Source organism: Stieleria neptunia (assembly GCF_007754155.1).
Lineage (GTDB): Bacteria > Planctomycetota > Planctomycetia > Pirellulales > Pirellulaceae > Stieleria > Stieleria neptunia.
This window is the reverse complement of sequence record NZ_CP037423.1, coordinates 6,688,609-6,746,279: the sequence shown is the minus strand read 5'-3', so window position 1 is coordinate 6,746,279 and position 57,671 is coordinate 6,688,609. Positions and strand designations below refer to the sequence as shown.

At 59.6% G+C, this 57,671-nt stretch carries 38 protein-coding genes (2 of these 38 only partly in view); 15 read left to right on the top strand and 23 right to left on the bottom strand.

The features are described from left to right. From Enr13x_RS23450 to Enr13x_RS23440, 3 genes are all read right to left on the bottom strand, one after another. Positions 1-431 carry the start of an Rpn family recombination-promoting nuclease/putative transposase gene (locus Enr13x_RS23450; RefSeq protein ID WP_145389274.1) on the bottom strand. It extends 502 nt beyond the left edge of the window, so 431 of the gene's 933 nt are visible here — the first part of the coding sequence; its start codon is at positions 429-431; its stop codon lies beyond the left edge, outside the window. Positions 432-758: 327 nt separating this feature from the next. Next, on the bottom strand, positions 759-2,123 hold the full coding sequence (locus Enr13x_RS23445; RefSeq protein WP_145389273.1) for a DUF1501 domain-containing protein: 1,365 nt from the start codon (positions 2,121-2,123) through the stop codon (positions 759-761). Positions 2,124-2,137: 14 nt separating this feature from the next. Beyond that, entirely contained in the window at positions 2,138-4,447 is a 2,310-nt protein-coding gene (locus Enr13x_RS23440) for a DUF1549 and DUF1553 domain-containing protein (protein ID WP_145389272.1), read from the bottom strand. 492 nt (positions 4,448-4,939) lie between these two features. Between Enr13x_RS23440 and Enr13x_RS23435 the strand changes: the two genes are divergently transcribed. Next, a complete protein-coding gene (locus tag Enr13x_RS23435) occupies positions 4,940-7,162 on the top strand; it encodes a peroxidase family protein (RefSeq protein WP_145389271.1) in 2,223 nt (740 codons plus the stop codon). A gap of 255 nt (positions 7,163-7,417) precedes the next feature. Here the strand turns inward: Enr13x_RS23435 and Enr13x_RS23430 are convergent, their stop codons facing one another. The 4 genes from Enr13x_RS23430 to Enr13x_RS40050 all read right to left on the bottom strand — a co-directional run bounded on the left by Enr13x_RS23430 (position 7,418) and on the right by Enr13x_RS40050 (position 14,183). Continuing rightward, positions 7,418-7,708 (bottom strand): hypothetical protein, encoded by a 291-nt coding sequence (locus Enr13x_RS23430; protein ID WP_145389270.1) that lies wholly within the window; start codon positions 7,706-7,708, stop codon positions 7,418-7,420. A gap of 178 nt (positions 7,709-7,886) precedes the next feature. Further along, positions 7,887-9,098: a type II secretion system F family protein gene (locus Enr13x_RS23425; RefSeq protein WP_145389269.1), complete on the bottom strand. Its 1,212-nt coding sequence runs from the start codon at positions 9,096-9,098 to the stop codon at positions 7,887-7,889. A gap of 145 nt (positions 9,099-9,243) precedes the next feature. Further along, positions 9,244-10,938, bottom strand: coding sequence for a GspE/PulE family protein (locus Enr13x_RS23420; RefSeq protein WP_145392657.1), 1,695 nt, complete (start codon positions 10,936-10,938; stop codon positions 9,244-9,246). A gap of 137 nt (positions 10,939-11,075) precedes the next feature. Then, complete coding sequence (locus Enr13x_RS40050; RefSeq protein ID WP_145389268.1) at positions 11,076-14,183, bottom strand: secretin N-terminal domain-containing protein; 3,108 nt, start codon at positions 14,181-14,183, stop codon at positions 11,076-11,078. A 659-nt stretch (positions 14,184-14,842) separates the two neighbouring features. Here Enr13x_RS40050 and map point away from each other — a divergent pair. Together map and Enr13x_RS23405 are read left to right on the top strand one after the other, a co-directional pair. After that, positions 14,843-15,640, top strand: a complete 798-nt coding sequence (gene map, locus Enr13x_RS23410; protein WP_145392655.1) for a type I methionyl aminopeptidase — start codon at positions 14,843-14,845, stop codon at positions 15,638-15,640. Positions 15,641-15,708: 68 nt separating this feature from the next. After that, complete coding sequence (locus Enr13x_RS23405) at positions 15,709-16,596, top strand: ThuA domain-containing protein (RefSeq protein WP_145389267.1); 888 nt, start codon at positions 15,709-15,711, stop codon at positions 16,594-16,596. Between the two features lie 108 nt (positions 16,597-16,704). Here the strand turns inward: Enr13x_RS23405 and egtD are convergent, their stop codons facing one another. The 8 genes from egtD to Enr13x_RS23365 all read right to left on the bottom strand — a co-directional run bounded on the left by egtD (position 16,705) and on the right by Enr13x_RS23365 (position 29,917). Then, a complete protein-coding gene (gene egtD / locus Enr13x_RS23400; RefSeq protein WP_231743737.1) occupies positions 16,705-17,691 on the bottom strand; it encodes an L-histidine N(alpha)-methyltransferase in 987 nt (328 codons plus the stop codon). A 66-nt stretch (positions 17,692-17,757) separates the two neighbouring features. Next, positions 17,758-19,125 carry an ergothioneine biosynthesis protein EgtB gene (gene egtB, locus Enr13x_RS23395; RefSeq protein WP_145389266.1) on the bottom strand — a complete coding sequence of 456 codons (1,368 nt, stop codon included), beginning with the start codon at positions 19,123-19,125 and terminating at the stop codon, positions 17,758-17,760. 451 nt (positions 19,126-19,576) lie between these two features. Further along, positions 19,577-20,560, bottom strand: coding sequence for a patatin-like phospholipase family protein (locus Enr13x_RS23390; protein ID WP_145389265.1), 984 nt, complete (start codon positions 20,558-20,560; stop codon positions 19,577-19,579). A 112-nt stretch (positions 20,561-20,672) separates the two neighbouring features. Beyond that, positions 20,673-22,709: an acyl-CoA dehydrogenase family protein gene (locus tag Enr13x_RS23385; protein WP_145389264.1), complete on the bottom strand. Its 2,037-nt coding sequence runs from the start codon at positions 22,707-22,709 to the stop codon at positions 20,673-20,675. Next, positions 22,706-24,850, bottom strand: coding sequence for a 3-hydroxyacyl-CoA dehydrogenase NAD-binding domain-containing protein (locus Enr13x_RS23380; protein WP_145389263.1), 2,145 nt, complete (start codon positions 24,848-24,850; stop codon positions 22,706-22,708). Before Enr13x_RS23380 ends, Enr13x_RS23385 begins: the two co-directional genes overlap by 4 nt. Before the next feature lie 3 nt (positions 24,851-24,853). Beyond that, positions 24,854-26,170 carry a thiolase family protein gene (locus tag Enr13x_RS23375; RefSeq protein ID WP_145389262.1) on the bottom strand — a complete coding sequence of 439 codons (1,317 nt, stop codon included), beginning with the start codon at positions 26,168-26,170 and terminating at the stop codon, positions 24,854-24,856. 9 nt (positions 26,171-26,179) lie between these two features. Continuing rightward, positions 26,180-28,036 (bottom strand): AMP-binding protein, encoded by a 1,857-nt coding sequence (locus tag Enr13x_RS23370; RefSeq protein ID WP_145389261.1) that lies wholly within the window; start codon positions 28,034-28,036, stop codon positions 26,180-26,182. Positions 28,037-28,564: 528 nt separating this feature from the next. Beyond that, the gene (locus Enr13x_RS23365; protein ID WP_145389260.1) at positions 28,565-29,917 is read right to left on the bottom strand and encodes a hypothetical protein; all 1,353 of its coding nucleotides are present in this window, start codon (positions 29,915-29,917) and stop codon (positions 28,565-28,567) included. A 230-nt stretch (positions 29,918-30,147) separates the two neighbouring features. Here Enr13x_RS23365 and Enr13x_RS23360 point away from each other — a divergent pair, with 230 nt between their 5' ends. Continuing rightward, positions 30,148-30,672, top strand: coding sequence for an RNA polymerase sigma factor (locus tag Enr13x_RS23360; RefSeq protein ID WP_145389259.1), 525 nt, complete (start codon positions 30,148-30,150; stop codon positions 30,670-30,672). Next, complete coding sequence (locus Enr13x_RS23355) at positions 30,669-31,910, top strand: zf-HC2 domain-containing protein (RefSeq protein ID WP_145389258.1); 1,242 nt, start codon at positions 30,669-30,671, stop codon at positions 31,908-31,910. The genes Enr13x_RS23360 and Enr13x_RS23355 overlap by 4 nt, the downstream gene beginning before the upstream one ends. 311 nt (positions 31,911-32,221) lie before the next feature. Here the strand turns inward: Enr13x_RS23355 and Enr13x_RS23350 are convergent, their stop codons facing one another. Continuing rightward, on the bottom strand, positions 32,222-33,562 hold the full coding sequence (locus Enr13x_RS23350; RefSeq protein WP_145392203.1) for an IS110 family RNA-guided transposase: 1,341 nt from the start codon (positions 33,560-33,562) through the stop codon (positions 32,222-32,224). Between the two features lie 886 nt (positions 33,563-34,448). After that, positions 34,449-35,063 carry a response regulator transcription factor gene (locus Enr13x_RS23345; protein WP_197455304.1) on the bottom strand — a complete coding sequence of 205 codons (615 nt, stop codon included), beginning with the start codon at positions 35,061-35,063 and terminating at the stop codon, positions 34,449-34,451. A gap of 529 nt (positions 35,064-35,592) precedes the next feature. On the opposite strand from Enr13x_RS23345, the gene Enr13x_RS23340 reads away from it, so the two are divergent. After that, complete coding sequence (locus Enr13x_RS23340; RefSeq protein WP_145389256.1) at positions 35,593-35,841, top strand: DUF2513 domain-containing protein; 249 nt, start codon at positions 35,593-35,595, stop codon at positions 35,839-35,841. Positions 35,842-35,931: 90 nt separating this feature from the next. Here Enr13x_RS23340 and Enr13x_RS23335 read toward each other — a convergent pair whose 3' ends face one another. Then, positions 35,932-40,110: a neutral/alkaline non-lysosomal ceramidase N-terminal domain-containing protein gene (locus Enr13x_RS23335; protein WP_145389255.1), complete on the bottom strand. Its 4,179-nt coding sequence runs from the start codon at positions 40,108-40,110 to the stop codon at positions 35,932-35,934. Between the two features lie 196 nt (positions 40,111-40,306). Between Enr13x_RS23335 and Enr13x_RS23330 the strand changes: the two genes are divergently transcribed. From Enr13x_RS23330 to Enr13x_RS23310, 5 genes are all read left to right on the top strand, one after another. Then, the gene (locus tag Enr13x_RS23330; protein WP_145389254.1) at positions 40,307-40,873 is read left to right on the top strand and encodes an RDD family protein; all 567 of its coding nucleotides are present in this window, start codon (positions 40,307-40,309) and stop codon (positions 40,871-40,873) included. 93 nt (positions 40,874-40,966) lie between these two features. Further along, positions 40,967-41,998, top strand: coding sequence for an ABC transporter ATP-binding protein (locus tag Enr13x_RS23325; protein ID WP_231743736.1), 1,032 nt, complete (start codon positions 40,967-40,969; stop codon positions 41,996-41,998). After that, positions 41,985-42,980, top strand: coding sequence for an ABC-2 family transporter permease (locus Enr13x_RS23320; protein WP_231743735.1), 996 nt, complete (start codon positions 41,985-41,987; stop codon positions 42,978-42,980). The genes Enr13x_RS23325 and Enr13x_RS23320 overlap by 14 nt, the downstream gene beginning before the upstream one ends. Positions 42,981-42,983: 3 nt before the next feature. Next, positions 42,984-43,919 carry an ABC transporter ATP-binding protein gene (locus tag Enr13x_RS23315; protein WP_145389253.1) on the top strand — a complete coding sequence of 312 codons (936 nt, stop codon included), beginning with the start codon at positions 42,984-42,986 and terminating at the stop codon, positions 43,917-43,919. Continuing rightward, complete coding sequence (locus Enr13x_RS23310; protein ID WP_145389252.1) at positions 43,916-44,710, top strand: hypothetical protein; 795 nt, start codon at positions 43,916-43,918, stop codon at positions 44,708-44,710. The genes Enr13x_RS23315 and Enr13x_RS23310 overlap by 4 nt, the downstream gene beginning before the upstream one ends. 260 nt (positions 44,711-44,970) lie before the next feature. Here the strand turns inward: Enr13x_RS23310 and Enr13x_RS23305 are convergent, their stop codons facing one another. Further along, on the bottom strand, positions 44,971-45,933 hold the full coding sequence (locus Enr13x_RS23305; protein ID WP_145389251.1) for a hypothetical protein: 963 nt from the start codon (positions 45,931-45,933) through the stop codon (positions 44,971-44,973). Between the two features lie 49 nt (positions 45,934-45,982). Beyond that, a complete protein-coding gene (locus Enr13x_RS23300; protein ID WP_145389250.1) occupies positions 45,983-47,173 on the bottom strand; it encodes a GumC domain-containing protein in 1,191 nt (396 codons plus the stop codon). A 199-nt stretch (positions 47,174-47,372) separates the two neighbouring features. Between Enr13x_RS23300 and Enr13x_RS23295 the strand changes: the two genes are divergently transcribed. Together Enr13x_RS23295 and Enr13x_RS23290 are read left to right on the top strand one after the other, a co-directional pair. Next, positions 47,373-48,155, top strand: coding sequence for an enoyl-CoA hydratase-related protein (locus Enr13x_RS23295; RefSeq protein WP_145389249.1), 783 nt, complete (start codon positions 47,373-47,375; stop codon positions 48,153-48,155). 359 nt (positions 48,156-48,514) lie between these two features. Beyond that, on the top strand, positions 48,515-49,441 hold the full coding sequence (locus tag Enr13x_RS23290; RefSeq protein WP_145389248.1) for a PP2C family protein-serine/threonine phosphatase: 927 nt from the start codon (positions 48,515-48,517) through the stop codon (positions 49,439-49,441). A 4-nt stretch (positions 49,442-49,445) separates the two neighbouring features. Here Enr13x_RS23290 and Enr13x_RS23285 read toward each other — a convergent pair whose 3' ends face one another. The 3 genes from Enr13x_RS23285 to Enr13x_RS23275 all read right to left on the bottom strand — a co-directional run bounded on the left by Enr13x_RS23285 (position 49,446) and on the right by Enr13x_RS23275 (position 53,236). Further along, positions 49,446-50,672, bottom strand: a complete 1,227-nt coding sequence (locus tag Enr13x_RS23285) for a pyrophosphate--fructose-6-phosphate 1-phosphotransferase (RefSeq protein WP_145389247.1) — start codon at positions 50,670-50,672, stop codon at positions 49,446-49,448. Between the two features lie 666 nt (positions 50,673-51,338). Then, a complete protein-coding gene (locus tag Enr13x_RS23280) occupies positions 51,339-51,905 on the bottom strand; it encodes a prolyl hydroxylase family protein (RefSeq protein ID WP_145389246.1) in 567 nt (188 codons plus the stop codon). Positions 51,906-51,946: 41 nt separating this feature from the next. Next, positions 51,947-53,236 carry an NTP/NDP exchange transporter gene (locus Enr13x_RS23275; protein ID WP_197455303.1) on the bottom strand — a complete coding sequence of 430 codons (1,290 nt, stop codon included), beginning with the start codon at positions 53,234-53,236 and terminating at the stop codon, positions 51,947-51,949. Positions 53,237-53,466: 230 nt separating this feature from the next. On the opposite strand from Enr13x_RS23275, the gene Enr13x_RS23270 reads away from it, so the two are divergent. Together Enr13x_RS23270 and Enr13x_RS23265 are read left to right on the top strand one after the other, a co-directional pair. Further along, on the top strand, positions 53,467-53,964 hold the full coding sequence (locus Enr13x_RS23270; protein ID WP_145389245.1) for a methyltransferase domain-containing protein: 498 nt from the start codon (positions 53,467-53,469) through the stop codon (positions 53,962-53,964). 228 nt (positions 53,965-54,192) lie between these two features. Next, on the top strand, positions 54,193-57,671 hold the 5' portion of the coding sequence (locus tag Enr13x_RS23265) for a caspase family protein (protein ID WP_145389244.1). The gene runs 1,609 nt beyond the window's last position; only the first 3,479 of its 5,088 coding nucleotides appear in the window; its start codon is at positions 54,193-54,195; the stop codon falls past the right edge of the window.

The following is a 57,671-nucleotide window of genomic DNA, read 5'->3' as shown; positions in this document are numbered from 1 at the left end:
AGGCTGCCGCCGCGACTCCGTAGCCGGAAATCGCTGTGGATTTCTGGGGATTGGCGGAACAGGATCGCGTCAAGGACGCAGATGCTGATCGCCGGATGCAGCAGCGTGTAGTCGTCGCCTTCGCTGATCTGGCCAACGTAAAGAGAGGCGGTGTAGTACGCGAGTCGCTGGGACAGGCCGGCCGGAAGCGTCGTCTGCATTTCGATGTCGTACAGTCGGCCGCTTGAATCTCGCGCCGCGACGTCCAAAATCGACAGTTTGTCGAGATCGTCCTCTTTACCAAGGATCGGATTGAGGATCTCCACTTCCACGATTTGGATTTCGTCGCCGAGAATCGCGTTGAGGAAGTGCAGTGTGATCGCAGGGTGTTCCGGGCTGCCGAGAAGCAGCTTGAAGACGTAGTCGACGGTGGGATCGATTCCGATGGCCATGCGCAGATGATCGACTCAATGCGGGAGTGACGGACTCACGTTCAGTCTACTCCAGTGATGGTTGGATTGTCGCCACGTGAAGACTGGATTGCCGAAAGCCTCACCGAAGGATTTCGACGGCGAGGCACGATACGGAACGCCGTAGCGGATGCTGGCTGGTTTGCAGCTAGCTAGCTAGCAACCTTCGACCGATCGGTCGGTGGTCGGTCGTGTAGCAAGACCAAGCGGTCTCACATTACGGCGGAAATCGACTCGGTGCTTTGATCACATCAAGCGTCCGCAGCTGCATTTGCGGGATTCAACCCCCGTCCCCTTTTTGCGCCTGCGTCAGGCGATGACGTCGTGCAGCGTGTTGCCGCCGATGATTAGGGGGCGGTTGTTGCGGTCGTAGATTTCGGTCGCGGGGTCGATGCCGAGAAGTTGGTAGATGGTCGCGGCCAAGTCTTCGGGTTTGACAGGGTTCTCGGCCGGTCGGCTGGCGTGTTCGTCGGATTTGCCGTACACGTAGCCTCCCTTGACGCCGCCGCCGGCCAACAGTGTGGTGTAGCACTGCGGCCAGTGATCGCGACTGAGGTTCTTGTTGATCTGTGGCGTGCGACCGAATTCACCCATCCAGACGACCAGTGTTTCATCGAGCAGTCCGCGTTCTTCTAAATCGTCTAACAGCGTCGGCAGCGTTTGATCGGTGATCGGCAGTTGGTAGTTGTTGACGATCTCGTACATGCGTGTGTTATCGAATCCGTGCGTGTCCCAGCCGCCGTCATTGACGCGGCGTCCGCCGATGCTGGCCGAAAAATAGACGGTTACAAATTTCACACCCGATTCGACCAGCCGACGCGCCATCAAACAGCTTTGGCCGTACGTCGTCCTGCCATACCGGTCTCGCACGGATTCCTTCTCAGCCGACAGATCAAACGCCTTGCGAACACGGTCGGACGTCAACATCGAAATCGCCCGCTCGTAGTAGTCATCAAACCCGCGGGCCTGGTCCGAATATTCGAGCAACCTGGTTTGTGCGTCGACCAGTTTTTGCATCTCGCGGCGGCGGTGCAGTCGGTCGACCGAGAGCCCCCGCGGCAGACTCAGTTCGGGCAGCTTGAAGTCTCGATCATTGGGGTCTTCCAAGAACAACAACGGATCATGGCGTTTGCCGAGAAAGCTGGCATGCTGGGCCGGAACGATGGAGCCGTCGCGGATCACATGTGGATAAGCGACCGAGGTCGGCATGCCGTTTTGGTTGGGGCGGAGATGGTCGACGACGCTTCCGTAGGCGGGGTACAGATCCAGGGAGTCGCGCAGACGTTGATCGTCGCTCGGTGGTTCGTGACCGCTGAGCGCGTAATACCCCGCCGACGCATGGTTCTTCATCGTGTGCGTCATCGTGCGAATCAACGTCGCATGGTGCATTCGTTTGGCCGTCTCGGGCAACAGCTCGCAAACCTGAATCCCGTCGGCGCTGGACGAGATCGGGCGATAGGGGCTGCGCACCGATTCGGGCGCGTCGGGTTTCATGTCAAAGGTGTCAAGCTGGCTGGGCCCGCCCCATTGGAACAGAAAGATCACCGATTTGGCGCGCGGTTTGATCGACGTGGCACGCTCGGCGGCACGCATCAAGTTTGGCATGGTCAGACCCAGCATGCCCGCACCGCCGACACGTAAAACCGAACGCCGATCCATTTTGGGAACACTCATGGTGTTTGATGATTCTATTTGCGGAACAAAAATTCTTTTGCGTTCAACAACGCCCATGCGATGTCCTGCAGCGCGTCGGCCCGTTTGTTGCCCGATGGATTTGCCATCACCGCGCCGAGCAGGTCTTTCCAAGATGCCGCCGGATTGTGGTTGGGGCCGTTGATCAATTGCAACGCCGCGGCTTGCTCTGCCTCGGTCGGCGGACGCGACAGGGCCGTCCAGTAAAGCTCCTGGACGACCTCGGCGTCGGACTGTTTGGACAGTGCCAAGCGGGCGATTCGATTGGACGGCGATGCGAGTCGATCATTCAGTCCGTCACCGACCAGCACGAACACCTGCTTGAGCGTCGTTTCGTTAGAGCGTTCGCAATCGCATGCGAGGATGCGATCGGGTTTGCCAAAGGTTTTCAAGAAACGGTCGCCGGCTTCGGGCGAGCTTCGACGGGCCTGTTTGCTTCGTACGCCGGGAATCTGCACGGCGCGGATTCCCGCCGGATAGCCGAGGAAGCTTGCCGGGGAATCCAGGACGTCGCTTTGCATGTCCAGGATCACTTCGGCCGGCAACCGTCGCACGTAGGCTCGCGAGTAACAGGTGCTGTCGTTGACGTTGGTTGCGTTCGGTTCGGCGGACAGTTGATACGTTCTGGATTTCATGATCGTGCCGACCAGGCTGCGGACGTCAAAGCCGCTGTCGGCAAAGTGTGATGCGAGCCAGTCCATCAGCGGAGGATTGCTGGGCGGATTGGTCAAGCGAAAATCATCGATCGGGTCGACCAGCCCCAACCCCATCAGCTGGTACCAGATAAAGTTGGTCTGGGATTTTACAAACAGCTTGTTTTCCGGTGCCGTCAGCCAAGTTGCCATCGCGGCCAGGCGGTCCTTCATTGCCTGATCGCCGAGTCGGTCACCGCCGAGGAATTTTGGTGACGCGACGCGGTCGGTGGTCGGGTTGCGGACTTCATCCATCTTCGCCACCAAAACGGTTTGATCACCGGCAAACTCGTTCTTGTCCAATTTGTCCTGTCGCTTGTTCTCGCCGATTTCGTATCCGATTTGTGAGAACAGCGACGACCATTGGTAATAATCCTCTTGCGTCCAACGATCAAACGGATGGTTGTGGCACTTGGCGCACTGCAACCGGGTCCCCAGGAAAAGTCTGGCGGTGGTTTCACCCCGAGTCGATGGGTCGCGATTGGCACGATAGAAGTTGGCTGCGGGGTGCGCGAACGTGCTGCCCGTTCCGGTCACCAAGTCGCGGACGAACTGATCCAGCGGACGTCCCGATGCGATGCTGTCTCGGATCCAACCGTGAAAAACTTCGACGCCCTCGGTATCCAAAACCTTCTCTTCGGTGCGCAGCACGTCGGCCCACTTCAGCGCCCAGAAATCCGCGAACTCCGGCAGGGCGAGCAGACGGTCGATCAACCGCGCGCGTTTGTCGGCGGCCGGATCGGACACAAACCCTTGGGCCTCTTCGGCCGTCGGGATGCGCCCGATCGCATCCAAGTAGGCGCGGCGGACAAACACCGTGTCCTCGCACAAGGGCGAAGGATTGATCCGCACACGTTTCAGTTTGGCAAAGACATGCCGATCAATTTCGTTGTGCGGTTGCGGATCGCTCCAGACAAAATCGGGACGCGATTCGATGAAAGCGATCGGCACCGGACGTTGTTCTTGCAGGTAGCGGACGATCAGCGTGGTTTCGCCGAACTTGTCGCGTCTGACAACTCCGCGGGCATCGACGGTCGCGTTTAAGTTGGACAGTTCGTAACAGGCCGTCTCGGTGACGTCACGCGATGTCCCGTCGGAAAACGTTGCGGCGACGTGGACCGCAATTCGGTTGTCTGGATCGGCGACGATCGCTTGCGGGGGTTGCACCTCCAGTCCGACCAATCGCGGCGCTTCGGCGGACGGTCCCGGTGCGCCATGACGCAACCAACGGGTCAGCAACTGGTAAGATGGTGAGTCGGTGGCGAAGCGGGGGCCGCCGCCGTGCGCGACCCCGCCGGATGCTTTCTGCAGAAACAGACTCAGCTCCGGCGCTGCGACATTGACGCGACGTCCCTTGGCCGCGCGCACCAGCATCTCGTAATCGTACTGTGGGTCCTGGCCACGCAGCGACAACTTCAATCCGCCCTTGCCGTTCAAGTTGCCGTGGCAGGTCCCCAGGTTGCACCCGGCTTTGGACAGCACGGGCATGACATCGATGGTGAATTCCGGGACCGGTGACGTGATGACGGATGTCGCTTGATCGGCACGAAGGGGGCCGACGTGGTATGCGGAGATCGTCGCGACGAGCAGCGGCAAGGCAAGCGTGCGGAACATATCGGTTTCGGCAGGAGGCGGGTCGCACCGCGGCGCCGTCGATCACGATGGGGCGGTGATCCAAGCGTCGGCGGACGTGGAACTGCGGAGGTGGGGTGCAATCGCGGGGCATTCACTATAGCAAATGGGCGAGCGGCGGGGGGCAAGTCGTCCGGCGTTTCAGGGTGTTTTTGAAGCGCGACCGGGCGGCTCGCGGTCTGTCGATCTTGTGAGCCGCGACGCGTAAGCGGCCGGGCATTTCAGCGCCCGCCCGAGGCCTTACGGCCAGCGGCTCACCAATGACTCAGCAGATCTCGGCTTAATCGACAGACGGCTCGTTCTGTTCCGCTAAGCCCTCCGGTGTTTGGAGGGTACGAAGCGCGAGAACAAATCTGAAAACGTGAGCTGCGGGTGTGACATCCTCGCGGCAGATGTTCCCCGATAGAGAGAGGCGCCGTTCCCCGCCCGCCTCCTTCTCTGCCCCATCTCCTCCCCGTTGAGAGCGCAATTCCCATGAGCCTTTTCCATTCAGCTTCGGATTCTTTCCGCCGACTTCAAATCCGCGTGCTCGAACGTCTGGCGCGGCGTGATGTTTCCACCCCGAAGGCACGACGGCGACCCCTGCGGGGTGAAACGCTGGAAGGACGTCGGCTGCTCGCGGCCGACTTTGACGGTTTTCGCCACAACGTCTTCGATGCCGAAGACGTCAACGACGATGGCGAGGTCTCCGCCGTCGATGCGCTGATCATTATCAATTCGATCAATCGTGATGGCGGCGACGATGCCCAGCGATTCACCGACGTCAACAACGATGGACGCCGCAGTGCGCTCGACGCATTAAGGGTCATCAATCGAATCGGCCGAGACCGCAACGGGACGGTGGACGATTCTTCACGCGGCAACCGAAACGACGGCAGCGACTCGGTCATTCCTGAATTGCCCGATGAAATTCGGTCGATCGATGGCACCGGAAACAACCTCGAAAACCCCGAACTGGGAAGCACCGGAGAGACGTTGCTGCGGGTCGCCGATGCGGACTACGAAGACGGCATCTCCACGCCCGCCGGGGCCGACCGTCCGAGCACTCGCGAGATCAGCAACACGCTGTCGGACGTCGGAGCCGACGAGACCAAAAGCGAACGTGGGCTGTCCGCTTTCCTGTACGTTTGGGGGCAGTTCATTGACCACGACATCGATTTGACGGAAACGCAAACCGATGGCGAACTGTTCGCCATCGAAGTCCCCACCGGAGATCCGCTGTTTGATCCGCTGGCCACGGGCGAAGTGATCATCCCCTTGACGCGATCGGAGTTCGACCCGGAAACCGGAACCTCCGTCGACAACCCTCGCCAGCAGGTCAATTCGATCACCGCCTTCATCGACGGTTCCCAGGTTTACGGCAGCGATCAGGAGACCGCCGATCGACTGCGGACTTTTGAAGATGGCCTGCTGGTGATCGAAGAAGACGGATTGCTGCCGATCGGCGAAGATGGCGGTGTGATCGCCGGTGACATTCGCGCCAGTGAGAACATCTCACTGACCGCGATCCAGACGCTGTTTGTTCGCGAACACAATCGTTTGGCCGAAGAGATCGCTGCGACCGACGATTCGCTGACCGACGAAGAGATTTACCAGCGCGCCCGCGCGATCGTGATCGCTGAGATTCAATCGATCACCTACAACGAATTTCTGCCGGCTCTGCTCGGCAACAACGCACTGACACCCTACGAAGGCTACGATTCGTCCGTGGACCCGAGTATCGCCACCGAGTTTTCCACCGCAGCGTTTCGGTTCGGGCACAGCACGCTGAACGATGACATTGAATTCTTTGACAATGATGGCCGCGAGGTCCACGACGAGGTCGCACTCAAGGACGCCTTCTTCAACTCGGCACTACTAGAAGAAACCGGCATCGACGCGATCCTCAAGTACGACGCGTCCTCGCAGTCGCAAGAGGTCGATTTGGAAGTCGTCGATAGCTTGAGAAATTTCCTGTTCGGGCCTCCCGGCGCCGGCGGATTTGATCTGGTGGCGTTGAACATCCAACGCGGTCGCGACCACGGGCTGAATGACTACAACACGACGCGACAGGCCTACGGGCTGGACGCCGTCGAATCGTTTGCCGACATCACCAGCGATGTCGAACTGCAGGAAAAATTGGAATCACTTTACGATGACGTCAACAACATCGACTTGTGGGTCGGGCTGATGGCCGAAGATCATTTGGCGGGTGCTTCGGTCGGCGAGCTGACATCCACAATCATTGCCGATCAATTCCAGCGATTGCGCGACGGGGATCGCTTCTACTACGAGAACATTTTTCAGGGTCAGGAACTTCGTTCGATTGAAACGACGTCGCTGGCTGATGTGATCGAACGCAATACGACGGTCGACGGGTTGCAGGAAAACGTCTTCTTCATGTTGGCTGAGGTTCGGGGCCAAGTCACCGTCGACACCAGTGTCAGCGATCGATTGTCCCGTTCCTCCCAGCGTGGCGGCACGGCCGATCGCGGGCGTTCGGCTGCCGTCGAGGGAGCGACGCTGGAACTGCTCAACGACAGCGGCGAAGTGATCGACACGACGGTCACCAACAATCGGGGCTACTATCGATTCCGATCCTTTGAAGAAACCGGCGACTACCAGGTCCGATTGGCTGACAGCGGTGAAGTCGTGGACGTGCTGATTTCCAACGGAAGCACGCGGTTGAAAGGGATCGATTTCGAATTGTTGGTTTGACGCGGCTGCGGTCGCGGGGGGCGTCGTCGGGCAGGCTGTGCCTGAAGGCCCATTGGCATGCACAGCATGCCCTACGAGTTGACTGGCATGCACAGCATGCCCTACGCGGGCTGTCGATTGAGTGAGCCGCGACGCGTAAGCGGCCGGGCAATTCGGCGCCCGCCCGAGGCCTTACGGCCGGCGGCTCACCATTGCCTCGACAAATCCCACCCAATCGACGGACGGCGCGCGCCGTTCCGCTAACCAACAACGCCACTACGACTGCGATTCTTCGGGGCGGTTGATCACGAAGTGGGACAACTTCGGCGCCAGCGGGGCTCGTTTGCCGGGCTTGGGGCGGTGGATCGAGCGGATCTCACCTCGCGTCTCGCAAGCGGGAGATTTGGGCCGGCGGGCGTCCGGTGTGTAGCGGCGATTGAGATCTGCTTCGGGCTCGCCGCAACTGTTCAAAGGTTCATCTTCCATCCGGGGTGCGAACCGGATGCAAACGAGCACGATGCCCGTACAGACGACTGAAACGATCAGCCAGATGATTAAGAGATTCATATCCGCACCGCCCACGGTTGGTACGCCGAACTTGCCCGCTCATTGCCCTTTCTACGTCACGAGAGAACCATGTGTTCCGGTGACAGATCGACGTAGACAGAACAAACAGTTCTGGCTGGAACATGGTCTTTCGGTTCAATCGGCTCGATCGAGCGAATCGATCAAGCAAATTTTGCAACTACAGACTCGTGCTGCTCTTGAGAACCGGCACGAGCAGTGCAAGCACAACCGCCAGAACCAAAAACGCCATGACCAGCAACATCATTGGTTCGAGTAATCGTACAAAGAGGTCTAGTCTGCGGAAAGTTCGCTTCTCCAGGGAGTCGGCGATTTCCGGGAGAACTTTCTCAAGGGAGTTACTTTCTTCCCCCACGCTGATCATTTCCACGACCGATGGGGGAAAATAGCCAGAAGCGCGCAGCGGCGTCGCCAGCGATTCACCGCCGCGGATGTTTTCCGTCGCGTCGGCGATCGATTGGCTGAGCAGACGATTGGCGGCGGCAGAACGGCTGATCTCAAGCGACTTCAAAATCGGCACACCGTTGCCGAGCAGGGTGCCGAGAACGCGGCAGAATCGTGCGACGGCCAGATTCATCAGGATATTGCCGAGCACGGGAATCCGCAGCTTGAGCTTGTCCACCATCTCCTTGCCGGCTTCGCTGGCGAGTTGAACTTTGATCACCACGATCAAGACGATGGCCAGGATGACCAGCACCCAGCCGTAGTTTTGCAGCACGGTGCTAAAGCTGAGCAGCGATTCGGTGTACCAGGGCATCTCGTCTTTTTGACGCAAACGATCAAACATCGCATCAAACTTGGGGACGAAGAACACCAACAGCCCGCTGATCACGAGGGAGCCGACGGAAAACAGGAACACGGGATAGGCCAGCGCGCTGATCGTTCGCCCTTTCAAATCCTCCTGCAATTCGGTGAACGTGCTGACACGTTCCAAGGCATCTTCCAGGAAACCGCCTTCGGTCCCGGCGCGGACCATGTTGATCGCCATGTCGGAGAACACGTTGGGGAACCGTGCCATCGCGTTGCCGATCGGTTCGCCGTCTTCGACACGCGATTTGATTTCTTTGACGATCTCGCCCAAGACAGGGTCGGTCGCTTGTTCGCCAAGCACGGTCAGCGAGCGCATCATCGGCACGCCGCTGCGGAGCAGCGAAGCCAGTTGGCCGTAGAAGGTCGCCATCGTTTGGCCTTTGACACGTTTCCGCTGGCCGAATAGGGAGCGGCCGGCGGTGTTTTCGGCGGCTGCGACCTTGGACGGAAAGAGTGACTTTTCGCTCAGCAGCGCGGCGACTTCGCGTTCATTGGCGGCTTCGATGGAACCGCTCACGGTCTTGCCCGCCATGTCGCGAGCGGTGTAGGCAAACGTCGGCATGATTCTAGTGCTGTGTCAGCGTTAAATGTTCGGGTTGCGTTTGTCGAGCGGAAAAGGGGTCAGGTACCAAAAACCAAATGGCCCGCAGGGTGCTTCGCATTTTTGGTACCTGACCCCTTTTCCGCGGCTAAAAGTTGACGCACCACTAGAGCGCCTCGCCCTTGGAAACGCGTAGCACCTCGTCGATGCTCGTCATGCCTGCGATCACTTTGTCCCAAGCGTCCATCCGCAGGGTCCGCATGCCGGCGTCGACGGCCGCTTTGCGGATCACCCAACTGCTGGCGCGATCCTGGGCCAGTTGACGGATTTCGTCATTGGTGACCAACAATTCATAAATACCCATCCGACCGGAATAGCCCAGGTTGCGACATTCGCGGCAGCCCACCGGTCGATACCACGTGAATTCGCCGGCGCGATCCCAAGGAAAATCTTTGGGAACCTCTTCCGGCGATGGCTTGTAAGCCTCTTTGCAGAGCGGGCAGAGTCGGCGGAGCAGTCGTTGGGCCATCACGCCTTCGACGGTGCCCGCGACCAGGAATGGTTCGACGCCCATGTCGCCCAAGCGGGTGAAGGCCCCCGAGGCGTCGTTGGTGTGCAGGGTGCTGAACACCAAGTGACCGGTCAACGAGGCCTGGATGGCATTTTCGGCCGTCTCCAGGTCACGAATTTCCCCCACCAGGACGATGTCGGGGTCGTGCCGCAAGATGCTTCGCAACGACGCCGCAAAGGTGAATCCGATCTTGGAGTGGACTTGGATCTGGTTGATCCCGTCCAGCTGGTATTCGACCGGGTCTTCGGTGGTGATGATCTTGGTTTCGTCGCTGCGGATCTGCAGCAAACTGCTGTACAGCGTTGTCGTTTTACCGCTACCGGTCGGTCCGGTCACCAGGACGATTCCGTGTGGCAGCTCGATCAGCTTGCTGTAGGTTTGATAGATCTCAACGGACATCCCCAGTTTGCCCAGGTCGAAGACCATGGCGGATTTGTCCAGCACCCGCATCACCAAGCCTTCGCCGTGGATCATCGGGATCACACTCAATCGAATGTCGACTTCACGACCGTGAACCCTGAGCTTGATGCGTCCGTCTTGGGGCAGCCGTTTTTCGGCGATGTTGAGCCGCGCCATGATCTTCAACCGACTGATGATGGCGGCTTGGAAACGATTGATTTCCGGCGGCGTGGGTTGGCGGTGCAAAATCCCGTCGATCCGATAGCGGACCAGCAACCCATCGGATTGGGTCTCGATGTGAATGTCGCTGGCGCGTGTTTCGATGGCTTCGAGCAGGATTTCGTTGACCAGTCGGACGACCGAAGCCTCCTGAGCCATCTCGCTCAGCTCGCTACCGTCGGTCTCGAGCTCCTCGAGCAACTCGACGTCTTCGTCATCCGAGGCGGCTGCCATCAGGTCTTCGACGGTCTCGCTGCCGACGCCGAGATGTCGCTTCATCAACCGAGCGATCTCGCCGCGTTGGGCGACGATCGGAATGATGTTCTTGCCCGTCGCCGCGCTGGCTTCATCGAGTGGGTAAAGGTCCAGCGGATCCGCGGTCGCGACGACAACGGATCCGTTTTGAAAGCGGATCGGAAACAGCGACTGGCGATAGATCAAACGCTGGGGAAAGCCTTCCAACGCGGCCAAGTCGATTTCGGTGTCCCGCAGATCGACGAACTCCAAACCGACCTCTTCGGCGAGTGCTTCGAGCGCTTCACGTTCGCCGACGAATCCCTTTTCGACGGCCGCTTGCACGATATCGGAGGCATTGCTGCCGTGGGTGTCTGCCAGCTGTGCGTCGCTGAGCAGTCCGCGTCGTCGAAGGATTTCGCCTGCACGCATGATCATGGAATCGATTCCGGTGTTCTTCCAAAGAGTGATGCTTGGATTGTACTGTGTTGCGGAGGAGAACGTCGGCGTGACCGGGGGAGTTTGCATCGATGTCGATCCCCGGTGACGCGTTGAAGACGTTTGCTCGGTCGGGATTAACGTCCGCCGCCGGGACGACCGCCGCCGCCACCACCGCCGGGACGACCGCCGCCGCCACCACCGGCTGCGCCGCCGCGACCGCCGCCGAATCCGCCGGGACGTCCGCCGCCGCCGCCGAAGGGGCTGCCACCGCCACCGCCACCGAACCGTGACCGAAACGCCTCGATCCGCTGACGCATCGCATCGGCCGCTTCGGTGCTGTTGCCGCTATCACCTCCGGTCCGCCCGCCGGGCGTGCTCGACGAAGCGGATCCGCTGTCTTTGGTTTCCACTTGGGTGCTGAGGATGGCTTCCAACGCCTGCACGATCGTGTTTCCGTTGAGAGTACCGGGCAGCGTGTAAACGACGGTCTCGTCTTCATTGACGCGGCCGCCCTGATCGAGGGCTTCGACCAGCATCTGAATCTCTTCAAAATCTTTGGTCGTGGCCGTGACCACCAACGAGTTGCTTTGGGCGTCGACGGCAACGGCGATCTTCGAGCGTTCGCTTTTGGCCGCCTCGGTACCGCCGCCGCGACCGCCTCGACCGCCGCGCAGGGCGTTGATGAAGTCCTCCGGCGAAGGTTGTCCGCCACGGCCTCCTCCGCCTCCGCTGCTACGACCCTGATCGGCTCCGGCGACTCGATCGGCGTAGATCTCTTTGACCACCTTGGCGACCTCTGCCGCGTCTTGATACAGCACGGGGATCATCCGCGGCGTCGCGGTCAGTTCGATGTCCTCGGGGCTTTCCTCGATGTCAATTTTCTCCAACACCATTTCGATGACTTGCAAATCGAGCTCGTTGGCTTGAATGAACAGTGCGTTGAGCCGCAGGTCGGGGACGATGTTGACCGACCCGGTGGAGGTCAAAATCGACTTGGCCGAAGACGTGTCGCCACCGCCACCGCCGGCCAGTCCCATCAATCCACCCAGCATGCCGCCGCCGAGTCCGCCGGTGATCGTGTCGGTCAAACTGCCCGCCGAGTCGCCGCCACCGAGAATGCTGGCGATCATTTCGGAGGCGATATCGGCTTGGATGTACTTCAGCCAGTAGATCGTCGGCAGATCGCTTTGGGTTCCCATCGGGCCGATCAGCTGTGACAACAGTTCTTCCAATTCGTCCAACGCTTCGGTGTCGTCCGAAGCGATCCGGATGCCGTTGGGCGTCAATTCGATCATGATGTCCGGACTGGGCGATTTGACGGGCTCTGTGCTGACGGGTTCTGTGCTGACGGGTTCTGTGCTGACGGGTTCTGTGCTGACGGGTTCTGTGCTGACGGGCTGGCTCTCCGGCGGGCTGGCTGCCGCGGGGGCTTGGGTGAGGTAATAGAACCGTCGCGAATCGAAGCGGGACGCGTCGAGGTTATCGGCCGGCTTGGACGTGGATTGCGTCGGCGGCGTGACGGAGTTGGACGGAGCCCGCTGGATCTTGCGTTCACGGATGCCGTTGGATTCGCCGCCTCCGGACGGAGAAAGAACGCGGATCGCGTTATCCCGCCCGGTCATTCGCCAATACAGTTGCAACTGCCGCAGCGCGTCTTCGGCTTGACGACCGTTGAGCGGCAACAGCCGGACCTTTCCACTGAGCAGCCCTTCGCTCGCGGCTCCGTCGAGCTGTTCGAGCAGCCGTCGGATCTGTTCGATTTCGTCTTGCGAGCCGCGAACCCATAACTTTCCGGTCGCCGGATCACCGTCGACGATCGGGCCGCTGGGGTCTTCTTCGGTCACGCCGAAGTACTTGTTGATGGTCAGCAAGGCCTGGGCGGGGTCGATGCGTTTGAGCTGAAAGACTTCGAAGTCTTCGCCGCTGCCTTCCATCTTTGCGATCACTTCGGTGATCTGTTTATGGGTGTTTGGAGTTGCAAAGGCGATGATGGCGTTGGTGGCGGGGTCGATGGCGACCCGCGTGCCGGGTTCGTCTTGCAACAGCGTTTGCAGGACTTCGAATACGGTGGCGGGGTCGGCAACGCGAACGAAATGGGTCTGGAACACGGGCCGAGCCACTTCCGCCTCGGTCGCCTCACCGGCTCCTTCCAAGGGCTGGTCGGCTTTGGCGATCAGGCTTTCCAGGATGCTGACCTTCGATCGCAACCCGGTGGCATAGATGCGATCGCCGTAGAGCCCGACGGAGATGCGAATGTCGTCGCTGGAGTTTTCGCCGGCGTCCAGACCCAGCAAGGGTCGAGCGGTTTGCAGCAATTCCTCGGCGCTGCGGTGCAGCAGTTTGATCTCGTGCACTTCCTGATCGGATTGTCTGATGACCTCGCGGATCGCGACCAGTTTCTCCGCCCGTTCGGTCACCTTGGCTTGGCGAGCGCTGTCGAGCACGATCACCCGGCCCCAGGGCCCGACCATCTGCGGCAATTGAGTCTTGGCTTCGTCGGGCGTCATGCTGCCGAGCGGAAAGATCGCGGTCACGATGTCGCTCTTGCCGCGTGATTCCAGTTCGTCCATCGGCACCAAGTCGGCCAACTCGCTGATCAGTTTGTCGGCATTTTCGACTTCCAGATCGATCAGGAACAGCATCCGTCCGCGACGCACCAAGGCGTAACCGCGATCGAGCAGCAAGCGATTCAACAGGTCCAAGGACTCGGCGACGGTGTACATTCGCGAGCGATCGATGAACGAGATGGAGCCCTCCGGGTAGCGATCGATCTGGAGCGACAAATCGCCTTCGGTCGCCATCCAATTCAACACGTCTTTCCAGCTGGCGCCGGTGAAATTGAATCGCAACAACGGTTCTTGGGGGCGGTCGAGTTCCTCCAGCAAAATCCGTGCGGCTTCTTCCGGCGTCACGTCCTCTCCGCGCAATCCCGGCGCGGGCTCGGTGGCCGGGGGCTGGTCGGACGGCGAGACGGGGACTTCGGCTTCGCTGTCGGTGTTCTCGCTGTCATCCTGGACGACGGTCTCCGCCGGGGCGGGGGCTTCGGCCCGTTCGCCTGCCGCGTCTCCCTCGGTTTGTTCTTGTGCCGAAAGTGTCGAGATCGGCAAGACGGACGCCAACACGGCGACGAACAGTAGCTGCAGGAACGACTTCGCCGGCCCGGCCGACTGCCGCAGCGGGAAACGGAGGCTCGCGCCGATCGGTGCGTTGCTTTCGGTGCACGATGGGAGTTGGAAATGCATTATTGCGGCGGTTTGGTCGAAAGAAGTGGATGAGATTCCGGCTCAATGGGCCTAGCGGACCGGACCATTCTAATTGCCCCCACTCGAATCGCTCGGCGCCAATCACGCCAGATTTCGGAAGCGGAGATCACTCGGCCGGCCCACTGATCTAACCTTCTGCCCCGGCCAGGGTTTCTCGACCGATCGCGGATTTCGGTTGATTCGCGCGCTTTTCCTGCCAATTGAGAGCCGCGGAGGCATGATTTTCGCACTTCATGCCCCCATGGGCGGGGCATGTCGACGCCCGGAAATGCCGCGTTGGTGGTCGCTGCGTTGTCGATCCGGTCGTAGGAGCTGCCGCCGGAGGGCATTCAAAAAATCTCAGCCAGGGGTGTTTTCGGTTCTACGAACGACACTTTCGGGTTGGTACGATACGCTCTGACGCCGGCCGGCGATCGAACACGATTCCGACACAGCGGCTGGGAACCGACACCGGATTGCGGCCTGTCGATCGAAGCTCGCATGCGTTGGCAAGGGGCCGCGCGACGCCCCTGGCGAACGCGTCGCATCTGGCATGGACGCATTGATTTCGGAATAACGACTAACACGACAGCCCGCTTGCCGCAGGATTAACCACGAGCAGATCAACCGCTGCTCGCATCGAAGGAAACATGACAGGAATGCTGCAAAAGCAACGAAAACTGATTCTGAACGACCAGCAACGCGATGCGATGCGCCGTGCCGGACGTGTCAACGCGAGCCTGATGGATTACATCCGACCGCACATCACGGCCGGGATCACCACCGGCAGAATCGACGAGATGATCGCACAGTGGACGCTCGACAACGGGCATACCGCGGCAACGCTGGGATATCAGAATTTCCCGAAAAGCTGTTGCACGAGCGTCAATGAAGTGATCTGCCATGGCATCCCCGGCGACGAGGAGCTGAAAGAAGGCGATATCGTCAACATCGACGTGACCACCATCGTCGACGGCTGGCACGGTGACCAAAGCGAAACGTTCTTGATCGGGGAGGTTTCCGAGGAACGCAAAGCGGTCACCCAATGCGCCTTCGACTGCATGCACCTGGCGATCGACGCGCTGACCCCCGGATGCACGGTTTCGAAAATCGGCGAGACGATCGTGCCCGAAGCGCATCGGCGCGGTTTCTCCGTCGTCCGCGAATACGTCGGTCACGGACTGGGCAAACAGTTTCACCTGGATCCCTCGATCCCGCACTTCCCCAATCGGCAAAGTCGTATCGATCGACTGTTCCCCGGCATGTGTTTCACCGTCGAACCGATGATCAATGCGGGCACCCGCTACGCCCGCTGCGACAAAGCGGATGGATGGACGGTGCGGACCAAAGACGGGCGACCCTCGGCCCAATTTGAACACACCGTGATGATGACCGAGGACGGTCCCGAAATTCTGACCCAATGCAACGACGGGCCCCGCAAAGGCCATCAATTTTAGCGTCGACCGCACCCCCGACGACGACCGCTCCTGCCCATCGGTTGATCCGACTCTCCAAGGCCTCCACCATGAATCCGCTTCAAAGTCTTCCTGCCTGCCGTTTCTCTCTCAGCCGCCGCGCCGTGTGCACCTTCCTGTGCGGCGTCGCCCTGCTCGCGTTCGCCCCGGCCGACCATGCCCAAGCGCAAGACAAGCCGCTGAAGGTGTTGCTGGTTGCCGGCGGTTGTTGCCACGACTACGCCACCCAAACCCAGTTGCTGAAGAAAGGCATCGAGAAGCGGATCAACGCCGTGGTGACGATCGAATTCAATCCCAGCAAGACGACCAGCACGCGTTTTGAAGTCTACGAGTCGGATGACTGGGCGGCAGACTACGACGTCATCGTCCACGACGAGTGCTCCGCCTCGGTCACCGAGCGTCCCTACGTCGATCGAATTTTGGCTGCCCACCGGGCCGGCGTTCCCGCGGTCAACCTGCACTGCGCGATGCACAGTTACCGCTGGGGCGATTTTCGAAACCCGGTCGAAATCGGCGCCGAGAACGCCGGTTGGTACGAAATGATCGGCGTTCAATCCACCGGCCATGGCCCGCAATCCCCGATCGATGTTCACTACACCCAGCCGGATCATCCGATCACCAAGGGGCTGAGCAACTGGACGACGATCAACGAAGAGCTTTACAACAACGTTCGCGTGTTCGGCAACACCGACGTGCTGGCCAGCGGCGATCAAGTTCAATCGCCGCGAAAAAAGGAACTGAAACAGAACCCCAATGCCAAACCCCGAACCGCCCAAGCAGTCGTGGTTTGGACCAATCTGTACGGACCCAACCAAACCAAGATCTTTAGCACCACGCTGGGCCACAACAACGACACCGTCGGCGACGATCGTTACCTGGACCTGATCTCCCGCGGGCTGCTCTGGGCCACCGACAATCTGAAATCAGACGCCAAATGAACGTCGGGTGAATGCGGGCGGCCACTGAATGTGGGACAGGCTTCCAGCCTGTCGATGCGACAATGAGATGCCGCCAGCCTATTTCACGACTCTATGGGGCGCTCTGCTCTATGGGGCGTTCTGCTGCGAACCCACGCCGGCGACCACCAGATGCAACACCGCGAACAGCCGCTCATCGTCGGTCCAACTGCGATGCAATTCTAACCCCGCACGCGCGGCCAACGCCGAAAAACCTTCGATCGTGTACTTGTGCGAATACTCGGTGTGAATCAATTCACCCGCATCAAGCTCGAACGATGTCTCCCCGATGCGGATGGTTTGCTGTTTCAACGACCGAATGTAGATTTCAATTCGGGATGCTTGATGGTTGTAGAACGCGACGTGCTCAAACGCCTGCACGTCGATGTCGGCATCGAGTTCGTCGCGGATCCGGCGCAGCAGGTTTAAATTGAAGGCGGCCGTCACGCCGGCATCGTCGTTGTACGCACGTTCCAAGGTTTCGACGTCTTTGACCAGGTCGATCCCGATCAACAACCCGCCGCCACTGCCGCAGCGCTCGGAGATCGATCGCAACAGCCGCTCCGCTTCGGCCGGTTCAAAATTTCCGATCGTCGATCCGGGAAAGTAAACGGCACAATGGGTCGCGGGTTCACGCGAGTGGGGAAGCGAAAACGGGCGGGTAAAATCAGCGGTCACAGGCAAGATTTCCAGATGCGGATAATCCACCCGCAATCGCTCGGCCACACGTTGCAGATGCCGATGCGAGATATCCACCGGAACGTACGCGACCGGGTCGATCAGATGATCCAGCAAGATTCGAGTTTTGATACTGCTGCCGCTGCCGTATTCGACCAACATCGCCCCCGAATCGATCTGCGTGCCCATCTCCGAAGCGTACCGGTTCATGATGGCTTGCTCGGTCCGAGTCAGATAGTACTCGTCCAGGTCGCAGATTTCGTCAAACAGCGCCGACCCGCGCTTGTCGTAGAAATATTTGCACGGCAACCGCTTGGGAACTTGGCCGAGTCCTTCCATCACGTCGTGTTGAAACGCGATCGATCGAGGCGCAGCTTTGGTCGGTGCGGTATTTAGCACGATGATTCCCCGGGAAAATGGTCGAGTGGAAGATCGAATTTTCGATCGATGGGATCCTGAATCAGCTTAGGAACGTGCCAAGCGGATGCCGGTGAATTGCCAGCGAGACTGGGGGGCGAAGAAATTGCGATAGGTCGGCCGCACATGGCCTGACGGTGTCGCGCACGATCCGCCCTTGAGCACGAAGACGTTGCACATGAATTTTCCGTTGTATTCACCCAACGCACCCGCCGGTGCCCGGTAGCCGGGGTAAGCCGAGTAGTGGCTGCTGGTCCATTCCCAGACGTTGCCCATCGCGTCGGCCAAGGAAGGTTGGCCCGCGTCGTCACGGTCGATCTCGCCGAGTCGGGATTCGGGGTTCAGGTGACTTTCCGTGCCAGACAACTTGGGGTGAATGCAGCGACCGCTGCGGATCAGGTCGTCGCTCCAATTGCCCCGTTGCGATGCCGAGAACGGGGCCTCCAGTTGGCGGCAAACGGCGTGTTCCCATTCGGCTTCGGTTGCCAATCGGCAGCCGGCCCAGCGGGCATACGCGTCGGCTTCGAAATAGCTGACATGGCAGACGGGCTGGTCCAGCCGGATCGGCTTGCGTCCGGACAACGTGAACTGCGACCAGCGCGAACCGTCTTTCTGCCAATACAACGGCGCTTGCCAGCCCTGTTCGTTGACCGTCGCCCATCCCAGCGACAACCAAAATTCCGGCCGAGCGTAGCCGCCGTCTTCCATGAATTCCAGATACTCGCGGTTGGTCACACAGCGATCGGCGATTTGAAACGGTTCCAAAAAAACACGGTGTCGTGGCCGTTCGTTGTCGAAGCAAAACGAGTCGCCGTCGTGTCCGATTCGCACCACGCCGGGATCAAAATCGACCCACGACTGGCCGACCGCTGCGTCCAGGTCTTCACACGCTCCGTCGCGATAGACCGGTGCCAGCGGATTGCACGACAACGCGTGCTTGAGATCGGTCAGCATCAATTCCTGATGCTGTTGCTCGTGATGGATTCCGATCTCCAACACCAGCCGCTCCTGGTCGGTCAGATCATGGCCATCAACGAGCGACCGCATCGCTTGATCGACGTGGCTCCGATACTCGAGCGTCTCCTCCAGACCGGGACGAGAGATCAAGCCGCGTTTTCCCCGTGGGTATTGCTCGCCGACACTGTTGTAATAGGAATTGAATAAATACTCGAAACATTCATCAAACGGCCGATACTCTCCGTCGCGTTTCAGCAGAAACGTTTCAAAGAACCACGTCGTGTGCGCCAGATGCCAACGGATCGGGCTGGCATCGTCCATCGACTGAATAAGACAGTCTTCGGGCGATAGCGGCTCGGCAATCTGTTCGGAAAACCCGCGGACCCGAAAGAACCGGTCGATCAATTCATCCGCAGCGTGCGCGTTGTGGACCGCCACCGTCCCGCTGTTGGTGTCCATGCCATGGTTCCCCCGATGAAAGAAGCGAAACGTCCCCTGCACTCTGTCGCCAGTGCTTTCTAAGAGACCGATTCTAAAAGACAACCGGGGCGAGAAGGAATTCTTACAATGAAAATATTAAAATCAGCATTTGGGTATCCGTCACGAACCACTGGCTGACGCCACGTGCCGGCATGCCAGCGGGACACGTCAGCGCGCGGCACGTCACCCTCGTTCCCCGGCTCTGCCGGGGAACGCAGTGTTCTGGAGGCTCCGCCTCCACCGGCCCGGCGATCGATCTTGAGGCGGAGCCTCAAGAGAATTGCGTTACGAGGCGGAACCTCGTAACGAGACGGCGTCAATGGTGAGCCGTTGGCCGTAAGGCCTCGGGCGGGCGCCAGCATGCCCGGCCGCTTACGCGTCACGGCTCACTCAATCAACAAACCGGTCAGCGAGCGGCACGCGGGGTGGTTCAGCCTGCACCGCGGACCGAAATCACGTGCCGGAGTGCTGCTCTGGCCGCCTGCAAACCCGAGTGAATCAACGCGGTGGGTTCGGTGAAATCGTACCACGGTCGGTATCCGACATCGGGGCGAATCAGAATGTCGGCATGGGGCAACGAGTGGCGACGACAGAGCCGCTCGCCGATCTCTTCCATCCGCATCACCACGTCGATTGCGGTCCCGAACGTGTCGATCCGCTGCACCGAGCTGCCGACGTCGACTCCGATCGTCAAATCCGACGCATACGATTTTGCGATCGACAACGGGATCGCATCCAACACGCCGATGTCGGACAACAACATGTCGTCCCATTGGATCGGAGGAAAAAAGCCGGGGATCGCTGTGGATGCCAAGATCGCTTTTCGCAGCGGGCCGCGCTCCAGGACGACGCGATGACCACTCTTCAGATCTGCCGCGACGATACTCAACGGGATCGACGTCTCTGACAGATCGATATCGGGAATCAAGGCGTTGATCGCTTCGTGCAAGATCTCATCGGAAAGAATCGACGGACCACGCACAATCTTCGTCAATCGGTGACCGTGGCGCATGATGCGTTCCAAACGACGGTACCACAGCCCAAACCAATCGGCAGGTCCGACTTGTTGCGACTGCTTGCGATTGCCGGCCGACACCTTCGAAGCCGCCGCCATCAGCTGGCGGCATTTTTCTGAAAAGACCGGTGAATGCAGGAGTCCGATCGCTTTGGCCTGCACCTGTTTGATGTCGGAATCGACGGCGCACAAGCCGCCCATCAAACTTCCGATGCTGACCCCAACGATGCGCTCGGTTCGAACTCCCGATTCACCGATCGCCTCCATGACACCTAAATGCGCGAGCCCCCGCGCGCCGCCACCGCCCAACGCGATCACCGCGCGACGGTTGGTTTCGCAGTTCACCGGTCCGCCCATCGACAAGACTTGATTCCTGTCAGCGGCTTCAATCATCTTCATTGACGGTTCCTTACTACTAAGCGGCGCACGGAAAAGAAGTGGGAGAGGCTTCCAGCCTGTCGACGCTGGAATGACGAGCCTGGAAGCCTATCCCACCCGCAGGATCCGACACCTAGTTTCCGTTCGATTTGTACCCTTGCAGAATCGACCCGGCTTCGACGCCCAGCAATTCATTCCATCCATCCTCGGCGATCGTCGCCCCCAGCGAAGTGACCTGGCGAAAATCGTTGTCGCTCGGATGTCCGCCCGTGATCCGACGCTTCAGTTCACGGCAAACCGTATCGGCGGCCGCCCGCGTGACCGGATCGTTTTGACCCGCGGCGTAAAGTGCCGTGACCAGCATCGTGACCGCGTTTTGAATCTGCAGCGACAGCGCCGACATCCGGCATTGACGGTCAGCCAGTTTCAACTGGTGCCGGCGCATCGTGCCGCTGATCGCCATTCCGCTGGCGGACAAGTAGCGTTTGGCGAAGCGGACATGGCGGTCGAGTTCCTGCGACGTGTTCTTGGCGGGCAGTCTGCTCCATTGCGAGGGACGCAGCGTTCGACCGACGTACCATTTCGCGTAGCCCAACATCGGCCGGCGCAGCGCCCACAGATGCATCGGGTTGGCCAGGTTGGGGGTTTTGATGCCCCGTTCATGCAGCGTTCGTCCGATCGGCTCAAAGTGCTGTTTGCCGTGTTGCTTGACCAGCGACTTGAAGAACGCCATCCCCAGCATCTCGCCTTCGCCTTCGTAGATGCAAGGGGCCAGGAAATCATGGACGTTGTCACCGAACAGGTGTCCGGCCAAGAACGAGCGGCCTCCATGCGTCTTCATGAACAATTCGATCGCCGCCTCCTTTTGGGCTTCACTGCCAAAGATCTTGGCGATGATGCATTCCATTTCGCCACGGTATCCCTGGTCGAGCAGGTTGGCACACCAGTGGGTGAGGGCATCGCACGCAACGATCAGTCCGGCCAGATGTCCGACGCGGCGGCGAACCAGTTCGCGTTTTTCGATCGCTTGTCCATACGTTTCGCGGTAGCGGGCCCACGGCAACATCTCCGCCAACATCCAACGCATCGCGCCGGCCGCGTTGGCACACAACGACACACGGCCCAGATTCAGGCCGTGGTACGCGATCGTCAAACCATCGCCCCGTTGTGGGATCAAACGATTGGCCGCCGGGACACGAAAGTTTTTGAAAACCAATCCGTTGTTCTGCGCACGCCGCAACGCGTAGATCCCGTAGCGGTTGATCTGAAACGATTCCGTTTCCCGCTGCGGCAATTCAACGATCAAGACACTGGGAACGCCATCGATTTTGCATACCAAGCCGATCGTACGGCCGAAGGTCGCATTGGTGATGAACAGTTTCTCTCCGTTGACCACATAGTCATCCCCATCACGAACGGCGGTCGTCCGCAACGCCGTCAAATCGCTTCCGGCCCCCGGTTCGGTCAGCGCGAACGCCGACAGCCGGGTTCCGTCGGCCAGGCCCGGCAAGAAACGACGCTTTTGATCTTCGCTGCCGAAAGCCCGCAGCGGGTCGACCGCGCCGATGCAACCATGAACCGATGCCAATCCGGCCACGGTCGGATCGATCGTCGCCATTTGCGTGATCATCCTGGCGAAATCACGCATGGTCGCGCCCCAACCGCCGTACTCGCGGCCGACCAGCAAGCCCCAGTATCCGGCGTCACCCAGATCACGCAGCACTTCGTCACTGATCTTGCCGTTCGCATCAGTCAACGAACCGAGTTTGCGATGTGTCCGCACGATGCTCAGCGAGCGGTCGACGACGCGTGCCACGTCACCGCTGGGCAGGGCGAGATTCGGCGCGAACAATTCTGTCGGCACGCGACGATCCCAGACCGCACGGTGGATCGGGCTGTGAGTCGTTTTGTGCTGCTCGGCGAACAGATCTTCGACCTGATCGTCGGCGGTATCAATCACGCCGGTCCGCTGCGCCTCGTCGACCGACGCGCCGCCGAGCCGCAGTGCGATCTCGGCAAACGACTCGGTCGGCTTCTCGGACGTCGTCGCGGATTCCGCTTGATTATTCTGCCGCTCCCGCTTCGTCCCCGATGGCTTCACCGGTGCCTTGCCCGGAGTCACCACCGGACTGGTCGCGTCGGTCGTGGTCGGATCGATTTCTAAACTCATTGTTTCGCTCCCAGTAAAAGCTTTTCCGGTGGAGTAAATCGTTCGCCGTGTTGCAAACGCAGATGTTCCATGTTTGCCAGCACGGTCTGCGTCCCGATTTGCTCGACCACGCTCAGCGGGCCGCCTCGGTGAGGCGCAAACCCGGTTCCCAGAACCATGGCCAGGTCGATCGCCCAAGCGTGTTCGACGACCCGTTCGTCTTCGCAACGAATGGCTTCGGCCAACATCGGATACACGAGCCGTCGCTGAATGTCGGACAGCCCGTCGGGGGTGAAACGTTCCTGCGATGCCGGTTCCACCATGAAATCCACGACTTCAGACGTCTGGCGCGGTTGCGGTTTCTTGCCGCGGTAGTCATAGAAGCCCCGCTTGGATTTCAACCCGATTTGATTCCGCTGCACCAGGGGCGTCAGAACTTCGATCACATCATCGACGTCACGCATCACCGCCCCGAGCGATCGGGCGACATGCAGTGCGACGTCCAAGCCGACATGGTCGAGCAATTGAAGCGGACCCATCGGCATGCCGAAATGGCGCAGCTCACGATCGATCGTTCCTACGGCGTGCCCCTCGCGGACCATCAAAATGGCTTCGCCCAGGTAGGGGAACAGGATGCGATTGACCAGGAACCCCGGCGAATCCGAGGTGACGATCGGTGTCTTGCCCAACGCTCGCACGAAGGAAACCAGTTGAGCAATCGTCGCATCGCTGGTCTGTTCGCCGCGTACCACCTCGACCAATTCCATGCGGTGGACCGGATTGAAGAAGTGCAAGCCGGCGAAATGATCCGGCCGACTGAGCGACTGGGCCATTTCGGTGACCGACAACGAGGACGTGTTGGTGGCGAGGATTGCCGATTTGCCGATCTCCTTTTCAGCCTCCGCCAGCACATGCTGTTTGACATCCATCCGTTCGACGACCGCTTCGATCACGCAGTCGACGTTCGCAAACAGATGAAAATCGGTCCCGAGGGTGATGCGGTCACGCAGTTCACCTTCACGAAATTCATTCCATTGTTTATGCCGACTGTACTTCGAAATCAGCCGGTCGACCCGTGCGGAACCCTGCCCCACCGCGTCGGCATCGACCTCCTTGATGTGGACTCCGTAGCCGCGAATGGCCGCGGCCTGAGCGATCCCGGCCCCCATCGCGCCGGCGCCGATTACACCCAGTCGTCGGATCGGGTCGCCGTGAATCAGACGCAGCGAATTGGGCGCCCAGGTTTGCATGTCGCGGGCGCGTTCACGGGAGAAAAACAGCCGCAACAGTTGGCGACAGGTCGGCGTGTTGATCAGCTGACAAAATTCGCGGCGTTCGGTTTCAAAGCCATCGACGTCCCGCTGGTAGCCGTCGACGATCGCGCGAATCGCCGCACCCAGCGCGGGGTAATTTTTTGACTTGCCGGCCAGGCGTTTCTCCGTCACCGTGACCATCATGTTGCGCACCAGCGGCAGTCGCTCGAACCAACGGCCGATCCACTCGGTACTCAATCGCGTCCGACGCAAGGATCCGCCGCGCACCAGCGTGTCGATCACTCGCACGACCTCGTCCCGCCACTGGTCCGGCGGGATCGCCCGGTCGACCAGACCGATCTTCATTGCCTCGCGCGCAGACAGGTGTTTGCCCGACAGGATCATCGACAGGGCGTGTTTGAGTCCGACGCGTCGCGGCAATCGCTGGGTGCCACCCCAACCGGGGATCAACCCGAGTTTGATTTCCGGCAGACCGATTTTGGTGCTGCTGTTGTCACGAGCGATCCGATAATCGCAGGCCAACGCGAGTTCCAATCCGCCGCCCAGACAGGGGCCATGCAAGACAGCAAGCGTCGGCATCGGCAGTGTTTCGATCCGCTCAAAGAGTTGCTGTCCTTGCTTCATCAAGCGATCCGCTTGCTCGGTCGAGTCGATCAATTCAATCGCCTCGACGTCGGCGCCCGCCAGAAAACCGCTCTCTTTGGTGCTTTTGAAAACCACCAGTTTGACGTCGCTGCGGGTTTCCAATTCGTTGACGATTTGTTCCAGTTCCCCCATCACGTTTTCGTCCAACACGTTCATCGGTCGGCCGGGAACGTCGAGCGCGACTCGGTAAATGCCGGAATCGTCCAGGGAGAGGGTAAAATGGTTGAGTTGTTGATGAGTCATCGTTCAGTCCTCCAGATGGGTTCGGACGATCATTGCCACACCCTGGCCTCCGCCGACGCACAACGTCGCCAGGCCGATTCGTTTGCCGCGTTTCCGCAGCGCCCGCAGCAGCGTCAAAACGAGCCGCGTTCCGGTCATTCCGACGGGGTGTCCCAAGGCGATCGAGCCGCCGTGAATGTTCATCACCTCGCGCGACAACTCGCCGAGCGGTTGGTGGCGTCCCAGTTCCTCCGATGCGAATGATTTCGACGCCGCCGCGATCTCGCAGGCGATCACCTGTGCCGCAAAAGCCTCGTTCAGTTCGATCAAATCAAAATCCGCCAACGACATGCCGCTGTTGGCCAACAGCTTGGCCGTCGCGTAAACCGGCCCCAGGCCCATGCGATGGGGATCGCAACCGGCGACCGCGTAGTCGGTGATGTAGCCCAGCGGTTGCTCGAAGCGCTCCGCGGTCGACAGGTCGCTCAACACCAACGCCGCGGCGCCATCGGTCAACGGACAACTGTTGCCCGCGGTCACGCTGCCTCCGGCGTCGAACAGGGGTTTCAAGCGGGCGAGCTGTTCGAGGGATTGTCCCTGTCGCGGGCCATTGTCTTTGGCGACGACGCCGGCGTCCGTTTGGATCTCGGCGATTTCGCCCGACAAGAAACATTCTTCGCGGGCCGCCGACGCCCGTTGATGGCTTAATAGCGCAAACGCGTCCTGCTCCTCGCGGCTGATCCCAAACTCTCTGGCCAGCACCTCGGCCGTTTCGCCCATGTTCAAACCCGACACCGGGTCGGTCAGCCCCAGCTGAATTCCGACGACGGGTTTGAAATGTCGCGGCCGAAACGCGGCGAGGGTTTGAAGTTTCTGCCAGATGGTTTTGCTGCGCGCCAAACGCATCCAGTGCCTGGCCGCGTCGCGTCGAAACAGCAGCGGGACCTGGGACATCGATTCCGTTCCGCCGCTGACGACGATCGAGGCACGACCGCGGGCGATCGCATCCCAGGCGGCAAAGATCGACTCCATCCCCGAGGCGCAATTGCGATTGACGGTGTGCGCGATGCGTTCCTTGGGCAGACCGGCCGAGAGCGCGATCACGCGGGCGATGTTTGCCGCATCCGGCGGTCCGGCCACGTTGCCCATCACCAGTTCGTCGATCTGGTCGAGGTCCATGGCGTCGGTTTTGGCCGCTGCACGGGTGACCGCAGCCGTGACCGCGTGGGTGCCGAGCTGGACGGCGCTGACGTCCGCCAAATCGGTAAACGCCTTGGACAGCGGCGTGCGTGCACCGGCAAGCACGGCAATCGGTTGTGAATGGGATTCTGATTGAATCATCGCATGCTCCTAGTTGTCGATTGCCTGTGTCTCGCGCAGCTCGCGCCGGATCACCTTGCCCAAAAAGTTGCGCGGCAAATCGTCGGGACAATGGGTGTATGCCCGCGGCCGTTTGTGTGCCGAAAGGTGATTGCGACAGTGCTCTTCCAACGCTTCGATGTCGGGGGGCGAACCATCGACGGTGACGATAAAAGCGTGGACCGCCTCGCCGCGAACCTCGTCCGGCATGGCGACGACCGCTGCATCCTTGACGTTTTCCGCGAGGCACAACACCGACTCGACTTCGCTCGGGTACACGTTGAAGCCCGACGTGATGATCAAGTCCTTTTTTCGGCCCACGATGCTGTACCAGCCATCGTCATGCCGGATCGCCAAATCTCCGGTGTGCAGCCAGCCGTCTCGAATCGCCAGGCGAGTCGCGTCGTGGTCGCCCCAATAACCGAGCATCACCTGTGGGCCACGAACGCATAACTCGCCGACCTCTCCGTCGGCAACGATGGTTTCCGGTTCACCGGCATTGATGTCGGCATCGGTGTCGGCATTGGCATCCACGATCCGACATTCCGTCATTGGCAACGGCAATCCGATTCGGCCATAGATCGGTTCGTGGAACAAGTGGCCGACATGGGTCACCGGCGACGCTTCGCTGAGCCCGAATCCTTCCACGACTTGGGGCCCTTGGTGTTGGTTTTCGTCGTGCCCATGGCGACAGTGCTCCGTGAATTCACGGGCCACGGATTCCTCCAACGACGCCCCCCCGGAAATGATCCAACGCAACGAATCCAATTTGTCGCTCGGAAATTCACGCAGTCGGGCGTTCATCGCCACCAGCATCGCCGGGACGGCATGAAACACACTCGGTCGATGCGTCTCGATCAATTGGATCGTCTTGTTCGTGTTGAAACGATGGTGCAACACCAGCGTTGCCGCCATCGCCGCGCCGCCCATCACCGTCGCCGACATGCCGTAGCTGTGGAAAAACGGCAACACACCCAGCATCGTTTCCTCGCCGAAGGAACGCCGAGTCCAGACGTATTGTTGCCAAGCGTTGGCGACCAGGTTCTGGTGACTCAACGTCACCGCCTTGGGGGATCCGGTCGTGCCACCGGTCGGCAGGATGTAGGCGGGATCCGAAGCCGGGTCGATCGTGATCGGCTGCCAAGCGCGTTCGATCGTCGAGATCTCTTCCCAAAACCAGCCGACACGATTGCTTGAGCTTTGTGGCCGCGCTTGCAACCATTGGTAACCACGTTTGATCAGGTACCCGAGTTGTTCATGCGCGGGCAACTGTTTGCGGATCGAAACCAACAACGTCGTTCGAAGCGGAGATTCACGCCCCGGTTCTTTGCTCGATGAATCGGGGAGGAGGTTGGACAGCAGATCCAAACAGATGACGTGTCGACACTTGGTTTTTCGCAGCAACGCATCGACTTCTCCGGGAACCATCAGCGGACTGATTGCCAACACGATGCCGCCGGCACGCCAGATTGCGTTGGCGGCGATGATATATTCGGGAACGTTGGGCAATAACAATCCGACACGATCACCCGGACGAACGCCCAAGCGTTGCAGCATCGCTGCGGCGCGGACCGCGTCCGAATTTAAATCGCGGTACGTCCAACGGGCGTTTCCATAAATCAACGCCAATCGGTCGGGCAGCTGTTCGGCGGCGTGTTGTAACAACCCGAAGGCGGGACAATTGCGATAGCTCGACAAACCACGCGCCGAATGAAGCGCCGACGATCGGCGTTCTTCGCCGACCCGTTCGCGCAACGCCCCCAATTCGTCAGCACTAGGACGGATCAATCGGTCCTTGGCATCATTCGATGCCGAAGTCGGTTGATCGTTTCCGCTCGGTCCAACCATGACTGGTTCTCCCCTCGGAAAAGGCCACCATCCCTGGACGGGTGATCTCTGCGCGGTATCAACCTGGTCGGTCGACACGACCGCGCCATTCGGCGCTCCGATTGGGTCGCCGAATCGGCCCGAGGAGAGCCCCGTTTCGCTCGCCAACGGTTGGCGTGACCATCCGATGTGGTCGGCGAAACGAAGCCCTGCGGAGAGTGAGAAAAGTTTGCGTTGACGCGGCGTCGCTGCCCCTGGGGGCACCGCTTCACCGTCAAGCCGGACGGCAGCAACCGAGCCGAAATTGCCGCCCACTTCACGCAATGAATCATACGCCGGGACGCTTCAAAGGCAAGTAAAATACCTTAAAAAGTAGTTAAGGGGAGTGCGTCCCTCCTTGTGAGCTTTTTCACAAGGGGTTCCGGCAATCGATGCGGGGGGAGCAGATGATCGACCGAGGGGGCGCGGGACGGGTTTGCGGTTTTGGGCGCGAGCCCACCGGTGTTTTAGGTTGCGACCGGACGGCTCGCGAACAACGTTCCGGCCGAGCTATTGGATCGACGCCTGTTGAAACTGTCGCGCAAGGCGTGTTGCCTCGTTGCGAATCTCCTCGTCGCGGGCGATCTTGCTGACCCGGACCAGGGCCGGCTCGGCCATCCGTCCGAAGTCACGGACCGCCGTGGGGATGGTGTACGGCAACTTGGTCGCATGCCGTTTCTGGTCGGCAAGGTGCGTGGCACGATCGCGGACGCTTTGTGCGACCACTTCAATCATCTGTTGTTCGGCCTGGGGCGACATGATCTCCATCCGTCCGACGAGAACGCGAAGCGTTTCATCGGGTGTCGGGGTCACATGCAGCGGCAACAATTCGTCGGTGATCGATGAGGGCACCATGTACAGAATACGGGTTCCATTTTCGGTGAACCACGAGTGTTGCCAAGTCTTGACCATCGATGCGGCTTCCTTTTCGTAGAGCCCCTCCGCAACCAGACTTTCGTGCACCATCTCGGACAACTCTTGTTCGCTGACCGGACGGGCTTGTTCAAAACTCAATGTCTGGCCGGAATCGACACGAGAGAGTTTTGACGCATTGATCGTGTTGCCGTCGACGTCAATCAAGATCGCGGATCGGATCGGCAAGTTGCCGTCGTTGGCCAGCGCGATCGATGAACGTTGGTAGCGGGCGGAGATCGGTAGCTGAAACTTGCCGACTCCGCGATAGAACAGAAACTTCTCAAAGTGGCCCGATTCGGGTTTGTGGCTGCCTGTTTTTCCGCGGACGTGCAGGAGTGCCGAATCGGTCGCACGCGCTTCGGCGTAGTGTTGTTCGTTCACGCCATGCGGCAACAGACGTTGGACCAGGTCGTCGGCGATGGTTTCCCGTTTGTCGCTGTCGGCGAGGTTGGGCACCAATTGCCGGATCGGGATCAGGTCGACCTGTCCCCAATCCAAGCTCGAGTCACCGATCGATTCTCCTTTACCGAAGATGTTCTGCGGGTCGATCGCAGGCTGCATCGATTGGACCGGCGGATAGAACTCCGTCAGCAGGCCTGCGGGGAAATCGACGCGCACGTTGACGGTCCGAACGCGATCGGTGTAGAAGTAGGTGACCGGTGTTTCCATCCGCACCCGTCCCCACAATCGTTGTTTCGAGGGATAGAAGAGGGGGGAAAAGGAGCCACGGTCGAGCACATAGGCCGGCAAATCACTGTGCTCGGCGGCCAGCGGCCGAAAATCGAGGAACACGCCATCGCTGCCGGAGAATGTGGTGAACGTTCCCCATTCGTGGACGATCAAGTTGCCGTCGTCGGTCGAGTCAAGCTCTGCGGACGACCGGCGTGTCTGGAAGGCAAACACGGCGACGAGCGTGATGACCAGTGAAAAAACAAGAAACTTACGCATGGCATCGCTCCGTTGGAAAATCGAACAGGCCGGTTGAAGGTGATTGGGGCTACATTGTTCCAGTCGCACGAGCACCGGTGACGGACGGGCGAAAACCACCGTCACCCGCCAAAAAACATTCTTTTGACATTTTCCAAGAACATCCCGGTCTGCGTCGTTCCCTCAATCGTCTGTTAGACAACCGCCCTTCGAAATCGCGTCCGCCGCCATTGAACAACAACTCCACCCCGATGGCTTCGACGTCGGGGAAGACCAGCGAAACCTCGCCGAACCGGTTGGACGTCCAACATTGGTACCGACGGATTTACGCGTTTTGCCAGGCGCGGTTGATTTCCGATTCCGATAGCGAAGACGCGGTGCAAGAAACCTTCGCTCGGGCGATCAAGCATTTCCCCGAACTCCGTACGCATGACGCGGTCGGAGGTTGGTTACGAAGGATCGCACACAACGTCTGTGTCGACATGATTCGCCGCCAACAGATACGCCGCACCGATCCGGTCGACGTTCACGCCCTTCCGCACGAAGCGCCCCCAGACCCGGCCGCCGACCGTGATCAACGAGAACACCTGATGCGATTGATCCGTGCTCTGCCCCAGTCGCAACGCGAGATCATCTTGTTGTACTACTACGAGAGCATGACGTACGACCAGATCGCCGCGTGGCTGGGCATCGCACGATCGACGGTGTGTGACCGTCTCAATCGCGCTCGACAAACGCTCAAATCCGAATTGACCACAACGGGAGGTGCACCATGATGTCATGCGAACAAACGCGTTCATTGCTCGGCCCGCTGATGGACCAAGAATTGACGGATGAGCAAGCCGACGCGGTGCGCGGCCACCTGAGTCAATGCGGAGCGTGTCATCGCGACTGGGAATCGCTGAATGCCTTGGACACGCAGCTCCGATCGGCGCTGCGTCTCGAGGGCGTGGAGCAGGCGGTCGCCGCGATCGAATCGCCCGCACGGCATTTCGTTGCTTGTCCGACCGGTCATCGGACGAGGCGATCGACCTGGGTGGTCGTAGGCCTTGCCACCGCCGTCTGTTTGTTGGTCGCTGCGTTTGTGGTTCGCAATCGCGTTCCTTGGACACTCGACGACGGAGTTCCTTTCCGGCCGGCAACCAACTCCCCGATTGTGGCGACCTTGATCCGTGCGACCGGGACCGTGCAAGTGCAGCATCCGGGCAGTTCGGCATGGAATTCCATCAATCATTCCGATGCGACGCCGATCGCCAAGGGCTCCCGTTTACGGACTCAGGCAACCGTGCTGTGTGAATTGCAGACGTCGGATCAGGGAAAGATCCGTCTGAATGAAGCGGGGGAAGTCGTCTTGCATGACACGACCGAGATCGAATTGGTCAAGGGCCAGATTTGGTGTCTGGCTCCGGAGGATCGTGAGATCGAAATTGATTTCGCACTGCGACAGAAAACGACTCCCATCATCGCGTCGATGGCCTGTCCCAGTTCCTCGGAGTTTCAATGCAGCGTCGAGAACTACGTCGCGTCATGCGATTCCAATTCGCTGCGAAACCCGCCCGCCCAGATGACCGTGGGGGCGAACGGTTACGCCGTGCAACCGGGCGAAACCGTCTCCGTTGACGTCGAGCAGAACGTGGAGCGAAAACCGACGTCGGATTCCCCATCCAAGGTCTGGCAATTGCCGTTGTTGGCCATCGGTGATCCGATCGACCGTGAACTGGTCGACGCCCTGTCGGAATTGCTCGCGCCGATTGGAAAAACCAAAGCGATGCACCTCAACGAAACCCAAATTCGTCGCCTCGGCCCCGCGGGGGCCATCCCGCTGTTGGCCTACGCGGCGACCGAAACGGCGCCCCAGCAATTGCCGTTGCGACGGACCGCCGTCTCGTTGGCACGCGATCTTGCGGACGCTCGGTCCAAGGAGTGGTTGGCGAAGTTGGCCGCCGATCCGGATCCGTTTCTTTCCAACCAGGCCGTCAAAACGCTTGAACGAATCGCAGCCGAGGAACGGTGAATCGCGGGGAGGCTTGTTGCTTGGGGGCGCCCATCAAGAGTGAAGTGAATGCCGCGATTGACCGTTCGACCTCCCCTCGCTGCGCTCGACCGCTCCTGCGGGACGTCGATTCTTTTACTGCAGGATCTGGCAACCCATTTAGTTTCTCTCCCACTGGGGGGTCTTCGTGGATTTTAGTGGGTGCTCTCGAATACTCGGGGAAGGTTTTTTGAGGGATGGCTGCGATGTCCGATAGTTCTGTTCGGTAGTTCTGTTCGGTAGTATGGCGAAGCCAGGTGAAGCGGAGGCGGGCTCTGCTCTCAAGGAACTTCCTACCCAGCTAGTTCATTGGGGACCACTCGCAGGTTGAGTGCAGCTGCCCGTTTCGCCAGGTTTTCCATTGCTCGCTTCTTGTATTGCTGTTCGTAATAGTCGTTGCCGACATCGACATATTCCCTCCCGTACTTCAGCATCCCATAAACTATTTTCGCGAGCTTGTGGGCCGTCGCCGTGATCGCTTTGGGTGAACCAAGACGGGAACGGATCCTGCGAAAGAACGCTCCTAAGGCGCAGTTTGATCGTGCCAGGGACGCGGCGGCTGTTCGAAGTGCGGCGGCGGCTCGGTTCGCACTTGTACGTGTTTTACCACTGAGCAATTTCCCACCTGTCTTCTTACTGCCCGGACATAGGCAAAGCCAAGAAGTGAAATGCTTCTCTGTTGCCCACCTACTCATGTCGGTACCGATTTCAGAAATCAGTGTGATTGCGGATTGACCGCTAATCCCATCAATGGTCGTCATGTCGACGCCCAGCACCCGGTAGAGCTGATTGCGCATATCGAACCGGGGGCTATTGCTTCCAGCTTTAGGAGCCTTCAGCTTCGGCAGAATCTCACCGTCACTTCGGTCGGAAAATGTACCCAAATGTTCTTCAAGCTTGGAATCGACTTCCGACAGTTTGGAACCGTAAAAACGGTACAGTTCCAGAGCCTGTTTTAACGCAAATACATGTTCTTCACGCCAATTGCCTTCCAGAGCTTTCGCGATCGTCGACTCGTCATTTTTGCACCTTGGATCGCGAAGTTTTGCGAGTAGGTGCGGGTCTCGACTGCCCGCAACAATGGCATCCAAAATGGCAAGGCCAGTGGTGCCGGTGATGTCCGAAATGACGTGATGGAGCTGGACATTCATTTCCATCATCGCCTTCTGCATCCGTTGGATATGCTCGCTCGCGTTGGCGACGAGCATGGCTCGTTGCCGCATGTAAGAACGCAGAACACAAATTGCCGAATCCGGTCGAAACGATCCGGCCAGCAAACCGTATGTGTGAAGCTGCTGGATCCACTGGCAATCCAAGACATCCGTTTTTCGGCCAGGAACGCTCTTCAGCTTGCCAGGCTCAACAAGCTTCACTTCAAACCCCCTGGCTTCGAGAAGCTCGAAAACTGGAATCCAATAGACCCCTGTTGACTCCATTGCAATCGTTTTGATTCCGCACTCTTCCAACCAATCTGCGAGCGACGCCAGATCGGATGTAAAGGTGCCGAAGCAGCGAACGTGTGATGAGTCGCGATCGGAGGGCACGGCAACATAGTGCTGGGTCGAACCAATATCGATGCCGGCAGCGTTCAAGTTGATTGTGTCAAGTGATTGTGGAACGGGTGCGTTGTCAATCGGAAACCCACCACGTGATCGACGCTTAGGTTTCCCAGAGGATTTCTTCTTGGCCATGGCGGAACTCCGAAAGGTGACTTCAACGGAAAAACGCGGCAGGCGCGGGAGTAGGGCTCTGTTATTCTCTCAAACGGGGTCAACGCCGTGAGGCGAGCCACCAATGTCATTTTCAAGCAAACTCCCGGGACCAGGCTGAGAAGCGGGCACGAAGCACCACGTAGAGAACGGCCTCCACGACCCGCCGCGTATCCGACATGATAATCCTCACACCCAGTTCCTCGGAATCATTTGGTCACTTGTGGCCTGCGGCGGCTGAGGAGCAACCCGCCAAGGAATCACCTAATCTGCGATGCGCCGAAGGTGCTTCGTGCCCTCCGCCGGCCCCCGTGTCGGCGGAGGGTCGTTTGAACCGAGCGTTTGTCCTCGCTCTCCCCATTCGGACATCGCAGCAATGCCTCGAAAAACCTGGGTCCTGAGCGATTAGCCACTAAAATCCACGAAGAACTCCCTCTGGGAGAGACGGCGTTTGCGCAGCAAGCAAACACCAGAGAGGGCCGGCGGCTTGCGAAAGTCTTGACGGGCTGTCGATTTAGTTGGGATCTGCTGAGTCTATGGTGAGCCGCTGGCCGTAAGGCCTCGGGCAGCGTCGCAGTGCCCGGCCGCTTACGCGCCCGCGGCTCACAAAAACGACAGCCCGTTGACGACTTCCGCTACGATCAACTCCGCCACGGATTCAATCGACGTCCCTGCCAGGAGGGTGACTTTACAACTGTGTCGAGCGGAAAAGGGGTCAGGTACCAAAAACCAAATGGCCCGCAGGGTGCTTCGCATTTTTGGTACCTGACCCCTTTTCCGCGGTACCCTAAGAATAAAAGTTGACGAAGCACTAGTCCGTCGATTGTTCGTGCCCTAGACACAGACGCACAAGTTCGACATCGTTGCCAACTTCCAACTTGTCCAAGACCCGGGCGCGGTGCTTGGAAACGGTTTGGAATGAGATGCCAAATTCGATCGAAATCTGCTTGAGGGAGCGGCCTTGAACCAGCAGCTCCATCACTTCGCGCTCGCGGCTGGTCAGCCGTGACACCCGATCTGAAAACTCCTTGCACGGTGGCATCGATTCGCGAGCGTGCTTGTCGATCTGAATCGCTTCGTTGATTCGATCCAAAAGGATCTGGTCCTTGATCGGTTTCTGCAGAAAATCGATCGCACCCGCCTTGATGGCGCGAACACTCATCGGGATGTCGCCGTGGCCGGACACAAAAATAATCGGCGGAATGTAATCCCACTTTTCCAATTCCGCCTGCAGGTCCAGCCCATTCATTTCGGGCATTCGGACATCCAGCACCAGACATCCTGGGACCGAGGGGTCAAAATTCTGCAGGAATTCCTTGGGCCGATCGAACGTCTGCACCTTGATGTTCATCGACTCGATCAGAAAAGCTAACGAGTGCAGTGCGGCTTGGTCGTCATCGACCACCACCACGGTTGGTTCAGTCACGGTGTTGCTCCTTGGGCAATCGTCATATCCGCAATTCCATCGCATCGTCGTGGGTTGGACATGCCTGCGCGTCCCCGAACTCCGAATCACTGGGGGAGGTTGCCTCGCTTCAAAACGACGTCCTTGCCCCCGACATCAGGATAGCAGAGCCCTGAACCCCCTCAATGTAGACGTCTGACCCGCCCGGCGGGTGCGGTTCGGCATCAAAACCGCTCAAAATTCGCATGGATTTATGTGCAGCGCCGGGGTGATAATGATGCCAACGTCATCGATCTTGGCCCCCGAGAGATTTCTCGTCGGTCATCGGCCTCTGCGGGTTGCCCCTCCGCAGAGGTTTTTTTATGCGCGTTGGACGGAGAGGGCATTGAGCAACCGTTGGTGATTGGCCTTCAGGGACCTGCCCCCTTTTCCACGGCTCCTCGGACGCTCCCGGCGATTGATCATCAGCCCACCGCCGGATACAACGTGGCGACGGTGGCAACTGAATCACCGGAATGCTGATTAGTCCACTTCAGAGGGATCGTTCACGATGAAACGAGACATGGTGCTTGTCCGAAAGCTTTTGGAATTTATCGAGGCCAAGGGAGCGCGCCTGTTCAAGGGCTCGATTCAGATCGAAGGGTACGAGCGGGAGCAAATCACTCTGCACTTGTATTTGCTGGCCGACGCCGGGTTTATCGAACTGGGACAGGACACGCTGGCCGACAAGGGACCGCTGGTGTTGACCTGGAAGGGCTGCGATTACCTGGATGAGTTGAAGGCGCAAGACAGGAAGTAGGGAGCTGCAAAAAAATAAGTGGCGCAAGCTTCCGGCGTGCGTTGCCGGAATCGCAAGCTGGAAGCTTACGCCACTGTTGAAGAATGCCGATTAACGCTGCAAGTACCTCACGATCGCTTGCAGGGCTTCGACGTCGAGTGTCGTTTCGAACCCTTCGGGCATCAACGAAGTGCCGGTGCTCTTGATTCGTTCGATCTGATCGCGACCAATGGTGGTTCGTTTTCCGTCAGCGTGTGCGATCGTCAGACTGTCGCCGACTTCTGATTCGATCACTCCGGCCAACGTCCGCCCTTCATCGGTTTGAATCACATAGTTCTGGTACTTCGGTTCGACGGCCCGGTTGGGATCCAGAATCGCCTCCACCAGCGCCGTGTCGCTGCGGTTGGTCAGATTCTGTAGGCTGGCTCCGATCGCCACGCCACTGGGATCGGGCGAATGACACACGCCGCAGTGTTTCTCGAACAGGGTGCGTCCGAGTTCAAGTTCGTTCTTCGCGGCGTCATCGGATGTTTCGCTGCGTGTCGAGAATTTGGCCAAGTAGTCGCGCACGATTTCGCCACGCTGTTTGGATCCACCGCTGCGAAGGATCCGCCCGGCCATCACCCGCATCGATTGGCTGCCCGATTTGAGCAGGTGTTCGCGGGTTGCCAGAGAAAGCTCGTTGGCGCGGATCTGCTCGGCTTGCAACGCTTGCAGCAACACCTCGGTTGACTGTCGGCGGGCGAGCATTTGGGAAATCAGATGGTCTCGAACCGCGATGGAGAATGTGGGCCAACGATCGATCACCGCGTTCAGAATCTCGTTGTCGTTTTGGCTTGCCAACCCGGTGATGGATTCACACTGAACCGACGCGGGGGTTTCGGGATTCAGCAGCGAGATCAGAAACTCCGTCCTCGCTGCACCGGCATCGAGATTCAAGCTGATCAGGCTGACCGCGCGGCATCGCGAGGCTTCTGGTTGTGCCGCATCCACGGCAACGCGCTCGGCCTGTTGCTGCAGGGGACGCAGGACGTGATTGCCGATAGCACCGGCAAAACATTCGGCCAGTCGGAGTTGCGTTTCAAAGTCCAACTCGGACGCGCCCAGTCGTGACGCAGCCAATTCCTCGATCGGCGCGTCTTGCTGTTTCGCCGTTGCCAAGACGCGGCGCAACAGTTGGACACGATGTTCGGTGAATTGGCCGGGGTGATCGGTGGCCTGCTGAAGGATCGCGTCGGCAATCGGAATCGCATGCGGAGCTGCCGAACTGGCGACGGCATCGCCCAGCCATTGATCAAGGTCCGACCGTGTCGCAATCTTGGCCAGCGCGATCCCGGCGGCATCTGATTCCGATTCCCCCAACGCCAACGCGGTCTGCAAGGCGACCGGGGTGTCCGGGTGCCCGGCGAGTTCGATCAAACGGTTGAGCACGAGGTCGGAATTTGCAACGCGGTCTTCGCACAATCGGGCCGCGACGAGCAACACCCCGGGATCGGAATCGGTCAACGCGCCGGCGAGTGTGTCGTCGTCCAACGCGCCCGACGCGGCCAGGATGGACAAGGCATGCAGTCTGGCAAAGTGGCTGGGATCGTCCTTGGCCATCGATTTCAACGCAGGCCGAACGGTTTCGGCGTCGCGATGGAGCAAGAGGCGTTGCGCTTGATCGCGGAGCGGCCCGATCGGCGATCGCAGCCATTGCAGCAAGGCATCGCTGGACTGGTCACCCAAGACGGGAATCGGTGCGGCTTGCTCGTCCACCGGTTTTACACGGTAGATGCGGCCGAGCTGTTCGCCGGAACGCAAGTCCAAGCGTTCTTGCCATGCATCGGGAATCCATTCCGGATGCTCGATCACCTCGCGATACATGTCGACGACATACAGCATGCCGTCGGGACCGATCAACGCCCGGACGGGGCGGAACCAGGGATCGGTCGATGCCAAGAATTCACGCTCCGATTCCGTGTCCGACCGTTCGGCGCGGAATGTCGATCCAATCGGTTTGAGAACCGCGCGGTGGACCAGGTTGTGGACGGGCTCGCACACAAACGCAACCGGCTGCTCGGACTCTCCGAACGACGGCGACCGCGCAATGATGCTGCTGCAAGCGGATGTGAAACGATTGGCCGCGAACAGATCGTTGAAGCGCTCGGCAGCGGAGGTCAATGGAAAGACCGGCGGCGCGACGGCGGGCGTGAATAACTGTTGCTTGTTTGTTGAAAACGAGACGGCGGGATTGCGTTTCAGGTAATGATCGTCGATCGGGAAATGATACATCGGCAACGAATTGCTGTTGCCGAACCAGCGGCCGACACTGTCGCGGCTGCGGACGAATTGAGTTCGCCCACTGGTGACGGCGATGCGTCCGCTGTCCGGCCAAATTTGAACATCGTGTCCCGACGCATCAATCGTCTGGCCCGTCGCGACGCTGCTGAGTTTTCCCAGGTTGTCGCCCGCCGCCAAATGCAGGGAATGATCCAGACCGTAGCTGAAACCGTTGATCCGGTGCTGGGGGTTGGCCAGCCGAAATCCCGTGTAGATCGATCGGACGTCGTCGGCGTGACCGTCGCCGGTGGTGTCTCGGGCGAACAGGACGTCCGGGGCGGCGGAGATCAAGACACCGTCTTTCCAGGGCTGGACGCCGGTGGGAAACGGCAATCCATCCAGGAATGTCGTCGCGTTGTCGAACGTCCCGTCGCCATCGGTGTCGGTCAACGATTGGATGCGGCCCCCGTCGGTGCCTTCGGGGTAGTCGCCCATCTCGACGACCCACAGATTTCCGTCGTCACCGAAGGCGAGGTTGACGGGATCTCGGACCAAGGGTTCCGCGGCAACGAGTTCGACCTGGTAGGCATCGGAAACGTGAATCGATTTCAAGGACGTTGCCGGGTCCTGTGGGCGAGGGCGTCCGCTGTTCTTGACGATCTCTTCGACTCGGCGGATCAGCAAGTCTTCTGACCCCTCCGCCCAGGGCCCGGGAAGGCTGTAGTAGATTCCCGAGCGATCGTATTCGTAGCCGCCTTCGGACCGCATCCGCTCGCTGGCGATATACCCGAGCACATCGTTGCTGTATGCCGAAATCCACAAATCGGGGGCTTCGAACGTTGTCTTTAAACGCAGCGCATAGTCGACCACCACCTCGCCACCCAAAAAGATCATCGTCAGCTGGTCACCGAATCGCCACGATTGGATCGGCACGGGATACGTCGCCGGCAGTCGCCCTTTCTCTGCGAGAACCTTCAACATGTGTTCGGCATGCCGACGCGTTTGCGGGCGAGATTCACTCAGCCGCTGCTGCAGCTCTTCTTGTGTCGGTAAATCGAACGACAATGCGGCATAGTCGAAGTGTGCTTCGACGTCCGAGTCGATCGCCGACAGATCCGCTCGGGCGACTCGCTCGACTTCCGCGGCCAAGGTCTGGCCATGCATTCGCGCCATGTCGACGGTGCCGCGTGGATTGGGATTGGCATCGGCCCCACATCCGATCGTGCACAAGGCAACGGCATCGGGAAACGTGTTTTCCAGTTCGGTTGCCGCATAGCCCGCCCAGTCGGCGTTGATCCGGTAGTAATCGCCTCCGACGGTGGTGCAGTGACAGGCGTAGTTGAAGATCACACCCCGAACCGATCCCGCCGGCGTCGCGATCCGCAGCACGGGGACGGAATGATCGACGGGGCCATCGGCTTGCACGCCAAACCCGGTCCATTTGCCGTCGGACAAAACGCGGCGGTTGGCGGCGAACCCCGCCCGGCCGACGCCATAGGCCAGCTGTGCCGGTTCCAAATCGCCGATCGCCAGACCGACCGCACGCACGATCGCCGCGTCCAGAAGTGCCCGATAGCGTTGGGCTGCGTCGGCTTCCGTTTGCGAGAGCGGGGTGGCGAAGATGTTTGACAGTTGCCCTCCCAAGTCGGGACCGCTGTGAGTGTGGGTGCTGCAAAACACAATCCGCTCGCGCGGGATCGCATGCTCCGATTCGATCGCTGACGCCAATTGTCGCGTGTGGGCGCCGGACAGTCCGATGTTGTCGACGCTGAGCAACACCAAGGGTTCTGATTGTGTGGCGTCGGTGTCCGATCGCAAGCACACCGCGCGGACAAACAATCGGGTGTCGATCCCTTCGCTGGCGTGATCGCGATTGCCATAGCCGGACATCCGAACCGGTTCGGTTGGCGTCACGTCTTGCTTGGCAAAACCGGCCTGCCACGTCGTCGCCGCGCTGGCCGAATGGGCCTGATTCAACGACAACCCGAGCGTCAAAGTGATCCACGTGAATCGATAAACTGAATTCATTCGTCTCTGCCGTCCTCTTCTGTCTCTCCAACCAAAGCCACCATCCTAGCCGAAAAAAGTGGCGTAAGCTTCCAGCTTGCGAATCCACTTCTGCCAAGATCACCCTCACTCAGCCCCCTGCCCCCTGCCGCCTGACGATTCGCTAGACTTGGGGGCAACCAGAAACCCATCACGACCGCCGACGCAGCGAGATGTCATGAACGACCCCTCCCATGAAAACGAACCGGTAAATCCTTACGCGCCGACGGACTTTGCCTCCACCGATGCCTTCGTCGATCAGAACGCCCCTCCAGAACTCGCCAGCCGGTTGTCCCGGCTCGGCGCGATCATCATCGACGGCTTTCTAATGATGTTCATCATCTTTCCGATTCAGATCGCCACGGATTACACCGGACGGGCGATGACGGGAGAGGTCGGTCTGTTGGAACAGTTGGCGATGTCGGTGCTCGGAATGATCGTGTTCTTGATCCTCAACGGCTACCTGCTGGTGACGCGGGGGCAATCGATCGGAAAACTGGCCGCGGGCATTCGCATCGTCGACGCGGAGACCAACGAGTTGATCTCGTTCACGCGGATCTACGTGTACCGCTACCTCTGGACGCTGCCCTTCACGTTCATCACGCTGATCATCCCGGGTACCACGGATGACGTTTTCATCAGTCTGGTGTTTCTCGTCGACGCGTTGATGATTTTTCGCTCCGACAAACGCTGCCTGCACGATTTGATCGCGGGTTCGAAAGTCGTCAAAGTCCAGCGGACGTAACGTAGCGACGCCACTTTGGGGGCTGCCAACAGCGGTGGCAGCGTTATTCTTTCACCTTCGGTCACCAAGCATTCGCCCAGTCAGCCGAATCAGGTGTCTGAAGGCGAGGCAGTTTACATTCGTGTCCAAGGAGACGACAAGCTGGAACCGATCATCGAGATTGACAACGTCTGCAAACGCTACGGAGGCATCGAAGCCCTGCGGGATGTTTCACTGCGCATTCCGCCGGGCGTGACCGGATTGTTGGGCCCCAACGGTTCGGGCAAAAGCACGCTGATCAAGGCGCTGTTGGGGTTGTTGCACACCCACGCCGGCAACGGACGCGTACTCGATTACAAGTGGCCGCGTGACACCAAGGCGATCCGCGATTCGATCGGCTACCTGCCCGAAGATGATTGTTACATCGCGGGGTTGGAGGGGATCGAATCGGTTTCCTTGATGGCACAGCTTTCCGGATTGACCGGCCGCGAGGCCCTGCGTCGCAGTCACGAAATGATGGACTTCTGCGGCTTCGGTGAAGAGCGTTACCGGGAGGTCGAATCGTATTCCACCGGCATGCGCCAAAAGCTGAAGTTTGCGCAGGCACTCGTCCATGATCCGCCGCTGTTGATTCTGGATGAACCGACGACGGGTCTGGATCCCGATCAACGGCTGGCGATGCTGCGGCGGATCCGTACGCTGGCCACCCGCCACGGCAAATCGATCCTTCTGTCGACGCACATCTTGCCCGATGTCAAAACGGTGTGCGACCACGTTGTCATCCTGGTGCGTGGTACCGTGCGCGTCGTCGACACGTTGGAAAACCTGAGTCGACCGATCGAGCCGACGATGCATGTTTCGGTCATCGGTGATCACACCCCGCTGGCCCAACGAGTCAGCAGCGAAGGGCATCGTGTCGATTGGCAGCCCCAGACCGGAATCCTGCGGATCGGCGGAATCGATCCCGATCAAACGCAGCGATTGTGGGCTTGGGCGGCGGAGACCGACACGGCGATCCGGCGTCTGGAGCCGGCCGTGAATTCGCTGGAGCAGATCTTCATCGATGTCGCCTCGGGTTCGCTGACGGCGGGAATCGACGCGGATCCAAGCTTGACTCTCTTGGAGGCCGACCGTGCCGGTTCATGATTTGGGTTACCGAAAGTGGTCGGGCGTTCGCGCCGATCAGTTTCTGCGACCGTTGGTGATCGCCCGCGGAGGCATCGCACTGATTCTGAAGCGGCGTTGGCTGCGGGTGCTGTTGGTGTTGGCCTGGCTACCGGTGATACTGCCGGCGCTGGGGATCTTTGCGTTTGAATTTTCGTCGACCGAGCCGGACATGCAGCGGATGATCGTCAGCGCGGTCAGCGGTCCGTTGGGGCGTCCCGACTTGGGGGCGTTGATTCTGAGCGACGCGGAATCAGCCCGGCATGAAGTTTGGTCGACGTTGATCCTGGCCTATTTCCGCTATCCGCAACTGTTTGCGATGGTCGGGTTGATCGGCCTGATCGCTCCGCTGTTGATCTCCTACGATCTCCGCACCAAAGCGTACTTGATGTATTTTTCTCGGCCGCTGTCACCGACGCAGTACATCGTCGGTAAGTCCGCGGTGATCTGGTTTTTTCTGGCCGTCGTTGCGACCGTTCCGGCATTGTTGCTGTACGTGATGGGTGTGTTGCTCTCGCCCGACTTGTCGGTGATTACTCAGACCTGGGACATTCCGCTGCGCATTCTCGCGGCGTCGGTGGTGTTGATGCTTCCGACGACGACGTTGGCCGTGGTCTATTCGTCGCTAACCGCCGAAAGCCGCTACGCGACGTTTTCCTGGTTTGCGACCTGGGCGATGGGATTTGTGGCGTACCAATTCTTGACCTTCACCGCCGCGGCGATGTCCGGCAAACGACCGCCGCGGCGGAGGCGTGGACCGATCAATTGGGAAGAGTACGGTGTGGATCTGGATCGTTGGCGACTGCTTTCGCCGTACCACACGCTCGGTAAAGTCGAAGCCTGGGTGTTCGGGCTGGACAGCACCGCCGCCAGCGTCGTTCCCGCGATCGGTGTCTTGACCGGAATCACCGTGATCGGGTTTTGGATCGTGCACCGCCGCATCGTCGCGAGGCTAAGTGTTTGAGCGATGATTGAATTGAATCAAGTCAGCAAGATGTACGGAAACGTCGTCGGCGTCAACGATCTGAACGTCAACTTGGAATCGGCGGCCTACGGATTGATCGGCCCCAATGGATCCGGCAAGACGACGCTGATTAATTTATTGATCGGGCATTTTCGTCCCACCCTGGGCAGCGTGCGCGTGTTCGGACGAAACCCGACGAAAGACCGCAGCATGCTGCGCAACATCGGCCTCTGTCCGGCTTCGGATGTGTTGTACCCCAATGTTTCCGCGTTCGAATGGGTCAAGTACCTCGTTCGCTTGCACGGCATCTCGCGTCGCGAGAGCCGTACGATGGCCGAACAGGCGCTCGAGATGGTGGGGATGGCTGAATCGATGCATCGGCCGATGGGAACCTATTCGCTGGGGATGCGGCAACGGACGAAGATCGCCCAGGCGATCGCCCACCAGCCGGACCTGTTGATCTTGGATGAACCCTACAACGGGCTTGATCCGGTGGGCCGGGCGGACATGACGGCCGTACTGAAGGCCTGGGCGGACGAGGGGCGTGGATTGCTGTTTGCCAGTCACGTGTTGCAAGAGATCGAAGCGGTCACGTCGTCGTTCTTATTGATTTACGGCGGACGCTTGCTGGCGTCGGGGACAGCCGACGAGATCGAATCGATCCTGGCCGACACACCGCAGCAAGTCCGTGTGATCGGTCCCGATGCCGCGCGTCTGGTGCACCGATTGGCCGAGGTCCCGTGGGTCGACTCGTTCTCCCTGTCCGCCGGTCGGACCGAACTGGCGGTCTCGCTGCGCGATCCCGGCGAATTTTATCGTCTGTTGCCGCATTGGATTCGCAGTGACTCACTCGTGATCGAGCGGTTGCGGGCTTCCAACGGAAACTTGGAAGCGTTGTTCGATTCGCTGCTGAAACATCATCGCGGAGAAACGCCTTGAACAAGCTGACTCTGCCGTTGGATGTGATGGTTTTTGAACTGCGTCGATCGCTGACGGTCGGCCGGATCGCGATTTGGTTCCTGCTGGTTGCGTTCCCCGTCGCAATCATCACCGCCATTCATCTGATCGCAAAGATTGAAATGGGCGAACGGTTCGATCCGGAGAAACTGGTCGAGCCGCTGGGGATGGCGATGTATTTTTTGATCCCCGAAGTCAGTTGTCTGCTGGGATTATTGTTGTGGGCCACCCCGGCGATCAGTACCGAAATCGAAGGCCAAACGTGGGTGTATTTGACGATGCGTTCCTCCGGCCGACGAATGGTGTTGATCGGCAAATACTTGACGGCCGTGGTTTGGACGCTTTCCGCTTCGCTGGCAGCGGTGGCGCTCTGCACGGTCGTGGTCGATTCCCCCATCGGGTCCGAAACGTGGTGGGTGTTGACCAAGCTGGTCGTGCTGTCGTGTTTTGTCCATGCGGCGCTGTACTTGATGATCGGCACGTTGTTCTATCGCCGCACGATGGTCACCGCGGTCATGTACACCGTCGTGGTGGAGTACGTCTTCTCATTTATTCCTGCGCTGGTCAACAAGTTCACGATCAATTACCGCCTGCGAGGTTTGTTGGCCGATTGGATGCAGTGGGACAATGCCCGCAGCCAAGCGGAGCATATTTTTGGCAACGAACCCGTCTCCACCCATCTGCAACTGCTGGGCCTGATGGTCGTCGTTTTTCTAGGCATCGCGCTCTACCGAGTCGAACGCACCGAATACCCGACCCAGCAAGAAGGCTGAGCCGGGAGAGGACGACGCTTTGAAGTGTGGCTCTCGGTGTTTGACGCCAAGCGGGGTGTTTTTTGTTAGCGGTAGGGCGCGAGCGGGCTGTCGGTTTTGTGAGCCGCGCGCCGCGTAAGCGGCCGGGCACTGCGACGTTGCCCGAGGCCTTACGGCCAGCGGCTCACGATTGATTCAGCAGATCCCGACTCAATCGATAGCCCGCTCGCGCCGTTCCGCTAACAAATGAACCATCGCGTTGCCCGGCCCCGAATCTGCTTCTAACGCGGCTTTTCCGGGCCGATGTATTGGGAGGCGATGACCAGATTGTCGAAGTAAACAACGTTGATCGGGTTCTTGGTCCAGCGATCCGTCACATAACTTTCCAGCGTCAAGGCGTTCGCTTGCAAGGCCTGATCGGTTCGCCAATTGAACCCTTTCCAATGCCCCCGCAATTCGCCGTCGATCCAATAGGCTTGCTCCCCATCAGCTTGGCCCGGTGTGTTGTGTCGCAACATGAATTCACAGCAGATCCATTGGTCCTTGGAGATATTGGGCTGCGTTTCCGGGCGGAATCCGTTGCCCCAATATCGACCATCGGGACTCGCCTTCATCTGGTGCCAATAGCTGTAGAAATTCCAGCGTCCCGGTGCAGGCCATTTGCTCCAATTGCCCCAGGGTTCCAGCGCGGTGGAAAAACGCTGGTCGCCTGGTGGTCGATTCCCCGCGCCACCGAAACCGCTCCATCGGTCCCCACCGGTCAACCCACGGTTCGCACGCAGCGTGACGAAGTGATGGATGTAATCGCTGTCCGGGGCGAAGCGGACGTAGAATCTCACGAACACGTCTGGCGCGGACGGGAACCACTTGGTCATGCCACCCCCGGTATCTTTGCCGAGATGGGCGGTGACCTTCAGCGATCGAGATCCGATCGGGGCGGTGTCGTCCTTGAGAGAAACGAGCGACAGGGTGTTTCCGTTCGGGTTGCGGGTTTCGTCCCACTGATCGCCGATCCCGCCGGACTCAAAGTCGTCGGAAAAGATGAACGCCGGATGCTGCTGTCGTTGTTTCGTACCGAGTACCTCAGCCGCGATTCCATCGCCGCTGGGCAGAGACGACGGCGCGAGCGGAACGGCCACCGGTTCGGCTGCCGAGGAACGGCAGTCCAACAGCACTGCAGCCACGACAACCAACAGCAGGTTCGATCGGTAGGGTCGTTGATTCGCAACGAAGTCGAAACGCATACCAGGCCTCTTTAGGTGAGATGACGAAGACTGTCACGCACTGCGTGACCTACAGGTCTACCTGCCTGGCGTCAGTTTTACGTCTCGGCCAGAAACAACCCAACAATGTCGGGATCAGAAATCCGATTCCGGCGACGAGTGCGGCTTTCTGGGTGGGGACGTCATCGATCGGGGAAGCGGGGGGCGTTGCCTGGGACACCGCGACGACGGAAGGGCCGTGTTTGCTTTCGGTTCGGATGGCAGCGAGTCGATCCTCCAGTTTGGAAAGCAGTGCACGTGCTCGCTCCAGATCATCCTGCGCAAACTGCAGCTTGACGTTTGACCCTTCCATCGCATTGAGCTCGCGATGCACTTCGGCGTATCGCTTTGTAAGGACTGCGTGAGTGACTTCCAGCCGATGTTTGTGGTCGGCGGTTTGGGACGGATCATTGGCCTCGGCGAGTTCGTCCGGACCTTTCGTCTTGGTGCCTGCTTTCTCGTCGTTTTGATCGATCAAGGAGGCCCCCACGCTGACCGGTTCAATCTCGACCGCGTTCAAAACGGCAAGATCCACTTCGACTTCGTCGATCTTCTGTTGCAGGTGCATGGCTCGATCGTATTGCAACTCGCGATGCCTTGGACCGGATGCGATTGAATGAAACGCCGAACGCTGTTCTTTGGCCAAACGAAGGACCTGTTGCTCGAGTTCTTCGACCTTCGTTTTCCAACGCTCAATCTCTGGTTTAAGCAATTCGATGGATACTGACGCTCGGCGATGATCCAATTCGCTACGACGGGCCAGATACCGATCCGCGACCAAATTGCACACGTCCGATGCCGCGTTGGGATCCAAATCGATGTAGCTGATCACCATGATGCTGCTACTTCCTGATTCAATCAAAAGATTCTGGCGTAGCGTTTCCGCAGCGAGTTCGGATTTGGACAACGTCGGCGAACGTTCGATTGCCGGATCGGAGAGGACCGATTCGAGCACGGATTCGCTCAACACGAGTTCTTTCTCTCGGTCGGCCAAGTGACTGGAGTGCGTCGACGTGTGGGCTTGGAATTCAGGGGCGTGCTCGGACAGAACAAAGCTCGCTTTATACCGAGGCGTGACGGTTGCAAGTACGGAGTAGCCTGCAATCAGTCCAAAGAGAATGCCAACGGGAAGGCTCCAACGCAGGCGGCGCAGAATCGTGGTGCGTGTGCGACCCTGTGCTGTCGCGCGTTCTGATTCGGCCGGTTCTGGTACGTTCGTCATGGTTTCACTCGTTGCGGATCCAATGGCGAGGGGAAAGGTTTCGGGGTGGGCGGCTCGGTGGGGTGCCCGGATCCCTATGCTAGCGTAGCGTCGAGTACGGCGAAACAAGTTTGTGCAAAATCGGTTACGTTCTTGCCGGGGGCATCATTTTTGACCGCCCCAGAACGACGCAGCAGCAGGCCGATCGGAGGAAGTGAAGATGAGCTATGGGGACATTTTGTTCGAAGCACAGGACGGCGTGGCGACGATCACGATCAACCGGCCGGAGGTCTACAATGCGTTCCGCGCCGAGACCTGCGAAGAATTGATCGATGCGTTCAAACGAGCCGCCTGGGAGGATGCGATCGGAGTCGTCGTGTTGACCGGCGCCGGCGGCAAAGCGTTTTCCACCGGCGGCGACCAGTCCGCCCACGAAGGCCAGTATCAAGGACGCGGCACGATCGGGTTGCCGCTGGAGGAACTGCAAGCGGCGATCCGCGAGACTCCCAAACCGGTCATCGCCAGGGTGCAAGGTTATGCGATCGGCGGCGGCAACGTGTTGGCGCTGTTGTGTGACCTGACCATTGCCGCCGAATCCGCGGTGTTCGGTCAAGTCGGTCCCCGTGTCGGTTCGGTCGACCCCGGTTTTGGGACCGCCTACATGGGGCGCGTGATCGGCGAAAAACGCGCGCGGGAAATGTGGTTCCTGTGTCGCCAATACTCCGGTGCCGAAGCCGTCCGGATGGGCTTGGCAAACGTCGTCGTGCCGGACAGCGAGCTGGACAAGGAAGTCGAACAGTGGTGCCGGGAGATTTTGGAAAAGAGCCCCACGGCGCTGGCCATCGCCAAGTATTCCATGAATGCCGACAGCGCCCACATCAGCGGCCTTTCGGCGATGGGCTTGCAAGCGGTCAAACTGTTCTACGGCACCGAGGAATCGAAAGAAGGTGTCCGAGCCTTCAAACAGAAACGCAAACCGGAGTTCGGCAAATATCGAACCTAGCGTGGCACGATGCCCTGTGTCGTATTGACGCGAGTGGTCTGAATCGGATCGCAAACAGGGTATAATTGTTCAGGTTTCGGCGATTGCGAGGGGGGCGGGCGACGCGAAGGCGTGGCATGATCGTCGGTATCCACTGGCAGTGCATCTACGCGTGATCTGATCGAGGGCCAGGACCATGATGGCCAGCAATACCGTGCCCGTCGGGGACAGTCGAGGTTCCCGCGCGATCCGCTTTGGGACACATTTTTGGGGCTTGGTCGGAATGTGGACCACCGCCGCGGCGTGTTCCCTGGCTTGGAATCTTCGCGAACAGCGGCAAAACATTCTTGAGATCGGCCGCAACAACGCCCAGACCGCCTATGAGAAGGATCTGGTCTATCTCCGTTGGCTTGTCGGGCATCGGGCTCGGGACGCGTCGTCATCGCAAAGAGGTTGAAGGCCGACTGAACACTGAACAGCAATTGAAAGAAAAAGAGATTCGCTTGACAACGTTTACCGAACGCAGTGCTCGGCTGAAAGCCGAACAGGTGAACTTGGAAACCCAAGCCCAGCTTCGTTTGGCCGGAACCATTCAACAGCGGTTGTTGCCCGAGTCGGCGCCCCTGATCCCCGGCTTGGACCTGGCCGGTTTATCGTATCCTGCGGAGGTCACCAGCGGCGATTTCTATGACTTCGTGACGATGCCGGATGGTTGCCTGGGCGTTGTCATCGCAGACGTCAGCGGCCACGGAACCGGGCCCGCCCTGTTGGCGACGGAAACCTGCGCCTACCTCCGTGCGCTGGCCGAAACCTACTCCGACGTCGGTGAAATCTTGACGCGTCTGAACAAGTTGTTGGCCCCCGACTTTGAAGACGGCTATTTTGTGACGCTGTTTTTGGGCCGCCTGAATCCGACAGACCACTCGTTTGTCTACGCGGGTGCCGGACATCAAAGTTACTTGCTCGACGCCGACGGCCACGTGAAAACGCTCGAGTCCACCGGTCTGCCGCTGGGCTTGGTCGACGACGCGGTGATCGAGACGTCGGTGCCGATCACCTTGCAACCCTCGCAGCTGATTCTCTGCCTGACCGATGGCATCCCCGAAGCCGCGGCCGGCGACAGTGACTATTACGGCAATCAGCGGGCGCTGGACTTGGTCAAGACCAACCGCCAACGTCCGGCCGCCGAAATCATCGAAGCACTGTGCCGCGACGCCCAGGCATTCTCAGCCCCCGATCCCCAGTACGACGACATGACAGCCGTCGTGCTGAAAGTGGAATCACGCTCCAATCAAGCGTCGGCGTGACGGATCACTGGGGTTGCAGTGCGGTGGTGTCGTGGGGTTGGCCGATGGCGGTGAGTAGATCGAGGAACCAGGGCGCGTCTTTATTGAAGGGCTTGCCACCTTTGATCCGTTCGAATTCGATCGCTCGCAATTCGTCGCCTCGCTCTTCGTCTTCGCCAATCACGCCGCCTTCACCCGCCAGGGCACATTCGACGGCTTTGTCGGCGCATTGCTTGATCAACGCCAAGTCTTCGTCGTTGGCGCGGGCGGCGCGGCTGAAGTAGCCGCTCTTTTGGACCAGCGTCTTTTCCGCACCGAGCATCTTGGCAAATTGCTCACCAAACCACTTGCCGGGATTCACCGCGTCCAACTTGTAGTGGCCGAACGCATCCTTGGGCACTTCCTCGCCGCGCGACTGCATTTCCTCCACGATGGTATCCACGCCGGCACCCTCGGAGATGAAGATGTTGACGCAGTCGATGTCGTCCATGATGGTGCGCAGACGTGCGGCTTCTTGTTCCAGGTCGAAGTGCATTTCGGGGATATAAACGCCATGCACTTCATCGCGCTGGCGACTGAGTCCGGCGTCAGGCAGGAATTCCATTTGGTCGAGTAGATTGCGGTACTTGAGCGCCGTCGCAGCAGTCAGCCAGCCGCAATTGCGGCCCATCACTTCGTGCACGATCAACATCCGCGGGTTGGCGTTTTGCTCGGCCACCACGTTTTCGAAGAACCTGGCGCCCTGCTCGGCGGCCGTCCAGGCACCCAGACTTTGCTTGATCGGGATCACGTCGTTGTCGACGGTTTTGGGAAGCCCGACGACCGTCAATTCGTAGCCGTTTTTTCTCAGGAACGCGGCGAGATCGGCAGCCGACGTGTTGGTGTCGTCACCCCCGATCGTGTGCAGCACGTCGACTCCGTCTTGCTTGAGCCGCTCCGCTGCGACTTCCAGTGGATCCTGGCCTTCTTGGACCAGGCCGCGTTTGACGCAGTCAGCCACGTTCGTCAATTTGACGCGGCTGTTGCCGATCGGGCTGCCGCCACGTTTGTGCAGCAGGGCCGCGTTGTCGCGCACGTTCTGGTTGACGGCAAAGCTGTCGCCCAACAGCAAGCCCTTGTAGCCCGAACGGTAACAGACGATTTCGACTTCCGGCGCCAACTCGGTGTAACGCTCGATCAGGGCGCCGATTCCCGAAGAAAGGCAGGGCGCCAGTCCGCCTGCCGTCAGGATGCCTACCTTCTTAACTGCCATGGTTTGCTTCTCGATTAGACCAGTGAACGGGGGACCATACCGGCCCCAGTCTATGAAACTTTCCACAGCCGGTCACCCGGGGAGCGTGGCGGTGGAAAACGATTGACCGTAGCGGTCGGGTAGGGTTGCCTGGGTGCCCCTTGGGCAAGTGTCTGGGACAGGGGCGATGAGGGGGGAATCGGAGGCGCGCTGGGAGGGCAGAACGATGGGGGCAAAACGATGGGGTGGCAGAATGATGGGGTGGCAGAATGATGGGGTGGCAGAATGATGGGGTGGCAGAATGATGGGGTGGGAGAATGATGGGGTGAGAGAATGATGGGGTGGGAGAATGATGGGGTGAGAGAATGATGGGGTGAGAGAATGATGGGGTGAGAGAATGATGGGGTGGCAGAATGATGGGGTGGCAGAATGATGGGGTGGCAGAATGATGGGGTGGCAGAATGATGGGGTGGCAGAATGATGGGGTGGCAGAATGATGGGGTGGCAGAACGATGGGGGCAGAACGATGGGGGCAGAACGATGGGGGCAGAACGATGGGGGCAGAACGATGGGGGCAGAACGATGGGGTGGGAGGATGATGGGGTGGGAGGATGATGGGGTGGGAGGATGATGGGGTGGGAGGATGATGGGGTGGGAGGCGGCGGAAGATCGAATCCGAATTCAGCCTCACGCTTCGGCGTGATCGGATTTCTTGTACATGACGTCCGATCGGAGCACATACTTGCGACCTTGCAGCACTTCCTTCCCGGTGTGTTTTTGCCAATGGCAAAACAGCAACGCCATTCCTTTTTTGGGCTCGATCTTCACGCCGTGCCGGAACCGAGTTTCGCCACCGGAAAAGTCGTCGTTTAAATAAATCAGAAAGGTGAGCAGACTCTGCACCCCGCCGTCGAGTCGGACGCATCCGTCGGCATGCCAATCAAATTTCTGACCGACATCGTACCGATAATACCTCAGCCGCTCATTGAGCCCCACCGCTTGGCGGCCTTTGGCCGAATAGGGGATGTCCGTCGCAATCCGCTGCCAGAGATGGTCGGCCAGCTTTGGATCATCGAAAATCACGCGGGCGTTGTTGCGCACGTCGGGCATGCGCCGAGGCCCACGCTCGGAATTCACGGTGGCCTGCTCGTACCCGAGTGACTCGCCGTGCGCGATCCAGTGATCGCATTCCTCAGCAGAACACAAGTCCGGAATCGTAAAGACTTCGTCGTTGACGCGGATCAGTTTTGACACTCGATTCACCCTCTCGATTGGCCGCCCGGACGCCCTTGATTCTACCGTTTATTGTCGGTGCTATCGTCGTTTTCGTTAGGCGGCTCCTGTCCGTCGGGTTGCTGGGCGGCGAGTTGCTGTTGGCGGCGGCCGAGGCGGAAGGCGGCGTAGGACCAAACCGCCAGGATCGGCAGCGTCCAAAAATTTAGCGTCGCGAACCCGAAGCCGGCGAGGTTTCGCAGCGATCCCAGGACTTGACTGGAGATCGCGTCACCGCCGCGTAGCACGACCGTGTCGATGAAGCTTTTCGACTTGTATTTGTCTTTACGGCTGACGACGGTAAACAACACCTCGCGGGCCGGCACGGTGATTCCATAGCCGGTCGCCCGCGTCACGACCATGGCCGTGGCGACGACCGCCAGGCTGCCGTAGACCGACAAGACCGAAAAGGAAACGATATAAATCAGCGGCAGCGCCATCAACGAGACACCGACCCCCAGTCGTCGCAGCATCCAGCCGGACAAGACCAGCTGGGCCGTCAGCGTCAAAATCTGTGTCGCAAAGTCGATGTAGGCGAACAGCTGGGTCTTGGATTGATCATCCGGAACGCTCGCCCCGACAATTTCGGCCTGCTGAAAATACAACTGTGTCCCGGCCGCTTGAACGAAGAACAGGAACACGCAGATCGAGGCCAGGTACGAGGATTGAAGGACATGGGTCACGCCCTCCCAAAGCCCGCCCACCGTCGGCGCCGGGCCGGGATCACGCTGCGGTCGTGTCGCCGCGAACTGGGGATCGATCGCGACACGCTTCTCCAGCCGCCACGCGCACCACAGTCCCGCCTGCAGCGTGACCATCGGGATCAGCAACAAACCGGCGGTGGACAACGCGGTCGCCACCTGGCTGGTCAACAGCGATCCCGTCACCGCACCGACGGTTCCGCCGGCGGCGATGCGACCGAACAGCCGTTTCCCTTGCTCGCTGCTGAACAGGTCCGCCAGAACGGACCAAAACACGCTGGTCGCAAACAAGCCGAAAACGTTGACCCAAATGAAGAACGTTCGGGCCGCCCAAACGCGAACGAATTCATCACCGAAACTGAGCGAGGCACTGAAGACCAGCAGCGACACGCTGAAAAAATGATACACGACGCGGACCAGCCAGCGTCGCGGCAGCCGATTGACCAGCGACGCATAGATCGGAACGGCAATCAGCATGGCGGCAAACGTCACCAGCATCAGCCCTTGCAGTTGCTTGGTGCCGCCGATCGCTCCCATCGTCTCCCGCACCGGACGAACGACGCTGTAGCTGAGCAACACAAAGAAGAACCAAGCCGCCGCCCAAATCGCCACGCGCTGCTCGGCTGGTGCTTGAGAATCGAAACTGTCGGTCGGTCTATGAATCGCTTCGCCCGCTGGTCGCGTGGTTTTGCATGGTAGGCTGTTGAAGATGCACCACCGGTAGCCAGAAAGTAACGAAACGTGCTCGCTCCGACAAGGAATCACGAAACTTTGGCGGCGACGCGACGAATACCCCTGGTAAACCCCGTTTTCTGCGATCCGTCTTCCAACCCTGTCTGCCCATGTGTCTCCAGCCCATCGATCTCGATCCCGCCCCCGGTCCCGTCACACGACGTGTGGCTCAATGGATCGAAGCGGGCCGCCGGGCCGGCAAGTCCGTGGATTGCTTTGATTACATCCCCAGCAGCGCCGAACTGCTGCACGCCTACTTGCGCGTGATCCCTGGAAAACGTTATTGCGAGTGGGGCAGCGGGCCGGGGATCGGCACCGGCATCGCAGCGATGCTGGGTTTCCAGGCGACGGGCATTGAAATTAACCCCGAATTGACACAGCGTGCGGTCGAACTGTTCCGGCAATTTGATCTATCGGCCGAGACGATCAACGCCAGCTATCACGATGTGGTGGTGCCGACCGACGTGGTGTTTGTTTATTGTTGGCCCGGGCAAGCAGTGTCGGTCCGAGAGCGATTCGTCGCGGTGATGCCACCGGGGACGTGGTTGTTGATGGCCGACGGTGCCGAACGCTTTTCCGCATTCTTGCGGGGTTACGAAGACGGGTAATCGATTCACATCAAGCGGTGCCCTAGAATCTAAAGTAGATCGAGGGTGCCGCGGAAAAGGGGGCAGGTACCAAAAATGCGAAGCACCCTGCGGCCCATTTGGTTTTTGGTACCTGACCCCTTTTCCGCTCGACAAACGCAGGCTCGAAAATTTTTAGCTGACAAAGCACCCGTGACGCACGCGTGGCAAGTCTTTGCCGGCACGCATCGAAATCCTAACGACAGTACGATGGCCAAAGCCAATCAACGAGCCGGATGGCGCAAATCGAACAAACGCGTGGTCGCCGCGACGACGACGGAATTCGGTCATCGCGGCCGCGAGAGCCGCAAACTGTTGTTTCGCGTCAGCATGCTATCCACGTTGGGCGTGCTGTTGTTGGCGCTGCTGGTTTATATGTTGCGTCGTTCGCCCGACCGTGATGTCCCGATGATCGTCGCGGCGGTCTCGCAATCGGGCGCGCGGGCGAACCATTCGGCCTTGTTCACCGCACCGAATCCCTTCGCGCTCGAAGACGTCGAATTGTTGTGGGCTTGGTTCGGGGGCGGCGTCAACGATCCGTCTGAAAATGTCGTCGTCGTCGGCAATCCGAATGATGCGTCGGGCGTGATGGGCCACGAAACGAACCGCTTGATCACCGCGATCACCAAGCCGCTGGCGAACGTCCAGCCCGGCGGCCCGGGCGGGGACATGATCGCGATCTATCTGAGCGCCCACGGGTTCGTCGACAAGGGGACGCCGTATCTGGCCGTCGGGGATAGCCGCGCCGATCGCGAAGACACCTGGATCCGCTTTCAGGACTTGTTCGACGAAATCGTCCGCACCCTGGAGGAACGCGGCAACGATTCCAAGGACGTCAGGACGGTGATCTTCATCGATGCGGCGCGTGTCGGTCCGCAATGGGACTGGGGCCAGTTTTCCGAATCGTTTTCCGAAGCCTGTCAGCGGGTGACCCGCAACGCGTCGGACCGGATCGCCGTCGTGCTGTCGGCCAGCCCCGGGCAACGCAGTTGGTGGGATCCACGCAAAGGCCATGGGCTGTTTACCAAAGCCCTGGTCGAAGCGTTGACCGGAAAAGGCGACCTGGATCAAAACGAAATGGTCACCGTGGGCGAGATCGCCGAGTATCTCAAACGCCAGGTGAACGAAGACGCCAAGGCGACGTGGGATGCGACGCAGACGCCGATGATCGTCGGCCGCCAGGCGGCGGATTGGAATTTCATCAGCCAGCCGGGCCCCCAGCCGGCACCGTCGCTGCCGATCGTCGACCATGCCCAGCTCCGCAGCGAGTTCGCCGAAGTCGACAAGCTGTGGCAACGTCATAATCGACTGGCCCGCATGACGCACCCGCCGTTGGCGTTCAACCCCTTGGGCTGGGCGACCCTGGAAAAGAAACTCGCCCGCTTGGATGCCCTGCTGCTGTCCGGAAAAGGATACCGGGACCGGTTTGCCACAATCCGTTCGGGCTGTGAAAGCGATTTGGCGCAGTTCGAACTCGGACCCGATACGATGCCCGACGTCAGCTCGTTGCCGGAACTGGCGCTGCGCGATTATTTTCGCGGCGACGGTCACGAACTGGTCGACTTGAACGAGGACGAGCGGGCGGCGTTTCGTGAGATGATCGGCAATTGGCGCAAGAAGCCTGACGTCGCCGCTGCCATTCAAGTGCCGATGAGCGAGGCGCAAGCGATCCGGTTTCTGTTGTCGTGGATCGAGGAAAAAAAGTATGACGCGGAATCACTGACGCTTGCCTCGGAGTTGTTGGAGCGTGCCAATTTGGTGACCGGAGCCCAGCCGGCGTCGTTGATCGAGTCTCAACTGATGCGACTTTGCTCGGCGCCCGACCTGACGCACCTGGAACCGCAATCCGTTGCGACGCTGTTTGAATGCCAAAACCTGAGTCGCCAGACCCTGTGCAGCGATGATCTGCGGGCGTCGTTTTGGATTCGAAAGCGTTTCCATGACCTGCAACAGCAACGATTGGCATGCGTGGATCGAATGTTGTCGCGCAATGGTGGCGAACAGGGGATCGGACGCAGTCGCTGGCGCGAGGTCGGTGACGGGTTCGAGTCGCTGGCGCAATCCGCATCCGAGATATCGCAAGCTTACAAACTGCGCGACCAGATGCTGCATTCCATCCCACGCATCGCGGAGACGTTGATGGTTGATATGGAGGCGTTCGACTATCAAGAACAGTTTCCCGACAGCCAAACACGCGCGATCGTCGGACGCGCGATCGATAGCCTCGGCACGCTCGTGTCCAGTTTGCAGCTTCCCCAAGACGACGACAACCAGCCCGTCGCGGCGCGAGAGCCACAGATTCAGGCGGCGCGTTTGAAGGCGCAAAAGGCGTTCGACGCGCTGACCGATCGGATCATCGATCGATTGAATCTGGCGACCAAGGAAAAAGCCGGGGATGCCAAGGGCTTACGCCAGAATTTCGCGCTGCTGGCCGGGTCGGGGACCGATCGTGCGGAACTGCGACAACGCGTCCACACGCGGCTGTGTGATCTGATCGCCGATGTCAGCGCCGGCGTGGGAACCGTCAAGAGCAATCAGCCGGTTCCCGACGGTGGCGAGACGGCGACGACGCTGGATCTGATGGCGATCGGTCGCAAGCACGTCTGGGACCATTGGCTGAGCGTGGCCGGCGACCCCGCACTGCTGGCCGCCACCGCTCCGCCGACCACCTCCGCTCCGCCGACCGCCGGCGATGCCGCGGCCCCGAATTTGGTCGAGCTGTTTCAAGCCACCGGCGTTTCCTTTCGAAAACAGGTGGCCGAGCTCGCCGGGGGACGCCTGGGCGAGCGGACGCTGGCCGACGACGTGATTCAAGATCCGATCCAACGCTCCGAAGCAAAGGCGTCGTTGCCGACGACACGACGAAAAATCGAGGGTTGGGACACCTACCTGCGGGCCCGGACGATCCTGTTCACCTACGCTCCCCCGGAAGTCGAAAAGATCGGCAAGGGGCGTTTTGCCATCGACCAGCAATTGTTCCTGTTCGACCATGCCTCGCGGACGATGGATGAATTTTGGTGTGGCGCACGCGAGGGCGATCAACCGTTCTTCGTCGACGCCGCCAATCGGTTGCTTCAATCACGCAATCAGAATCCGCTGTTTCCGACGATCAAATTGAATTTGGACGGGGTGGACTTGAGCGCCCGCTTGGCGGCGGCCGGCACAGCAGCGGTCGCAAAGCGATCCTTGCAGCCCCAACCCGCGGAAGACCTTCGCGTGGGCAACTTGTTGAAATTTGTGCTCGGAACGGAGGTGCAGTTTGTGCTCGACCGTCCGGCTTCCATCCCGGTCGGGTACGCATCGGTCTGGTCCAGGCTGGGCGATCAGTCCAAGACCGTGTTGTTGGAGCCGCCCGCGGGGGCATCCTCGCAGCCGTCGGACGTGGCGGCCATTACAGTCCCGATGTCGGTCCCGGCGGATACCGCGGCAGATGAAGCATCGATCGTCACCGGCGTGTTTTTCCGCGGCATGAGACGCACCGGACGCATCGCGTTTAAGACGCTGACCGGGGGGACGCGGATGGTGTTTCGGCTGCCCAACTATGCCGAACCGGCGGCCCGCGTCATCCGCCGCCAGAAAGAACCCGAGCGGTTGCTGCTGGTGATGGATTGCTCGCGTTCGATGGGCATCGGCACCAATGCCGGGTTGCCGCGTCTGGAGGTCGCCAAGACCGCGGTCACCGGGTTCCT

Coding starts and splice junctions, on each gene's coding strand:
- Enr13x_RS23290 (WP_145389248.1), top strand. CDS start 48,515: ATGAGAAGGATCTGGTCTATCTCCGTTGGCTTGTCGGGCATCGGGCTC.
- Enr13x_RS23285 (WP_145389247.1), bottom strand. CDS start 50,672: ATGGCAGTTAAGAAGGTAGGCATCCTGACGGCAGGCGGACTGGCGCCC.
- Enr13x_RS23300 (WP_145389250.1), bottom strand. CDS start 47,173: ATGACGAACGTACCAGAACCGGCCGAATCAGAACGCGCGACAGCACAG.
- Enr13x_RS23445 (WP_145389273.1), bottom strand. CDS start 2,123: ATGAGTGTTCCCAAAATGGATCGGCGTTCGGTTTTACGTGTCGGCGGT.
- Enr13x_RS23385 (WP_145389264.1), bottom strand. CDS start 22,709: ATGAGTTTAGAAATCGATCCGACCACGACCGACGCGACCAGTCCGGTG.
- Enr13x_RS23435 (WP_145389271.1), top strand. CDS start 4,940: ATGAGCCTTTTCCATTCAGCTTCGGATTCTTTCCGCCGACTTCAAATC.
- Enr13x_RS23420 (WP_145392657.1), bottom strand. CDS start 10,938: ATGATCATGCGTGCAGGCGAAATCCTTCGACGACGCGGACTGCTCAGC.
- Enr13x_RS23360 (WP_145389259.1), top strand. CDS start 30,148: ATGGCTTCGACGTCGGGGAAGACCAGCGAAACCTCGCCGAACCGGTTG.
- Enr13x_RS23340 (WP_145389256.1), top strand. CDS start 35,593: ATGAAACGAGACATGGTGCTTGTCCGAAAGCTTTTGGAATTTATCGAG.
- Enr13x_RS23355 (WP_145389258.1), top strand. CDS start 30,669: ATGATGTCATGCGAACAAACGCGTTCATTGCTCGGCCCGCTGATGGAC.
- Enr13x_RS23365 (WP_145389260.1), bottom strand. CDS start 29,917: ATGCGTAAGTTTCTTGTTTTTTCACTGGTCATCACGCTCGTCGCCGTG.
- Enr13x_RS23370 (WP_145389261.1), bottom strand. CDS start 28,036: ATGGTTGGACCGAGCGGAAACGATCAACCGACTTCGGCATCGAATGAT.
- Enr13x_RS23295 (WP_145389249.1), top strand. CDS start 47,373: ATGAGCTATGGGGACATTTTGTTCGAAGCACAGGACGGCGTGGCGACG.
- Enr13x_RS23270 (WP_145389245.1), top strand. CDS start 53,467: ATGTGTCTCCAGCCCATCGATCTCGATCCCGCCCCCGGTCCCGTCACA.
- Enr13x_RS23330 (WP_145389254.1), top strand. CDS start 40,307: ATGAACGACCCCTCCCATGAAAACGAACCGGTAAATCCTTACGCGCCG.
- Enr13x_RS23315 (WP_145389253.1), top strand. CDS start 42,984: ATGATTGAATTGAATCAAGTCAGCAAGATGTACGGAAACGTCGTCGGC.
- Enr13x_RS23425 (WP_145389269.1), bottom strand. CDS start 9,098: ATGCCGACGTTTGCCTACACCGCTCGCGACATGGCGGGCAAGACCGTG.
- Enr13x_RS23390 (WP_145389265.1), bottom strand. CDS start 20,560: ATGAAGATGATTGAAGCCGCTGACAGGAATCAAGTCTTGTCGATGGGC.
- Enr13x_RS23380 (WP_145389263.1), bottom strand. CDS start 24,850: ATGACTCATCAACAACTCAACCATTTTACCCTCTCCCTGGACGATTCC.
- Enr13x_RS23375 (WP_145389262.1), bottom strand. CDS start 26,170: ATGATTCAATCAGAATCCCATTCACAACCGATTGCCGTGCTTGCCGGT.
- map (WP_145392655.1), top strand. CDS start 14,843: ATGCTGCAAAAGCAACGAAAACTGATTCTGAACGACCAGCAACGCGAT.
- Enr13x_RS40050 (WP_145389268.1), bottom strand. CDS start 14,183: ATGCATTTCCAACTCCCATCGTGCACCGAAAGCAACGCACCGATCGGC.
- Enr13x_RS23305 (WP_145389251.1), bottom strand. CDS start 45,933: ATGCGTTTCGACTTCGTTGCGAATCAACGACCCTACCGATCGAACCTG.
- egtB (WP_145389266.1), bottom strand. CDS start 19,125: ATGGACACCAACAGCGGGACGGTGGCGGTCCACAACGCGCACGCTGCG.
- Enr13x_RS23440 (WP_145389272.1), bottom strand. CDS start 4,447: ATGTTCCGCACGCTTGCCTTGCCGCTGCTCGTCGCGACGATCTCCGCA.
- Enr13x_RS23430 (WP_145389270.1), bottom strand. CDS start 7,708: ATGAATCTCTTAATCATCTGGCTGATCGTTTCAGTCGTCTGTACGGGC.
- Enr13x_RS23405 (WP_145389267.1), top strand. CDS start 15,709: ATGAATCCGCTTCAAAGTCTTCCTGCCTGCCGTTTCTCTCTCAGCCGC.
- Enr13x_RS23335 (WP_145389255.1), bottom strand. CDS start 40,110: ATGAATTCAGTTTATCGATTCACGTGGATCACTTTGACGCTCGGGTTG.